The organism is Nonomuraea sp. bgisy101, assembly GCF_057708945.1.
In genome coordinates this window covers 172,247-227,817 of the sequence record NZ_JBYITD010000006.1, presented here as the reverse complement: position 1 = coordinate 227,817, position 55,571 = coordinate 172,247, and the positions used below count along the sequence as shown (strand labels likewise).

General features: G+C 70.6%; 55 protein-coding genes (2 of these 55 running past the window's edge). 22 read left to right on the top strand and 33 right to left on the bottom strand.

Annotated elements, in window-relative coordinates:
• The 12 genes from AC3EO4_RS13860 to AC3EO4_RS13805 all read right to left on the bottom strand — a co-directional run.
• On the bottom strand, positions 1-902 hold the 5' portion of the coding sequence (locus tag AC3EO4_RS13860; RefSeq protein WP_431895790.1) for a hypothetical protein. The gene continues 424 nt to the left of window position 1, outside the view; only the first 902 of its 1,326 coding nucleotides appear in the window; it begins with the start codon at positions 900-902; the stop codon falls past the left edge of the window.
• A 102-nt stretch (positions 903-1,004) separates the two neighbouring features.
• Positions 1,005-2,948 carry a hypothetical protein gene (locus AC3EO4_RS13855; RefSeq protein ID WP_431895788.1) on the bottom strand — a complete coding sequence of 648 codons (1,944 nt, stop codon included), beginning with the start codon at positions 2,946-2,948 and terminating at the stop codon, positions 1,005-1,007.
• 227 nt (positions 2,949-3,175) lie between these two features.
• Positions 3,176-3,565 carry a (deoxy)nucleoside triphosphate pyrophosphohydrolase gene (locus AC3EO4_RS13850; RefSeq protein ID WP_379583135.1) on the bottom strand — a complete coding sequence of 130 codons (390 nt, stop codon included), beginning with the start codon at positions 3,563-3,565 and terminating at the stop codon, positions 3,176-3,178.
• A gap of 129 nt (positions 3,566-3,694) precedes the next feature.
• Positions 3,695-4,786, bottom strand: coding sequence for a C40 family peptidase (locus AC3EO4_RS13845; protein WP_379583133.1), 1,092 nt, complete (start codon positions 4,784-4,786; stop codon positions 3,695-3,697).
• Positions 4,783-5,415, bottom strand: a complete 633-nt coding sequence (locus AC3EO4_RS13840; protein ID WP_431895786.1) for a hypothetical protein — start codon at positions 5,413-5,415, stop codon at positions 4,783-4,785. The genes AC3EO4_RS13845 and AC3EO4_RS13840 overlap by 4 nt, the downstream gene beginning before the upstream one ends.
• A gap of 2 nt (positions 5,416-5,417) precedes the next feature.
• Positions 5,418-7,676, bottom strand: coding sequence for a type IV secretion system protein (locus tag AC3EO4_RS13835; RefSeq protein ID WP_431895784.1), 2,259 nt, complete (start codon positions 7,674-7,676; stop codon positions 5,418-5,420).
• On the bottom strand, positions 7,673-10,147 hold the full coding sequence (locus tag AC3EO4_RS13830; protein WP_379583127.1) for an ATP-binding protein: 2,475 nt from the start codon (positions 10,145-10,147) through the stop codon (positions 7,673-7,675). Before AC3EO4_RS13830 ends, AC3EO4_RS13835 begins: the two co-directional genes overlap by 4 nt.
• 106 nt (positions 10,148-10,253) lie before the next feature.
• On the bottom strand, positions 10,254-13,148 hold the full coding sequence (locus AC3EO4_RS13825; RefSeq protein ID WP_431895782.1) for a TcpE family conjugal transfer membrane protein: 2,895 nt from the start codon (positions 13,146-13,148) through the stop codon (positions 10,254-10,256).
• A 101-nt stretch (positions 13,149-13,249) separates the two neighbouring features.
• Positions 13,250-13,528, bottom strand: a complete 279-nt coding sequence (locus tag AC3EO4_RS13820; protein ID WP_379583123.1) for a hypothetical protein — start codon at positions 13,526-13,528, stop codon at positions 13,250-13,252.
• A gap of 45 nt (positions 13,529-13,573) precedes the next feature.
• Complete coding sequence (locus tag AC3EO4_RS13815; RefSeq protein WP_379583121.1) at positions 13,574-14,578, bottom strand: conjugal transfer protein; 1,005 nt, start codon at positions 14,576-14,578, stop codon at positions 13,574-13,576.
• A 333-nt stretch (positions 14,579-14,911) separates the two neighbouring features.
• Positions 14,912-15,214, bottom strand: coding sequence for a hypothetical protein (locus AC3EO4_RS13810; protein WP_379583119.1), 303 nt, complete (start codon positions 15,212-15,214; stop codon positions 14,912-14,914).
• A gap of 257 nt (positions 15,215-15,471) precedes the next feature.
• Positions 15,472-18,177: an ATP-binding protein gene (locus AC3EO4_RS13805; RefSeq protein ID WP_431895777.1), complete on the bottom strand. Its 2,706-nt coding sequence runs from the start codon at positions 18,175-18,177 to the stop codon at positions 15,472-15,474.
• Between the two features lie 132 nt (positions 18,178-18,309).
• On the opposite strand from AC3EO4_RS13805, the gene AC3EO4_RS13800 reads away from it, so the two are divergent.
• From AC3EO4_RS13800 to AC3EO4_RS13790, 3 genes are read left to right on the top strand one after another with little or no spacing between them, the layout of a single operon-like run.
• Positions 18,310-19,398: an alkene reductase gene (locus AC3EO4_RS13800; RefSeq protein WP_431895775.1), complete on the top strand. Its 1,089-nt coding sequence runs from the start codon at positions 18,310-18,312 to the stop codon at positions 19,396-19,398.
• Complete coding sequence (locus tag AC3EO4_RS13795) at positions 19,391-20,674, top strand: MFS transporter (RefSeq protein WP_431895773.1); 1,284 nt, start codon at positions 19,391-19,393, stop codon at positions 20,672-20,674. The genes AC3EO4_RS13800 and AC3EO4_RS13795 overlap by 8 nt, the downstream gene beginning before the upstream one ends.
• A gap of 32 nt (positions 20,675-20,706) precedes the next feature.
• The gene (locus tag AC3EO4_RS13790) at positions 20,707-22,275 is read left to right on the top strand and encodes an MFS transporter (protein ID WP_431895771.1); all 1,569 of its coding nucleotides are present in this window, start codon (positions 20,707-20,709) and stop codon (positions 22,273-22,275) included.
• Positions 22,276-22,323: 48 nt separating this feature from the next.
• Here the strand turns inward: AC3EO4_RS13790 and AC3EO4_RS13785 are convergent, their stop codons facing one another.
• A complete protein-coding gene (locus tag AC3EO4_RS13785; protein ID WP_431895769.1) occupies positions 22,324-22,998 on the bottom strand; it encodes a TetR/AcrR family transcriptional regulator C-terminal domain-containing protein in 675 nt (224 codons plus the stop codon).
• 379 nt (positions 22,999-23,377) lie between these two features.
• Between AC3EO4_RS13785 and AC3EO4_RS13780 the strand changes: the two genes are divergently transcribed.
• On the top strand, positions 23,378-23,866 hold the full coding sequence (locus AC3EO4_RS13780) for a DUF6326 family protein (RefSeq protein WP_431895767.1): 489 nt from the start codon (positions 23,378-23,380) through the stop codon (positions 23,864-23,866).
• A gap of 193 nt (positions 23,867-24,059) precedes the next feature.
• Here AC3EO4_RS13780 and AC3EO4_RS13775 read toward each other — a convergent pair whose 3' ends face one another.
• Positions 24,060-24,356 carry a hypothetical protein gene (locus AC3EO4_RS13775; RefSeq protein WP_431895765.1) on the bottom strand — a complete coding sequence of 99 codons (297 nt, stop codon included), beginning with the start codon at positions 24,354-24,356 and terminating at the stop codon, positions 24,060-24,062.
• Between AC3EO4_RS13775 and AC3EO4_RS13770 the strand changes: the two genes are divergently transcribed.
• Positions 24,264-24,524, top strand: coding sequence for a transposase (locus AC3EO4_RS13770; RefSeq protein WP_431896025.1), 261 nt, complete (start codon positions 24,264-24,266; stop codon positions 24,522-24,524). The genes AC3EO4_RS13775 and AC3EO4_RS13770 overlap by 93 nt on opposite strands.
• 120 nt (positions 24,525-24,644) lie before the next feature.
• On the opposite strand, the gene ychF is transcribed toward AC3EO4_RS13770, so the two are convergent.
• Both ychF and AC3EO4_RS13760 read right to left on the bottom strand, forming a co-directional pair.
• Positions 24,645-25,739 (bottom strand): redox-regulated ATPase YchF, encoded by a 1,095-nt coding sequence (ychF, locus tag AC3EO4_RS13765; RefSeq protein WP_379583105.1) that lies wholly within the window; start codon positions 25,737-25,739, stop codon positions 24,645-24,647.
• 11 nt (positions 25,740-25,750) lie between these two features.
• A complete protein-coding gene (locus AC3EO4_RS13760; RefSeq protein WP_431895763.1) occupies positions 25,751-26,455 on the bottom strand; it encodes a hypothetical protein in 705 nt (234 codons plus the stop codon).
• Between the two features lie 113 nt (positions 26,456-26,568).
• Here AC3EO4_RS13760 and AC3EO4_RS13755 point away from each other — a divergent pair, with 113 nt between their 5' ends.
• Together AC3EO4_RS13755 and AC3EO4_RS13750 are read left to right on the top strand one after the other, a co-directional pair.
• Entirely contained in the window at positions 26,569-27,825 is a 1,257-nt protein-coding gene (locus tag AC3EO4_RS13755; RefSeq protein WP_379583101.1) for a DNA recombination protein RmuC, read from the top strand.
• A gap of 40 nt (positions 27,826-27,865) precedes the next feature.
• Positions 27,866-28,390: a DUF6542 domain-containing protein gene (locus AC3EO4_RS13750; RefSeq protein ID WP_379583099.1), complete on the top strand. Its 525-nt coding sequence runs from the start codon at positions 27,866-27,868 to the stop codon at positions 28,388-28,390.
• A gap of 204 nt (positions 28,391-28,594) precedes the next feature.
• On the opposite strand, the gene AC3EO4_RS13745 is transcribed toward AC3EO4_RS13750, so the two are convergent.
• Positions 28,595-29,554, bottom strand: coding sequence for a 4-hydroxy-3-methylbut-2-enyl diphosphate reductase (locus tag AC3EO4_RS13745; RefSeq protein WP_379583097.1), 960 nt, complete (start codon positions 29,552-29,554; stop codon positions 28,595-28,597).
• Between the two features lie 100 nt (positions 29,555-29,654).
• Here AC3EO4_RS13745 and AC3EO4_RS13740 point away from each other — a divergent pair, with 100 nt between their 5' ends.
• From AC3EO4_RS13740 to AC3EO4_RS13730, 3 genes are all read left to right on the top strand, one after another.
• Entirely contained in the window at positions 29,655-30,746 is a 1,092-nt protein-coding gene (locus AC3EO4_RS13740; protein WP_431895760.1) for a DUF8129 domain-containing protein, read from the top strand.
• A gap of 28 nt (positions 30,747-30,774) precedes the next feature.
• The gene (gene xseA, locus AC3EO4_RS13735) at positions 30,775-32,058 is read left to right on the top strand and encodes an exodeoxyribonuclease VII large subunit (protein WP_431895758.1); all 1,284 of its coding nucleotides are present in this window, start codon (positions 30,775-30,777) and stop codon (positions 32,056-32,058) included.
• Positions 32,059-32,388: 330 nt separating this feature from the next.
• Positions 32,389-32,622, top strand: coding sequence for an exodeoxyribonuclease VII small subunit (locus AC3EO4_RS13730; protein WP_379583091.1), 234 nt, complete (start codon positions 32,389-32,391; stop codon positions 32,620-32,622).
• An 8-nt stretch (positions 32,623-32,630) separates the two neighbouring features.
• On the opposite strand, the gene AC3EO4_RS13725 is transcribed toward AC3EO4_RS13730, so the two are convergent.
• Positions 32,631-33,041, bottom strand: a complete 411-nt coding sequence (locus tag AC3EO4_RS13725; RefSeq protein ID WP_431895755.1) for a nitroreductase family deazaflavin-dependent oxidoreductase — start codon at positions 33,039-33,041, stop codon at positions 32,631-32,633.
• An 84-nt stretch (positions 33,042-33,125) separates the two neighbouring features.
• On the opposite strand from AC3EO4_RS13725, the gene AC3EO4_RS13720 reads away from it, so the two are divergent.
• Entirely contained in the window at positions 33,126-33,713 is a 588-nt protein-coding gene (locus tag AC3EO4_RS13720) for a TetR/AcrR family transcriptional regulator (RefSeq protein WP_379583087.1), read from the top strand.
• Positions 33,714-33,760: 47 nt separating this feature from the next.
• Here AC3EO4_RS13720 and AC3EO4_RS13715 read toward each other — a convergent pair whose 3' ends face one another.
• From AC3EO4_RS13715 to AC3EO4_RS13705, 3 genes are read right to left on the bottom strand one after another with little or no spacing between them, the layout of a single operon-like run.
• A complete protein-coding gene (locus tag AC3EO4_RS13715; protein WP_431895753.1) occupies positions 33,761-34,348 on the bottom strand; it encodes an MBL fold metallo-hydrolase in 588 nt (195 codons plus the stop codon).
• Between the two features lie 42 nt (positions 34,349-34,390).
• Positions 34,391-34,945 (bottom strand): DUF4245 domain-containing protein, encoded by a 555-nt coding sequence (locus AC3EO4_RS13710; protein ID WP_431895751.1) that lies wholly within the window; start codon positions 34,943-34,945, stop codon positions 34,391-34,393.
• Between the two features lie 11 nt (positions 34,946-34,956).
• Positions 34,957-35,568 (bottom strand): TetR/AcrR family transcriptional regulator, encoded by a 612-nt coding sequence (locus AC3EO4_RS13705; RefSeq protein ID WP_379583081.1) that lies wholly within the window; start codon positions 35,566-35,568, stop codon positions 34,957-34,959.
• An 82-nt stretch (positions 35,569-35,650) separates the two neighbouring features.
• Here AC3EO4_RS13705 and glpX point away from each other — a divergent pair, with 82 nt between their 5' ends.
• A complete protein-coding gene (gene glpX, locus AC3EO4_RS13700; protein ID WP_379583079.1) occupies positions 35,651-36,682 on the top strand; it encodes a class II fructose-bisphosphatase in 1,032 nt (343 codons plus the stop codon).
• 53 nt (positions 36,683-36,735) lie between these two features.
• On the opposite strand, the gene AC3EO4_RS13695 is transcribed toward glpX, so the two are convergent.
• The gene (locus tag AC3EO4_RS13695; protein WP_379583077.1) at positions 36,736-37,374 is read right to left on the bottom strand and encodes a DUF1707 SHOCT-like domain-containing protein; all 639 of its coding nucleotides are present in this window, start codon (positions 37,372-37,374) and stop codon (positions 36,736-36,738) included.
• A 113-nt stretch (positions 37,375-37,487) separates the two neighbouring features.
• On the opposite strand from AC3EO4_RS13695, the gene AC3EO4_RS13690 reads away from it, so the two are divergent.
• The 3 genes from AC3EO4_RS13690 to AC3EO4_RS13680 all read left to right on the top strand — a co-directional run bounded on the left by AC3EO4_RS13690 (position 37,488) and on the right by AC3EO4_RS13680 (position 39,657).
• Complete coding sequence (locus AC3EO4_RS13690) at positions 37,488-38,393, top strand: ABC transporter ATP-binding protein (RefSeq protein ID WP_379583076.1); 906 nt, start codon at positions 37,488-37,490, stop codon at positions 38,391-38,393.
• Positions 38,390-39,151 (top strand): ABC transporter permease, encoded by a 762-nt coding sequence (locus AC3EO4_RS13685; RefSeq protein WP_379583074.1) that lies wholly within the window; start codon positions 38,390-38,392, stop codon positions 39,149-39,151. Before AC3EO4_RS13690 ends, AC3EO4_RS13685 begins: the two co-directional genes overlap by 4 nt.
• A 149-nt stretch (positions 39,152-39,300) precedes the next feature.
• Positions 39,301-39,657 (top strand): SDR family NAD(P)-dependent oxidoreductase, encoded by a 357-nt coding sequence (locus AC3EO4_RS13680; RefSeq protein WP_431895747.1) that lies wholly within the window; start codon positions 39,301-39,303, stop codon positions 39,655-39,657.
• Positions 39,658-39,714: 57 nt separating this feature from the next.
• Here AC3EO4_RS13680 and AC3EO4_RS13675 read toward each other — a convergent pair whose 3' ends face one another.
• Positions 39,715-40,542, bottom strand: a complete 828-nt coding sequence (locus AC3EO4_RS13675) for an aldo/keto reductase (protein WP_431895745.1) — start codon at positions 40,540-40,542, stop codon at positions 39,715-39,717.
• 123 nt (positions 40,543-40,665) lie between these two features.
• On the opposite strand from AC3EO4_RS13675, the gene AC3EO4_RS13670 reads away from it, so the two are divergent.
• Positions 40,666-41,343, top strand: coding sequence for a DUF998 domain-containing protein (locus AC3EO4_RS13670; RefSeq protein ID WP_379583069.1), 678 nt, complete (start codon positions 40,666-40,668; stop codon positions 41,341-41,343).
• A gap of 3 nt (positions 41,344-41,346) precedes the next feature.
• Here AC3EO4_RS13670 and AC3EO4_RS13665 read toward each other — a convergent pair whose 3' ends face one another.
• Positions 41,347-41,943 carry a TetR/AcrR family transcriptional regulator gene (locus AC3EO4_RS13665; RefSeq protein WP_431895742.1) on the bottom strand — a complete coding sequence of 199 codons (597 nt, stop codon included), beginning with the start codon at positions 41,941-41,943 and terminating at the stop codon, positions 41,347-41,349.
• A gap of 163 nt (positions 41,944-42,106) precedes the next feature.
• On the opposite strand from AC3EO4_RS13665, the gene AC3EO4_RS13660 reads away from it, so the two are divergent.
• The gene (locus AC3EO4_RS13660; protein WP_431895740.1) at positions 42,107-43,267 is read left to right on the top strand and encodes an MFS transporter; all 1,161 of its coding nucleotides are present in this window, start codon (positions 42,107-42,109) and stop codon (positions 43,265-43,267) included.
• A gap of 50 nt (positions 43,268-43,317) precedes the next feature.
• Here AC3EO4_RS13660 and iolD read toward each other — a convergent pair whose 3' ends face one another.
• Genes iolD through pdxR form a run of 7 tightly spaced genes read right to left on the bottom strand, consistent with a single transcriptional unit; the run spans position 43,318 to position 50,887 of the window.
• Positions 43,318-45,126, bottom strand: a complete 1,809-nt coding sequence (gene iolD / locus AC3EO4_RS13655) for a 3D-(3,5/4)-trihydroxycyclohexane-1,2-dione acylhydrolase (decyclizing) (protein WP_431895738.1) — start codon at positions 45,124-45,126, stop codon at positions 43,318-43,320.
• Positions 45,123-45,941: a 5-deoxy-glucuronate isomerase gene (gene iolB, locus AC3EO4_RS13650; protein ID WP_379583061.1), complete on the bottom strand. Its 819-nt coding sequence runs from the start codon at positions 45,939-45,941 to the stop codon at positions 45,123-45,125. The genes iolD and iolB overlap by 4 nt, the downstream gene beginning before the upstream one ends.
• Complete coding sequence (locus AC3EO4_RS13645) at positions 45,938-46,801, bottom strand: Cgl0159 family (beta/alpha)8-fold protein (protein ID WP_379583059.1); 864 nt, start codon at positions 46,799-46,801, stop codon at positions 45,938-45,940. Before AC3EO4_RS13645 ends, iolB begins: the two co-directional genes overlap by 4 nt.
• A complete protein-coding gene (iolC, locus tag AC3EO4_RS13640; protein WP_431895735.1) occupies positions 46,794-47,720 on the bottom strand; it encodes a 5-dehydro-2-deoxygluconokinase in 927 nt (308 codons plus the stop codon). The genes AC3EO4_RS13645 and iolC overlap by 8 nt, the downstream gene beginning before the upstream one ends.
• Complete coding sequence (locus AC3EO4_RS13635; protein ID WP_379583055.1) at positions 47,717-48,568, bottom strand: TIM barrel protein; 852 nt, start codon at positions 48,566-48,568, stop codon at positions 47,717-47,719. Before AC3EO4_RS13635 ends, iolC begins: the two co-directional genes overlap by 4 nt.
• Complete coding sequence (locus AC3EO4_RS13630) at positions 48,565-49,503, bottom strand: Gfo/Idh/MocA family protein (protein ID WP_379583053.1); 939 nt, start codon at positions 49,501-49,503, stop codon at positions 48,565-48,567. Before AC3EO4_RS13630 ends, AC3EO4_RS13635 begins: the two co-directional genes overlap by 4 nt.
• Before the next feature lie 37 nt (positions 49,504-49,540).
• A complete protein-coding gene (gene pdxR, locus AC3EO4_RS13625; protein ID WP_379583051.1) occupies positions 49,541-50,887 on the bottom strand; it encodes a MocR-like pyridoxine biosynthesis transcription factor PdxR in 1,347 nt (448 codons plus the stop codon).
• 67 nt (positions 50,888-50,954) lie between these two features.
• On the opposite strand from pdxR, the gene AC3EO4_RS13620 reads away from it, so the two are divergent.
• Positions 50,955-51,839, top strand: coding sequence for a DMT family transporter (locus AC3EO4_RS13620; RefSeq protein WP_431895733.1), 885 nt, complete (start codon positions 50,955-50,957; stop codon positions 51,837-51,839).
• Here AC3EO4_RS13620 and AC3EO4_RS13615 read toward each other — a convergent pair.
• Positions 51,778-51,930: a hypothetical protein gene (locus AC3EO4_RS13615; RefSeq protein WP_379583047.1), complete on the bottom strand. Its 153-nt coding sequence runs from the start codon at positions 51,928-51,930 to the stop codon at positions 51,778-51,780. The two genes, AC3EO4_RS13620 and AC3EO4_RS13615, sit on opposite strands and share 62 nt — an antisense overlap.
• Positions 51,931-52,080: 150 nt before the next feature.
• On the opposite strand from AC3EO4_RS13615, the gene AC3EO4_RS13610 reads away from it, so the two are divergent.
• Together AC3EO4_RS13610 and AC3EO4_RS13605 are read left to right on the top strand one after the other, a co-directional pair.
• On the top strand, positions 52,081-53,733 hold the full coding sequence (locus tag AC3EO4_RS13610; RefSeq protein ID WP_379583045.1) for a fumarate hydratase: 1,653 nt from the start codon (positions 52,081-52,083) through the stop codon (positions 53,731-53,733).
• Positions 53,734-53,763: 30 nt separating this feature from the next.
• Positions 53,764-54,156 (top strand): hypothetical protein, encoded by a 393-nt coding sequence (locus tag AC3EO4_RS13605; RefSeq protein ID WP_431895730.1) that lies wholly within the window; start codon positions 53,764-53,766, stop codon positions 54,154-54,156.
• Positions 54,157-54,216: 60 nt separating this feature from the next.
• On the opposite strand, the gene AC3EO4_RS13600 is transcribed toward AC3EO4_RS13605, so the two are convergent.
• Positions 54,217-54,405 (bottom strand): DUF5999 family protein, encoded by a 189-nt coding sequence (locus AC3EO4_RS13600; RefSeq protein WP_379583042.1) that lies wholly within the window; start codon positions 54,403-54,405, stop codon positions 54,217-54,219.
• A 451-nt stretch (positions 54,406-54,856) separates the two neighbouring features.
• On the opposite strand from AC3EO4_RS13600, the gene AC3EO4_RS13595 reads away from it, so the two are divergent.
• Both AC3EO4_RS13595 and AC3EO4_RS13590 read left to right on the top strand, forming a co-directional pair.
• Positions 54,857-55,465, top strand: a complete 609-nt coding sequence (locus AC3EO4_RS13595) for a superoxide dismutase (protein WP_379583041.1) — start codon at positions 54,857-54,859, stop codon at positions 55,463-55,465.
• Positions 55,466-55,535: 70 nt separating this feature from the next.
• On the top strand, positions 55,536-55,571 hold the beginning of the coding sequence (locus AC3EO4_RS13590) for a serine/threonine-protein kinase (protein ID WP_379583039.1). Its footprint extends 1,059 nt past the window's final position; 36 of the gene's 1,095 nt are visible here — the first part of the coding sequence; its start codon is at positions 55,536-55,538; its stop codon lies beyond the right edge, outside the window.

Here is a 55,571-nt window from a genome sequence, read left to right as displayed (position 1 = left end):
TGCTCAGGCTGCGGGTAGCCGGGCTGGGCGTAGGCGGGGTAGTCGGCCGGCGGGCCGTACATCGAGGGGTCCTGAGGGAAGGGCTGCTGGTAGACGGGCGCGTACTGCGCGGGCCCACCGGGGTAGGTCTGCACCGGCACGAAGCTGATGATCGGCGCGTAGGCGGGGACCGGGCCCGCGAAGCCGGGCCCTGCCGGGTACCCGTACGGCTCGGGAACGGGCTCGCCGCGGTGCCGTCCCACCGGCCCCTGCGGCCCCGCCCTGCGGACGGCGGCGGCGTGGGCCAGCCTGCGCAGTCGTCCCTCGAAGATGAGCACTGCGAACAGGGCGAGCAGCACCAGCACCAGCGCGGGGATGCCGAGCTTGCGGCTGAGCTGGGTCTGGTCGTACTCGGGCGCGGCGTTCCGCACCACCAGCTCCTCCGAGTCGGAGACGGCGGTGGACGGCTCCGCGGAGGGCCCGGTGGACGTCTGCGACGGCGTCTCCTGCACCGCGGGGAAGGAGAACGTGGGGGCGGGCTCGGAGACCTCGGCCGAGGTCTGCGGCACGCTGACGTCGGCCGACGGCACCACCGGCGGCGGCTGCACGGGCGGCGCCTGCGTCGTCGGCTTGTCCGTCGTCGGATCCGGCGCCTTCGTGGTCTTGGTGGCCTTCGGCGTCACCGTGGTCGTCACCGTCGTGACGGGGTCGGTGGGCGTCGGAGTCGGCGTCGGGAGCGTGCTCGTGATCGTGACCGTGGTGACGACCTCGGTCGGCTCGCAGCTCTCACCCGCGTCGCACGGCGGGATCACGTCGCCGGGATCCCTCGCCGCCACGGACGCGCTCGCGACCTGGCCGATGAACGGGACCGCCGTGAGCACCACGCCGCCGCTGATGCCTAGGGAGAGCAGAAGGGCGGACACGGCCGTCAGTCGCCTGGGTGCCAACGCTGCCCTCCGCGTATTCCCGAAACCTTGGTCAACAAGAATACTAGAGCGGTAAATGTAAGTGCAAAGTCCGATTTACTACATCAGTCGGGATTTCCGGCTGACGCGGATTCGTTGCGCTCTCGCCACGCCCCACAGTCCGCCGAGCAGTACGAGGAGCCCGCCGGCCAGGACCGGCAGGCCGTTCAGGCCCTCGGTGAGATCCGTCCTGCTCGCGGCCTGCGCTTTCTTGGGAGGGACCGCGAGCTCGCGCGGCAGCGGTACTCCGAGAACCGGCGGGTAGGTGCTCGAGGCGGGCTGTTCGGGGGCGACCTGCGGCAGCCGCACCTTCGCATCACCCGGCACCGCCTGGGACTGCCCCGCGCCCGTCAGCGTCGCATCCGTCATCGGCATCGCCTGCCCTCCCAAGGCAGGGGCCTGTACTCCGGTAGCGGGAGACTGAACCCCCGACACGGGACCCCGGGCCTGCGTCGAACCGGCCCGCCCCTTGGTCGAGCCTGCCTGCGTCTTGGTCGCACCCGCCTGGGCCTTGGCCGCACCCGCCTTGGCCGCACCCGCCTGGGCCTTGGCCGCGCCTGTCTGCGTCTTGGCCGCACCCGCCTTGGCCTTGGCCGCCGGAGTCCGGGCCTTGGCCGAGGAAGCCTGAGCCCCGGTCGGAGCCTGAGCGCCGGTCGCGGGAACCTGAATCCCTGACGCGGAAGCCTGCGCCCGAGTCGCGGGCATCTGGCCGCGGGTCGTGGGCAGCTGGCCACGGGTCATGGGAACCTGGCCGCCGGTCGCGGGAAGCTGCATGCCCGCCGCCGGAGGCCGCACGCCCGTCACCGGAATCTGTGCACCCCTCACCGGAGACTGCATGCCCGTCAGCGGAGACTGCGCACCCCTCGCCGAGGGCTGGGCGCCTCTCACCCGAGGCCGCGCACCCGGCCGGACGCGCGGCCGGGCACCTTGCTTGGCACCGGTGGCAGCGACCTGCCCTCCGGCGGCGGGAGGCCGTATGCCCGTCGCGGGCCGCTGCCCGGTGGTCGCGGGAGGCCGTATGCCCGTCGCGGGCTGCTGGACACCCTGCGCGGGCTGCTGGGTTCCCGCCAACGTCTGCTGCCCGGTCATCGTGGGCGCCTGCTGGGGCAGACCCTTGGCGTTGCTCTCCGCGAGCTGCCCGATCCCTGCGACGGCTCGGGGTTCGTCCGCGCGCGGCGCCGTCACCTGGGCGGGCGCGGCGGGCGGGCGCCCTGTGCCCGCACCGGACACTCCGGTCGAGGGCTGCAGCATCGGGCGCGGCTCGGCGGAGATGGGTGAGGGATACTTCGCCGGGCGCGGCTCGGCGAAGCCGCCCATGGGATGGTTCACCGGGCGGGGCTCAGCGAACCCTCCCGCGGGGAGGTTCACCGGGTGCGGCTCGGCGAACCAGGGAGAGGGGTGGGGGCCGACGGGAGCCCTTGCCGTGGTGCTGAGCAGTTCCGAGTCGCCGGCCTCGCCTCCTCCCGTGTGAGCCACCGCCGCCAGCACGACTTCCTGCGTCCCGTCAGGGACGGTGAGCTCGACGTCGAACGCCCGCTCCCCCTGGACGTCTCCCAGCGCGCACACCTTCGCGCCGGACACGCCCTCCACGGAATCCGCCGCCGATCCGTCGCCGGCCCCGGCGACCGCCGCCTGCGGGCCGTCGAACCCGTCGGCGCCCGCCGCCGGTGCACCGTGGCTCCGCCCTGCGTCCATCGCCCACGCGCCATCGCCTGCCATCGGCGCGTGGTGACTCTCCGTGACATCCGTCACCCGCGTGCGGTGGGTTCCGTTCATGTCCGGGGCCAGTGCGCGGACGGACGGGTCAGAACCCGCCGGCCATACGGCCTCGCCCTCGGCACGGGCCTGTGTCGTGGTGCATTCCACCCCGGACAGCGCATGCGGCGGATGGGCGGCGACCGCCACGCTGGCGTCGCGCGCGTCCCCCTTCAGGGCCACCCTGAAGCGGAGGACGTCGCCCGTCCTCAACCACTGGCCCCAGTCGGGATCACCGACACGGTCCACGCTGAGCGCGATCGTCCCCTCGTGAGATGCCCCATCAGGAACAACCTCGGATGCCGAGGCCTCAACCGCTGTCATCGTGGCCGTGGTAGCCAAGATCAGCGCCCCTGATCCGACAGCCGATGTGATCTGGGCGCGATGCCACCAACCCACTGCGCTTCTCCGCTTCCCCCGATACGGGATGCGCCAACAACACACTGCGTAGTGGTTATGTCACTCAGCGGAGAGGATTAATCCTCTCGCAGCAGATTCTCCACAGCCTTGACCACCGGAAGATCCGCCGTCAGCCACGGGACGTCGTAGAACTCCTCCAACGCCAGCCAGCGCAGCGCCAGGTGCTCCTTGGCCTCGGGCGTTCCCGAGGCCAGCGACGCCAGCCATACCCGCATCACGTAGTCGTCGCCGAGGGGCCAGTCGCCGCCCACGCGCTCCCCGATCTCGACGATCACGCCGAGCTCCTCGTGGCACTCCCTGACCAGCGCGTCGATGTCGCTCTCCCCTGCGTCGACCTTGCCTCCGGGGAACTCCCATCCGCCCGCCAGCTCGGGGGGTTCGGCCCGCTGCGCCGCCAGCAACCTGCCGTTGGCGATGATCGCCGCCCCCACCACCAGAACCGCCATCGCATCTCCTCGCCTTCGAGCCCCCCAACCTTACGCACCCATCCGCGCGGCGTCCCAGGAGACGGCGAACCAACGGTTCGTGAAGGATTCACGACGGCCCCGCGACAACCACCCCGCGTCCGGACCCGGCTACAGCGACGACCTGAGCTTGGCCAGTTGGTCCTTGACCGTGGTGTTCTCCAGCGGCCTGGTGAATCCGACGATGGTGTCCCTGCCCCGATAGCTGGTCACCTTGATCGGGCCGCACAGCCGGCAGCGTGCCTCGATCATCTTCCCCTTGGACACCACCATCCCGACATGTCCGGGATTGTCGGGCCCGGTGCCGGGCCCCGCGTTGAAGAAGACCAGGTCGCCCGGCTGCTCCTGCCCGTCGGGCACCTTAACCCCGAACGGCCACTGTCCGAACGTCGTCCGGGGAATCGTCAGCCCCACGCTCCGGTAGGCCATGTAGATGATGCCCGAGCAGTCGAACGCGTCAGGCCCGGTGCCGCCCCACAGGTACGGCTTGCCCCGCTGGTCGAGCGCGTAGGCGAGGATGCGCCCCACGACGTCGCTCGGCGCCGCCTGGATGACCGGGTCGTCGCACGAGGCGTCCGCCTGCGGAGGCACCCTGACCTGGCCGTCGGCCGCGTACTTGCGCGCGATCTCCTCGACCTGGTCGACGTACCACCACGCCCTGTTGTAGACGAACAGCGACCGCCGCACGTTCTCCGGCGCCCCGTTGCGCTTGAGCATCTTCGCCGCGCCCAGGATGGCGTCGGCGGGGTTGTAGATGTCGGCCCATCCGTCGTCGTCGCCGTCCGAGGCGTACCCGTTGAACTTCGACGGGATCGGGATGCGCTTGGCGCCGCCCCATGTGCTCACGAGGAACTGCATCGGCCCCGCGGCACCCGCGTAGTTGGTCCCGCTCTGCACGCCTGGCAGCGTCGAGCGTCCGTGGTCCGTCTCGCGCTTCCCCACGGCGGCCAGGATCGTCCACTGGACGCCGATCTTCTTGCCGAACTTCTGATAGAGCGCCAGATATTCGGCGGGGATGTCTGCGGTCGCCCCCTCCGAGGCCTGTTCGTCCTGCTGGGTGACCTCCTCGCAGTCGGGCAGGTCGCCGCCGCCGAGGAAGGAGGGGAAGCCGGTCATCAGCATCGGGGACATGATCAGCGTCACCAGTACGAGCCCGGCGAGGCCGAGCGCCCCGACGATCTTCGTGCGGGAGGAGAGCTTCACCCGGTGCTGTCTCCATCCTGCCCCTGGTCGGCGGGCTGCAGGTCGAAGACCCGCCAGTCGGAGCCCATCTGCTGCACGGTCACCGCGTAGTCCTCGTCGCGTCTGGTCGGCCCGCTCTTGGCGGACACCTCCCTGGTGCCGGTGACGACGAAGACGATCGAGGTCCTGTCGACCTGCCTGATCTCCTTGACCTTCGCGGTCGCCTGCGAGACCACCTCGTCCGTCCTGTTCGCCTCGACGGTGCCCGGCGAGGTGACGGTGCGCGTCAGCACCTCGGCCAGGTCGGCCGTGGTGAACACCTTCAGCCTGCCGGCGTAGGCGGCGGGCTCCTCGTCGTAGCGGAAGGTGCCGTAGGCGGCGGCGAAGCGCACCGCGAGGTCCGCCGCCGCGGCCAGCTCCTGCTTGGTCATCGGCAGGTAGGAGTAGATGTCGAAGGGCGCGTCGCTCGCCGTGGCCAGCGGGGTGGCGACGGCGGGCGACCCCGATCCCGTACGGCCCGCCGCCTCCTGACCGGCGGCGGGCACGGGAGCCTCCGAGTCCGGCCACATCGTCACGAAGAGCCCGACCGCCGCCAGCACGAGCACGATCGCGGCGAAGGCCAGTCCTCTCCTGTCACCCGGCTGTGCCATCGTCAGTCCTTGTCGGGGCTACTGGGCCGCAGCCAGAACGGCACCGGCGGCTCGTCACTCCTGCCCTCGCCCTTACGGCTGGGCAGCCACAGCGGCGGCGGCTCCGACGACCGGGCCTGCGGCACGTCGGCCGGGCGACCGCCACCGGACGAGCCGCCGGACCCACGCGAGCCCGACGAGCCCGACGAGCCGGAGGAACCGCGCGAGCCCGATGAGCCGCGAGAGGGGGACGAGCCCGATCCGCCGCCGAACAGGCCACCGGACGAGCGGGTGCCGCGGCCCGCGCGCGAGCCGCCCGCCGTACCGCTGGATCCGCCGCCGCCTCTGGAGGCCCAGCCGCCGCCCGACCTGCCGCCGAACCAGCCCGAGCCGCGGGACCCGCCGGAGCCCGAGCCACCCGAGCCGCCGGTCCTGGGCCCGGCGGAGGCGGACCCGCCCGAGGACGCGGCCGTGGGGGCGCCCGACGGGGTGGGGCCGCCCGTGCCGGTGCGCGCCGGCCGCGTGGGACGGCCGCCCGGGCTGAGGTTGAGCGGGGGCGCGGCACCTGTGCGCTGCGCGGGAGCAGGTCTGGCGCCCTGCTTCCCCTCGGCGTCGGTGGCGAGCGGCGCGGGCACCCTGGTGCCGGACGACGCGTTCGCCGCGGCCCCCTCCTCGCCCCTGACCCTGCCCTGCGCGACCGCGGCGCCCACGGCGGCCGTGGCCCCCGCGGTGCCGCCCGCGGCGGCCGCCTGGATCATGGGCTCGGCCTTGCGCAGGCCCCAGCGCCCCGCCTTGGTGACGGCGACAGGCGGCAGCGTGTTCGCCGCGCGTTCCAGGATCGGCGAGGACGCGGCCTCGCCGAGCATCCTGGTGGTGAGCGTGTGACCGTTCATCGAGGCGAACAGGTGCTGGAACGGCCGCCGGTAGAAGAACACGGCGATCGTCAGCAGCGCCATGAACAGGATCTGCATGCCCCACGGCAGCGCGGTGGAGATGATCAGCGCGTAGCCGTACACCAGCACGCCGAGCACCAGCGCGAGCACGGCCTGTCTGAGCAGCATGCCGACCAGCATCTCGACCCAGCGCATCGCGATGATCCGGCCGCTGCCCGGATGGACGCCGATGAGCAGGAAGACCGGCCCCATGATCAGCAACAGCAGGAAGCCGACCTTGAGCATCAGCAGCGAGACCGCCACCAGGAAGATCAGCAGCCCGGCGATGAGGGCGGCCAGCAGCGCGCCGATGGCGATGCCGAGCCTGCCGCTCCAGTCCTTGCCCTGGAACAGGAAGTAGATGGGTGTCGTGCGCAGCTTCTCGGCGATCTCGGCGTAGGCGGCCTGATGGGCGTTGCTGTTGGGCGTCTGGCCGCCCTGCTCGTCCTTGTCGATCGCCTGGATGTCGAGGAGCTTGGCGCCGAAGTCGCGGATGACGGGCGCGTTGGGGTCGGAGGTGCCGAACTGGCCGACCAGCCAGGGCTTGCAGACCAGCGTGGACCACAGCGCGTCGGCGTTCTGGTCGACGCCCGGCACGCCGGTCCTGGCGTAGCCGCCGTCGGCCGGCTTCTCGCCCGTGGAGCCCTTGGTGGGCAGGCAGGAGGTGCCGCCCGCGCCCGGCAGCCCGGAGAACGCCTGGTTGACGACCTCGGTGGTCTTGTCCGTGACGATCTTTCCGAGCCCGGTGAAGTCGCCGGGACGGCTGAAGAACCACACGGCGACGGTGACCGCGAGGACCATCCAGACGACGGCCTCCGTGGTGACCGACGCCCTGCGCCTGAACAGGCCGTACCAGGCCAGCCAGATGGCGGCCAGGATGATGATCGGCTGCAGGAACGGCCAGTACATGGCGGCCGCGAGGTTCTCGACGATGTCGTCGACGACGTCCTTGATGGACTGCAGCGGGCCCTCGGTGGCCGCGGCCTGGTAGGTGGTGATCGTCAACCGGTCGACGGCCTTGGCCCAGTCGAAGATCATGTTCGCCCACGAGTTGCCGAGCATGGCGGCCACGTCGCTGCACCCGAGGTCGTCGGTGTGCCAGAACTGGCCGGTCATGCCGTAGCGGGCGTAGTTGGTGGTCGCCTGCGGCGCCGCCGTCCCGTCGGGCGGCGGGGCTTGCAGCAGGCCGTCGACACCGCTGCCGACGAGCTGCGGGGCGAGGTCGGGTGAAAGGTCACAGAACGGAGCGGCGGCGGCCGCCGTGCCCGAGGGCAGGGCGAGCGGCAGCGCGAGGATGCCGAGCAGCAGCACCAGCGCCAACGTCAGCCGCCGACGTAGTCGGCCCTTCATGAACGTACCTCCTGCGCTCCTGTCACTCCCCCGCGATTATGATCATGCACGTTCTCCCCGGGTTTGTCGTGCGTCGGGTTCGTGTCGAGCCACCGCAGCAGTTCCTCGGAGATCAGGTCTACGCCGATGCGGCCCGCTCTGCCATCGAGATCACGGAAAATGCATTCGCCGTTGCCGAGAGATCGCAGAACGGCCTTGTGCTCCTCCGAGGCCTCCACGCCGAGCAAGGCCATGACGTGGTCGACCTCCACCCGTTCGGTGGAGCGGAAGGCGAAGACCGAGGAGAGACAGTTGGTGACCTGCTCGTTGAGGAGGTCTCCCGCGTTCTGCGAGACCAGGACGAGCGCGGTGTTGCGGGAGCGGCCCATCCGGCTGACCTCGGGCACCAGCTTGGCGCCCTCGGGCGTGGAGGTGATCGCCCACGCCTCGTCGAGGAAGATGGCCTTGGGGGCGCGCCTGTCGAGGCCGTTCATCAGCCTGCGGGCGAACTGCGAGACGAGGTAGAGCAGCGCGACCGACAGCCGCTGCTCGTAGGAGTAGTCGTCCCGCGTCGTCGTGGCGTCGGGCAGGGTGAGTCCGCCGAGCGTGAAGACGGTCGTCCAACCCTCGGAGTCGATCTGGTCGCCGCCCGACGCGTCGAAGCACAACCTGGCCAGGTGCATCTCCGACATCGAGCGCAGCACCGCGCCGAGGTTCTTCGACGCGGCGTCGTCGGCCTGCTCCAGGAAGTCGACGACCTTCCCGAGCGAGGGGTCGGGCGCGTTGGAGACGGCCGCCACCGCCTGGATCATCGCCGACTCGCGCTCCTCCGACATGCGCGGCAGCAGCAGCCTCAGCGTCTCGGTGGCCATGGTCTTCTTCGCCGCGATGTCGTCGCCGAAGGAGAACGGGTCGAGCAGCCCCGGCGCCGCCGACCCCAGCGGGATGATCCGCGCCTTGCGCTCGCGCTTCTGCAGCAGCCGTACCAGCGACTCGGCGTCGCCCTTGGGGTCGATCACCGCGACCGTGACCCCGCGCAGCGCCATCTGGTAGATCATCAGCAGCGCCAGCGTCGTCTTGCCGCCGCCCGGCTCGCCCGTGACCGCGATGGCGGTCGGCCTGTTGCGCGAGGCCGCCACCAGCGGGTCGAAGTGCACGATGCTGCGGGCGCGGCCCACGGTCTCCCCGATGTAGGGACCGTGCCAGCCCGCGTCCGTCTCGATCCTGTCGCCCAGGTCCACCGTCGCCGTCGCCATGCCGCCGGCGATCGTGCGCAGCGGCTGGCGCTGGGCGTAGGCGTTGACGGTCACCTTCTCACCCGGCAGCGCCTCGCAGAACAACGAGAACTGGTCGCCGGTCGAATTGACGATGTCGATGCCCATGTCGCGGTAGTGCTCGATGACCGCCTCGACCCGCTGCAGGCAGATCTCCTCGGTCGGGGCGCTCACGATCAGCCGGTGCCAGCCGTACACGAAGGGAAGCCGTTCCTTCGTGATGCCGTGCTCCAGCATGCGCGCCGCGTCGATCTGCTCGGCGAGCGCGATCGGCGCCTCCGCGCCGGCCTCCCGGATGTGGATGTCCATGTCGCGGGCGTGGGCGAGCTTGCGGGCGACGTCCTTGGACGCCTTGACCGGCGGGATCAGCCGCATCCTGCTGGAGACCTCCACGGGGAAGGGCAGCTGGTCGGCGAAGTGCATCCACGGCTCGCCGTCAGGGAAGGGCATCAGGTCGGGGAACCGGGCGAAGGACAGGTGCGCCACATAGGAGTCACCCTGCGGCTGCACGATGCGCAGGAACGACCTGCCGTTGTGGATCTGCCCTTCGACGAGCGACTCGATCTCTCCCCTGCCCCAGCGCCGCTTCGGGCTGGCACTGGCCGGCGGGTCGCCGAGCGAGGCCGTCGCCGCGTGCCTGAACAGCCACGCCACCTCACTCGACGTGGCGTGGCGGGCGTAGAGGGCGCTGGAGGCCAGCGCCCTGCCGAGCCGTTCGGCGTGCTCGGTCCACCTGGTGATCTCGCCGTCGGGCACGTGATCGTCATCGAGCCCGAGCGCCTTCTCGCTGCGCTGGTAGAACCCGAACAGCTGTGACAGCACGCCGGTGCCGAGCTGGCGGCCGCGCGGGCCGAGCCGTACGCCGAGGTAGACCTCCTTGGACCAGAAGTCCTTCGCCCAGACGTGCCGGTACATCTCCTCCAGGTAGTCGCGCCAGCCCGGCCCCTCGTCGGAGGTGGCGTTCAGCGCCATCGCCCATTCGGCCGCGGGGTAGGTGCGGTGCGCGACCCTGAGGTGCACCTCGGCGTCCGGCATGCGGATGGCCGCCAGCGCGATCGTGATGTTGGTGGCGAGCGCCTCACGCTCCTCCGGCGTGACGAACTCGTAGCTGACGGTCGGCAACCTGAAGTAGGCCCACGCGGAGCCCTCGGTGAGCAGGATGCGGTCGTCGAAGTATCGGACCGCCAGGCGCTGATGCGCCCGCGTCGCCCTGCTCATGCCGCCCCCTCAGCGCATGAGCCTCGCCGGTCGGCGAGAAGACTGCTCTCCAGACCGCCATACCTCCGTCGTGCCGGTCGCCCGATGCGACTGGGTGCCCGGGGGGTCACTGCGCCACTTCCTCCTCGCTGGGACGTGTGCTCTGTGCTGATGCGAAACCCGCGATCACGACCCCGGCCAGGGCGAGGTAGGCCCGCCGTCCCGCCGGTCGCAGCTGTCCTGGCTCCACGGGCTCGGTGCCGCCCTGCGCCAGCTCGTCCTCCCACGGCACCCTGACGATCGCCCTGCACCTTCCGCGGGCCACCGCCTCGGCCTGCTCCACGTCGGTCATGCTCCGGCGGCTCACGCCGTTGACCACCATGACCGCGCGCCTGCGCAGGTCGGCGCAGCCGTGGCCGTCGAGCCACTCGTACGTCATCGCCACCGCCTCCGCCGCGTCCTCGCTGGCGGGGACGACGAGCACCAGCTGGTCCGCGTACGGCAGGACCCGCGCGGCCAGCGCGGGCGCGGGGTCGACGACGGCCAGCTTGTAGTGATGGTCGAGCAGGCGCATCGCCTGGCCGAGCCGCTGGTCGGAGTAGAGCGTGCGGTCGGCCAGCCGCTGCTCGGCGCCGATGTCGGTGTCGGCCGCCACGACCTCCAGACCGCTGCCCGTGCGGGTGGTGAACGCCCGCATGCCGAGGTAGCCGCTGATCTGGCCGAGCCCCGACAGCAGGCTGGTCAGCGTCTCGGGCGACTCGGCCTTGATGCGGCTGGTCAGCGTGCTGCCGCCGGTGCTTGCGTCGACGGCGAGGACCCGGTCGTCGCGGTAGTGGGCGAGGGTGTGGCCGAGCATCAGCGCGGTCGTGCTCTGGCCCGCGCCGCCGGTGCAGCCGAGCACGACGACCCGCCTGCTGCCGCCGAACACCGCTCGCGTCCGCGCCTCGTCGATCTCCGACCCGTCCGTACGGCTGCCGCCACCGCCCACGACCACCTGGGCGAGCCTGCGCCAGCCGCCGGAGGAGTCGCGCCCGACGACGGACTCGACCCTGCGCACGCGGGGCTCGTTGCGCGCCCCTGGAACGGCGGTGCCGGGCGTGGCGGGGGCCTGGACGGCCCTGATGTTGAGCGGCGGGGCGCCCTGCGCGGGCGGGGACGCCGGTCGAGGAACAGGGCGGCGTTCGGCGGGCGCCGTGGGGAGCGGCGGCTGCGCGGATCGCTCGGCCGGGGACCGGGATGGCCGCTTGCCCTGACCGATCGACGGGATGGTGGGCTTGACCTGCCCCTGGAACACGACGGCGGTCGTCAGCGGCGGCTGACCCTTGCGGTGCTGGTCCCTCGCCTGGTCCTCGGCCTGCCGGGCATCGTCGGCGCGCCTCGGGCCGCGCTGCGGCACGCCGGTCGCCGCGGGGGGCTCGAAGGTAGGAGGCAGCTCGGGCAGCGAGGCCGGCGAGTGGCTCTCCACCTCCTCGGGGCCCTGGTGGACGGTCGGTAGCTCGACCTGCCCGTCTCCGGCCTGCCGATCCGCGGCCTGCTCTCCGGCCTGCCGGTCCGCGATCTGCTGGTCCGCGATCTGCTGGTCCGCGATCTGCCGGTCCGCGGCCTGGCGGTCCGTGGTCAAAGCGGCCGTGAGGGGCGCGGCGGGTGCTTCGAGCGCCGGCGCTTCGGGGACCGCAGACACGTCGGCGGCGGGCTCGGCGGACGCGTCGGCCGTAGCGGCCAGCCTGCGCAGCCTGCGGAGGGCCTCGGTGCCGATGGGCTTGGGGGGCATGGACGCCGACGCACCCGCCGTGGACCCCGGGTCAGCGGCGACGGACGCCGACGCCGGAGAAACGGCGGCGGACGTGGACGCCGGAGAAACGGCGGCGGACGTCGACGCGGCGGACGGCGCCTCCGGAGAAGCGGCGGTGGACGCCGACGCGGCGGACGGCGCCTCCGGAGAAGCGGCGGTGGACGCCGACGCGGCGGACGTCGACGCCGGGGCGTCGGGGGCCGGTGTCCTGGCGGCCCCGGGCTCGATCCTGGAGCCCCAGCGAGTGGACCCTCTCTCGGCCTTCTTCGCATGCCCGCGAGCAGCCGCGGTTCCGGCCTCCCTGGCGCCTCCACGGGCGAGCCCGGACCCGGACCCGGCCTCCTCCGCGTCCTCGCGGGCGAGCCCGGCTCCGGCTTCTCCCACGTCCTCGCGGGCGGGCCAGGCCCCGGCTTCTCCCGCGTCCTCGCGGGCGAGCCTGGACCCGGCTTCTCCCGCGTCCTCGTGGTCGGCCTCGTCGCTCATCGGAGGAGCCGGGGCATCGGGCAGGCCCGTATCTCCGACCACGTGCTCGGCGGTGCGCGCGACCTCCACGACCAGTCCGTCGCCAGGCGCGGGATCGGGGGTGACCTCCACCCGCAGGGGGACGGAAGCCAGGTCCGCGTGCCGTACAGGCGAGAGCGACGCGTCGAGCTCGGTCTGGAGCAGGGCGGGGGCGACGCCGTGGCGGCGGCCGGTGGAGCCGCCCCAGGCGGGCCGCGCGGGAGCGGTCTCGGCGACGGGCGCGCGTGTGGCCGCCGCGGCGGCGGCGGCTACGGCGGGACGCACCTGGCGGGACCTGGCGACGGCGGGGGCGGCATGGCGCTTGCGAGCGGCCGCGCGTGCCTTCGCCCTGGCGGGAGCGGGGGCCGCGCGCCAGACCCGGCCGGAGAAGGTCACGGTCTCGGGCTCGCCCGCGGGCGCCATGCGGCACCATGAGCGGGGCTCGCCCATGTACCGCAGCTGCGACTGCATGAGCTCGGTCAGCCGCTTGTTCTCGATGACGGGGCGGGTGGACAGCCACGTCACGATGCCGGGCGGTACGAGATAGAGCACGTGCCACGGCGCCTCGAAGCCGATGCCGACGAGCCAGAGCAGCACGGACCATGGAGCGAGCACGCCGACGAACACGCCGATCCAGACGATGGGGAGCGGCATGGGCAGCCGTAGGTCGTACAGCTTGTAGAGCCGCTTCTCGATGCGCCAGATGTTCGTATAGGTAGGCAGGTCCATGCGGTCCTCCTCTCCGCCCTCGCTCGCAGCCGCCGCTGCCTTTCGTTCAATGACCGCACCAAGGCGGTCTCAACCCTCCCGATACCGACAGGGAGCGGTGCTCACTTGATGCCGAGAGCCCCCGCGATCGCCCTAGCTGTGACTTCGATGATGTTGGGAACGTAGAAGATCACGCCGATCGCCACAGCGAGAATCAGGAACTGTACGAATCTCGTGATCTCGCGTGTGAAGAGGAAGAACAGCGCGACGACCGAGACGACGACGAGGAAGAGCGGGGCGAAGAACCCGCGTAGGAAGTTGGCGAGCCCACCGGTGTCGAGACCGGTGGGGGCGGGCGACGGCGTCGCCAGTTCTATCAAGCTGAGGATGAGGGTCTTCATCTAGGGTCCTCCCGGGGGGTATCGATCAGCAGCGTGGTCGTGCGTCTATCCAACGGCCCGACCGGCACCGCGGATGTCTTCGACGTACCATTTGTCGCCCTGCTTCTCGACAGTGAGGCGGTAGGCCTGCTCGAGGCGTCCGCCGACCGCGCCCGGCTCGGTGGCGCCGGGCGTGGCTGAGGGAGTCGCGCCGGTCGGCACGCCCCACACCACGACTGCCTGGATCTCTCTGGTGGCACCCCCCACAGGCACCACGACGCTCTTGAGCTCGATGAAGGTGAAGGCCCCTCCGAAGCTCGGCAGGCTCTTGCCGGCGACCAGGTAGCGGGACAGGTCGGAGCTGCCGTCGGCGTAGGCCTTGAAGAAGCCCTGCAGCTGCGGTCGCAGCTCGGCCTCCGCCGCCTCGTCGCCCTCGGGCTGGGCCACCTGGGGCAGCTCGGCGGCTCCGGGAGCGGGCAGCAGCGCGGGATGGCCGGAGACCACGAACCGACCGCCCGAGTAGAAGACGGGCACCGACAGCAGGAACCTGCGGGCGCCCGACTGGAAGGCCAGCGTGACGATCGCGTTGCTGGCGTCGACGGTCTCCACCCCGAAGGGCTGCAGGTTGGCGGCGAACATGCGGCCGTAGCCGTCCCAGCCCCACTGCGGGTCCTCGGTGCTCGGCAGGTACGGCGCGAGCTGCCTGCTGCGCTGGTCGAGCTCCTCCGACTTCATGTTCAGGTAGATGCTGGCGAACTGGGTCGCGAACGCGGAGGCGCGCTCGGCGGGAAACGCCTGACTCGTCGGAGAGGGAACGTTCGCCGTGGGAGTACCTGACTGAGTGAATCGCTCAAATGGTGCACGAACCCCATTGACCACGATAACTACGATAAGCGCCCAGAGAATGGCGCGGCCGGTCCAGACGAGCCAACGTCCGCCGCCTCCCGTCCAACCGCCGCGCTTGGCCGTGCGCCGGTCGCCGGGAGGAGCCTGGTCGAACTCTGGGTATGCCGAAAGCTCGGGGTCGCCAGCGATCCGAGGACCGTGCTGGACGGTTGACCTACGAGCCATCACGCCTCCGCTCGCGCCGATCCCCCCGGCTGGCGCGATGTCGCATCATCCGTGGCGAAGCAGTCACCCTATCGAGTCCCGCCAATTGTTCCAGGAAAGCCACGCCCATGCTGCAGGCATCGCCGCGTGTGGGCAAACCGAGTGCGCATGACTGGCCGGAGTGCCAGTTCCTGTCCCTTTCGTGTGGAATTGGCATTTGACCTGGCCAGACATGGGGAAGGCATTACCCGATGGCCAGAGATTGCTGTCCAAAGGGCATAGGCACTGTCTCGAACCACACATTTGGTATAGGCGGCGGCTCGCGCTTGCGTGCGGCCTGGTCAGAGGGGGTGCTCAGGCGGTCTCGGGGCCGTCCACGGGATGCAGCCGGCGGCGAGTTCGCAGATCGATCACCCTCGGCGCGTCGTTCTGCGGCTTGACCCGGTCGAGACGACCCCGCAGATCGGCGAGCATGGCCTGCGCGTCACGGTGGCGCATCCGGCGCATGACCTCTTCCCGCTCCTCCATCTTCCTGCGGAGGTAGGCCTCCCTGTTGACGCGCAGGCCGTACATGAGCTCGACCCTGAGCAGGGCGAGCTCCTCCTCCAGGCTGATGCTCGCCAGCGCGGGGGTGGTGGGGCGTCGGTTCCGCAGCATGCGACGAATCATGATCTGTCCTCCCGAGTCAGCGTCATCGCCGTGACGATTCGACGCGCCAGGGTTGGAAGGGGTTGACGCCCCATGCTGTCCCGGTTTCACCGGACTCGTGGATAGTCGTCGCCCTTGGGGCTTCCGGGAGCCCCGGGACCTCGCGGCCTTCCCTTCTGAGTGAGGGGTCCCTGAGCGAGACGACAAGGCCCTTGAGCTTCGAGAACGGGAGGAAGATCGCGCTGGTCCGCGTCGAGCGGCGCCTGTCAGTCGATGTCGAGGCGGGCGAGCTCGCGGCGCGAGCGAATGCCGAGCTTGCGGAAGGCCCGGTAGAGGTGGTGCTCGACCGTCCGAGGGCTGAGGAAGAGCTGCGCGGCGATCTCCCGGCTGGAACCTCCTTCCACCGCCAGGCGAACCACCTGCACTTCCTGTGAGGTGAGCCGATCCAGCAGGTTCGCGGCGGTGGGCTCGGCCTGCGACAGGGTTTCGCCCGTGGCGTGCAGTTCGGCCCGCGCCCGCTCCAGCCAGGGCACCGCGCTCAGCCGCTCGAAGACGGCGAGCGCGGAGCGGAGCTGTGCCCGCGCGTCGCTGCGCCGCTTCGCCCGCCGCAGCCACTCTCCGTACAGCAACTCGGTACGCGCCTGCTCGAACGGCCTGTCAACGTGCCTGTGCGCCTCCAGCGCGCGCACGTAATCCGCCTCGCTCCCGCTCACCAGGGCACGGCAGCGGCTGCTCACGGCCTCTGCCCACGGCTGGCCTCCGGCCCGCGCCCACGCCTCCAACCGGCGCAGCGGCTCGGCGGCCCGCGTCGGTTCGCCCAGCCGGACGGCGGCCTCCACCTGATCAGCGGCCGCGACGAGCAGCCCCGAGGCGTGCCTCAGCGGCCCGCGCATGGCGGCCTCCAGCCGGTCGAGCGCGGCGGCGTAGCGACCCAGCCCCAGGTCCAGCAGGCTCAGCGCGGTCGTGCCTGCCATGCCGCCGGTGTCAGGCGCGCTGCTCGCCAGCCGCACGCAGCGAGCCTCATCGCCCTCGATGGCAGCGATCTTCGCCAGCACCGAGTAGAGCTGCGGAACCCGCTGTTCAAGCCCGGTGTCGCGGGCCAGCCGTACCGCCTCCTCGATGGACGCCTCGGCGTCGCGATGCCGCCCGGCCGCCACCTGTACGCCCGCCAGGTCCTGCAGCCTCTGCGGCAGCGCGCCGACGAGGCCATGGCGACGGCAGTGCGCCACATCCGCCTCGGCCAGCTCGGCGGCGGCCTCGTCAGCGCCGAGGATCATCGCGCAGAGCGTGGCCCATGAGATCGTCAAACCTCCGGCCAGGCGGATCGCTCCCTCCTCGAACGTCTCCGGCCTTGCCGCCCCTGGCGGGAAATCCGCCTCCGGCCGGGAGGCACGCGCGACGAACTCCGTCAGCAACGGCAGGCCACGCGTATAGTCCTCCTGCACCAGAGCCGCCATCCCGAGCACCATGGGGTCGGGCCATCCCATCTCCGACAGCCGCTGAGCCGCGCCCAGGATCGCCTCACGGTCGCCGTGGAACCAGCCGTAGCCCGCGCCGGCGCGCAGCATCGACACGGCCTGCTCCTGCGCCGCGTGCGCCGCCCCCTCGGCCAGCACACGAGCGGCCAGCCGCCGCTCGCCCACCTCGAACTCCACCACCGCACGCACGGGCGCCAACGTGGCCAGCCGCTCCGGGTCGTGCACCAGCCGCTCGGCCTGCTCGACAAGGCTCACCGCGCGGGTCGCGTGGCCGACGGACAGCGCCAGCCACGCCGCCTCCCCCAGCCGCACCGCCTGTGTCGGCGGCTCCGGGCTGAGCCACGCGGCCTGCTCGTACAGCCCTGACGCGGCGGCGTACGCGGTGCGGCCGCGCGCGCGCTCGGCCGCGCGGGCGATCTCATCGGAAACCTGCTCGTCCGCCGACGTCGTCGCCGCGGCTAGATGCCGGGCCCTGCAGTCCTCGTCGCTCGCCACCGCCGCCAGCGCCCGGTGCACAGCGACACGGCGCGCCAGCGGAGCGCCTTGGTAGGTGGCGGTAGCGATCAGGGGATGACGGAACGTCACGACGTTCGCGGTGACGTCGACCAGTCCTGCCTGCTCCGCCTCCGCCAGGTCCTCCAGCCCGACCCCCAGCGCCGCGGCCCCGCCGAGCAGCGTGGGCAGATGCCCGCGCCCCTCGGCGGCGACCGTCAGCATCATCTGGCGCGTCTTCTCGGGCAGCACGCCGATCCGCGACCGGAAGGAGGCGAGTACCCGGTCAGGGACCGGCATCGGCCCGGCCACGGAGTGGTAGGGGCGCTGCATGGCGGCGAACTCGATGAGCGCCAGCGGGTTACCCGCCGCCTCGTCGACCACCTGCTCGCGCGAGGCGGGCGCGAGCCCGCGGTCTGTCAGCAGCGAGGCCGCGTCCTCGGCGGACAGGCGCGACGGCCTCAGCTCGGGAATTCCGGCCGCGACGAAACCCTCCTCGCGCGCGGCGAACAGCAGCGCGACCCCTTCCGCCGACATCCTGCGCGCGGCGAAGAGCAACGCGTCGGCGGCGGCCTCGTCCAGCCAGTGCGCGTCGTCCACCAGGCACAGGAGCGGGCCTTCCTCGGCGACGTCCGCCAGAAGGGTCAGGACGGCCAGCCCCGACAGGAACCTGTCCTGCGGACCCGGCCACCGTGCCTCACCTGGCACGAGCACGGCCCGCAGCATGTCGGCCTGAGGCCCAGGCAGGGCGCCGAGCCTGTCCCGCACCGGCCAGAGAAGCTGCACGAGCCCGGCGAAGGCGAGATCGGCCTCGGCTTCGATCCCGGTGACCGACAGCGTGCGCAACCCCTCACCGGTCGCGTACTCGGCGGCCCAGGCCAGCAGCGCCGACTTGCCGATCCCTGGCTCCCCCCGGACGACCAGGCCGCCGCTCCGGCCGTCTCGTGCCGCATCGATGAGGGTCCGGAGCTCGGCTCGTTCACGTTCCCTGCCGTACAGCAACCCAGCACCCCGCCCCGTCGATACGCACACCGACCACCGTACGTAGATACCGAAACATTACCGATTCGCCGCGTATTCACCGCTTCATAGCGTCGGACCAGCGGAAATGCCGACACGAAATGTGAGGAAGACGTGAGCGAGCTTCTCAAGCCGGTGACCCTGGGCCACCTGGATCTGCCCAACCGCCTCGTCATGGCACCGATGACCCGCAGCCGCGCTCGCGGCGGCCTGGTGGACGAGCTGACGGCGGAGTACTACGGCCAGCGCGCCGGCGCGGGACTGATCATCACAGAGGGAACCCAGCCCTGCGTCTTGGGCCAGGGCTACATCGACACTCCCGGGCTGCACTCGCCGGAGCAGGCGGCGGCCTGGCGGACGGTCACCGACGAGGTACACCGTGGTGGTGGCCGTGTCTTCGTCCAGCTCATGCACGCGGGCCGGATCGGCCACCCCTGCCTCTATCCCGGTGACGCACTGCCCATGGGGCCCTCAGCCGTCCCCTCCGGGGAATGCCTCTACACGCCGCAGGGTCCGCTGGACCACCCCACTCCGCGCCCCATGACCATGGACGACATCGCCTGCGCCATCGAGGAATTCGTGACCGCGGCCCGATACGCGATGGACGCGGGATTCGACGGGGTGGAGCTGCACGGCGCCAGCGGCCACCTCATTCACCAGTTCCTGTCGGACAACACCAACCGGCGCACCGACGCCTACGGCGGATCCGTGGAGCGGCGCATCCGGTTCGCCATGGAGGTGGTACAGGCCGTCGCCGACGCCATCGGCCCGGCACGCACCGGGATCCGCCTCTCGCCGGGCATCACCTACAACGGCATGGACGAGAGCGACTCCGAGATCCTCTATCGCGAGCTGGCGCGCGCGCTGGCGCCGTACGAGCTGGCGTATCTGCACGTCTCGGAGAACGACACGCGCGGCATCACACAGCTGCTGCGCGCCGAATGGCCTGGCACGCTCGTGCTCAATCCGCACCCGAGGGGTGGGGGCGAGCCCGCGACCGTGCGGGAGGGGGCGGAGGCGCTCCGGTCAGGGCTCGCCGACGCGATCTCTTTCGGGCGGCTCTGGCTGGCCAATCCCGATCTGCCCGCCCGCGTCGAGGCAGGGGGGCCGTACGCCGAGGCCGACACCACCACCTTCTACGGCGGCGACCATCGCGGCTACACCGACTATCCGACGCTGACGATGGCGGATTCCGATGAGTGATGGCTCCCTCACCGGCCGCCCGGGTGCGCCGGACAGCGGACCGCGCACCGCACGGGCCGGCGGATCCCGTGACGTGCCGGTGAGCGCGCCCCCGCACGAGCGCGACGTCACGCGCGGCGGCGTCCCGGCGGTGTTGCTGGCGCTGATGGCGGGTCCGATGTCGTTCGGAATCGCAGGGCCGACGTTGGTCCTGCCCCACGCGGCTCGCGAGCTCACCCTCAGCGTCGGGGCGTTGACCTGGCTGGTCACCGCGTTCGGGTGGGCCATCGCGGTCGGCACCCCGCTGCTGGCGGGCCTGCAGAACCGTCGCGGCGCACGCATGGCGCTGCTGACCGCCACGGCGCTGGTGCTCCTGGGCGCGGTCCTGGTGATGACCGCCTCCGCCCTGCCGTTCCTCATGGCCGGCAGCGCGCTCCAGGGTCTCGGGACCGCCGGGCTCACCACCATCGCCATGAGCCTCACCGGCTCGCCTCGCGCGATGGGCCTGGTCACGGCCTCACTGGCGACGATCGGCGCGGCCGCCCCGTTGATCGGCGACGTCGTGTCCGATCAGCTGGGCTGGCGGGCCGCGCTGGCCCTGCCCGTGCTCAGCGTGGCCTGTGTGCCGTTCGTGCTGCGCAGGCGACCGGTCACGCCGGTGTCCGGCAGGCGGTTCGATCTGGCCGGCATGGTGCTGCTGACGGCCATGGTCACGGCGCTGGTGTTCGTCCCGCACTCCTGGCAGGCGGCCGTGGGCGCGGCGGCGGTCATCGGGCTGCTGCTGGCGCTGCGCCTGCGCGCCAGGCCCGACGGTTTCGTCCCCCTGGCGGTCGTCCGCGCTCCGGCCTTCCTGATCGCGGCCGGGTTGGCGTTCCTGCTGGCGGTGGTCAACTTCGGGTTGATCTACGCGCTGCCGCCGTTGCTGACCGCGAACGCGGGCTGGAGCAGCGGACAGGTCGGGCTGGCCATCACCTGGCCGTTGCTGTTCGGCGGGCTCGTCTCGTACGCGGTGATCGCGATGACCGAGCGGAGTCCCTTCCTCGTCCCGGCCGTGCTCTTCGTGGTGCTGGCGGGGATCGCGACGGTGACCGCCGCCCTCAGCGTCGCCCCGCTGGCGCTTCTGTCCGCCCAGGCGCTCGCCTCGCTGGCCGCCGCCTCAGGGCAGGGAGTGTTCGCGAACCGCGCTCGCGCGGCCGTTCCCGGAGGGCAGGAGCCGGCGGCCATAGGCCTGTACAACCTGGCCTACCTGCTCGGCGCCGCCTTCGGCCCGGCCATGACCACCCTGATGGCGGGTTGAGCCCCACCCCCTGAACCCAGGAAGGGAAACACATGTCTGCCCACGCTTCGCAGGCGGGAGCGAGGAAGTGGATGGGGCTCGCCGTGCTGGCTCTGCCCACCCTGCTGATCTCTCTCGACCAGAGTGTGCTGTTCCTCGCCCTCCCGCACCTCGTGGAGGCGCTGAGCCCCACCGGGACACAGACGCTGTGGATCATGGACGTCTACGGCTTCCTCATAGCGGGCTTCCTCGTCACCATGGGCACGCTGGGCGACCGGATCGGCCGCCGCAAGCTCCTGATGATCGGCGCCACCGCCGTCGGCCTCACCTCGCTGCTGGCCGCCTACGCGTCCAGTGCGGAGATGCTCATCGCCACCCGGGCCCTGCTCGGCATTTCGGCGGCCACGCTGATGCCGTCCACGCTCGCCCTGATCAGCAACATGTTCCACGACCCGCAGCAGCGCGGCCGAGCCATCGCGGTGTGGGCCAGCTGCTTCATGGCGGGCACCGCGCTCGGCCCGGTCGTCGGCGGCGTCCTGCTCGAGTTCTTCTGGTGGGGCTCGGTGTTCCTGCTGGGCGTGCCGGTCATGCTGATCCTGCTGATCGCCGCGCCGATCCTGCTGCCCGAGTACAAGGACCCCGACGGCGGCAAGCTCGACCTGTTGAGCGTCGTCCTGTCGCTGGCCGCCATCCTGCCGATCGTCTACGGACTCAAGGAGCTCACCCGCCACGGCTGGGAGCCGCTGCCGCTCGTCGCCGTCGTCGTGGGCGCGGCGGTCGGCGCCCTGTTCGTCAGGCGGCAGCGCAACCTCACCCACCCTCTGCTCGACCTCGGACTCTTCCGCAGCGGCGCCTTCACGGCGGCGCTGGTGATCCTGTTGGTCTCGATGGTCGCCACAGGGGGCGGCTACCTGTTCATCACCGGGTTCCTCCAGATGGTGGAGGGACTCCCGCCGATGGCGGCGGGCCTGTGGATGGTGCCGTCGGCGATCGCGTCGATCGTCGCCGCCCAGCTCGCCCCTGCCCTGGCCAAGCGCTTCCCGCTCTCCCTCGTCATCGGAGTGGGCCTGCTCGTCAGCATGGTCGGCTATCTGCTGATCGTCTTCGTCGAGCCGGTGGGCGGCATGCCACTGATCGTCGCCGGATTCGTGACCGTCTTCTTCGGGGGCGGCCCCATCGGCGCGCTGGGCACCAACCTGGTCGTCGGCTCCGCCCCGCCGGAGAAGGGCGGCTCCGCGGCCGCGCTCTCCTCCATCAGCGGCGACCTCGGCGCTTCGCTTGGCATCGCCGCCCTCGGCAGCCTGGGCACCGCCGTCTACCGTGGCGTGGTCACCGTCCCTGACGGCCTGCCCGCCGGCGTCTCGCAGGCCGTCAGCGGCGGTCTCGAGCACGCGATCGTGGCGGCTCGCCAGCTGCCCGCCGAGACCGCAGCCAAGGCGCTGACCGCCGCGCGGGACGCCTACACCAGTGGGCTGAACACCATCGGCATCGTCTGCGCCGTGATCGCCGCCATCACCGCGGCGATCGCGCTGACCGCACTCCGCAAGGCCGGCGCGAGCTCACCGGCCGGCCCGCGACCGGGTCACACGTTGAAGCGGAACTCCACCACGTCTCGTGCTTAACTGCGGAGCCTGCGGTGCAGAGGGCCGCGCGACGGTCCGTGAGCGTCGCTATGCGGAGGCTCTCAGGGGCTCGAGGGCGGCTAGGACGAGGTCGAGGCCGAAGATGAACTCCTTCGCCGGGTCGTAGCCGGCAGCGACGAGCGCCGCGGCGGACTCGTTGAGGTAGGGGAACTCGTCAGGAGGAAGCTGGGGCAGGAAGACGTCCTCGGTCATGTCCGCGAGCTCATCGGCGGTGTCGAACGGCAGGCTGGCTTCCTGCAGGGCGAAACCGTAGACGTAGCTGTCGAGCAACCAGTTGGCGTGCGTCGCCATCAAGACCGAGAAGCCAGCCCTCCGCAGGCAGGCGGTGACCGCTTCGCGGTGGCGGAGGTTCGCGGGCCCCGGCGATGTCCGCGACTCCATCAGGCCGATCGCCCACGGGTGGCGTGCGAGAACCCGTCGGGCGGATACCGCCCGACGTCGCATCGCTGACTGCCAGTCGGTCTCTTCGGGCGGGAGCTCGATCTCCTCGAACACGACGTCGATCATGGCGTCCAGCAACTCCTCCTTGCTCGCCACGTAGTAGTAGAGCGACATCGCGCCCGCGCCGAGAGCGCCAGCCAGCCGGCGCATGCTCAGCCCGTCGACCCCCTCGCGGTCGGCGAGCCGGACCGCCTCGACCACCACCCGTTGCTTGCTCAGCCCCGCGTCTGACGCGACCTGGCGTCGTTCCCTCGCAGACACGGGTCTCCTCTCGCTCGCTCGAATGGCTTGACAATCGTCCAGCGTACGGTCATGGTACAGCGTACGATCGTAGTACAGCGTACGACGTACTATGTACGAACCAGCGAGAGTCGTAGCTCGGACGTGAGGAGGCTTCTGTGGGAATCGAACAGCGATCGAATGCCGGAGCACGCCTGGTGCCGGGGGGCGAGTCCGGCCGGGGCGACGACGATGCGGGCCGCCGGGCGGCACCGCTACGGCCCACCCTCAGTGCTCGAGTCGTCCGAGGTCGGGCTACCGCTGCCCGGTCGAGGCGATGTGCTCGTCCAGGTGGGCGCGGCCTCGGTACATCCCTGCCGCCACTCCGGCGGAGGGACCGCTCCTCTCGAAAGAAGAACCGATGACCATCCGAACGAAAACCCCGAACCTGCTCGACAACCCGCCGGTCCCCGTGCAGGCCAAGCTCGCCGCCGCGTGGACCAGCTTCATGTTCCTCTACATCTACGTCGACTACTTCCACCTCCACAAGCCCGGCGTCATCGACAAGCTCCGCGCCGGCGTCGTCTTTGAGTTCGACATCAGCCCGACGTTGTTGACCATGATGCTCGCGTCCGTGGCGATCCCGGCCCTGATGGTGATGCTCTCCATGACGCTGCCCGCCCGGGTGAACCGCGCCACGAACCTCGTCGTTGCATTGCTCTACATCCCCTACTCGGCGGTCAACGCGGCAGGGGAGTCCTGGGACTGGGCCTCCTTCTACGGCCTCTCCATCGGAGTCGAGGTGCTGCTCCTGGCCTTCATCCTGCGCTCCGCCTGGACCTGGCCTCGAACCCCCGCCGTCCCAGCCGGTCCCGCGACGACCGACCTTCGACAGGACATTCGACAGTAGGTATCCGTGTAAAGCCCTACGGCGTGAAGCCCGTGACCAGCTCAGTCGCGGTATACGCAGAGAACCTGCTCACGAACGGTCCGGTATCCGCGCGGGGGCTCACTGGCCGGTGGCCAACGCCCGTGATGGGGACCCTGCTGCCGGCAACCATCCTGGGGTCGTCGCGGCCCCGGACCCAGCCGCGGCGGGGAGGTCAAATGGCCGCTTGTTCGGCGTTCGGACCGGCAGTGGTGCCGGCATCGACGAACCGGCGAATCTTCAGCGACATAGAGCGACCTTCCGGTAGCAACGGTGGTGATCGAAGCCCCATCGCCAACCGGAAGGCACCCTGGGCCTGCTGCCGGTCGTCATCGTCACCGCCGCCAGCGTCCAGGACCGCGACGGCGCCAAACCCGCGCTGGAACGCCTGCGCGACTGGTACGAGCGGATCGCGCTGATCTGGGCCGACAGCGCCTACGCGGGCAAGCTTGTCACCTGGGCCAGGAAGCACGTCCGGCTCACCCTGGAGATCGTCGAACGCAGCGACGACGTCAGCGGCTTCGTGGTCCTGCCCCGCAGGTGGGTGGTGGAGAGGACGCTGTCGTGGATCTCCCAGCGCAGGCGGTGTGTACGTGACTATGAACGGTTATCCGAGCACCACGAGGCCATGGTCCTGTGAGCGATGATCATCCTCATGGGACGACGGCTCGCGCGATCCGCCTCTCCCAAGTCGCCCTGACGATCAGTTTGTACACGGGCACTCAGGAGCCTATGGGCGCGTACGAGCCCTGTCACAAGATTACTTTTTGGAACCAGAGGTTAGTCCGCTGCGGAACTCCACGACGTCGCCGTCACGCATCACGTAGTCCTTGCCCTCGATGCGGGCCTTGCCCGCCGACCGGGCGTTGGCGATGGACCCCGCGCCGACCAGGTCGTCGAAGGACACGACCTCCGCCTTGATGAACCCGCGCTGGAAGTCCGTGTGGATGACGCCGGCGGCCTCGGGGGCCGTGGCTCCCCTGCGGATCGTCCACGCCCGCGTCTCCTTGGGCCCCGCCGTGAGGTAGGTCTGCAGCCCCAGCGTCTCGAACCCGACCCGGGCAAGCTGCGACAGCCCCGACTCCTCCTGCCCCACCGACTGCAGCAGCTCCAGCGCCTCCTCGTCGGAGAGCTCCACCAGCTCCGACTCGATCTTGGCGTCGAGGAACACCGCCTCGGCGGGCGCCACCAGCTCCGAAAGCTGATCCCTGAGCGCGGTGTCGACGAGCTCGTCCGCGTCGAGGTTGAAGACGTAGAGGAACGGCTTGGCCGTCAGCAGGTGGAGGTCGCGAAGCTCGTCGCGGTCGAGCCCGCTCTCGAAGATCGTCTTGCCGGTCTCCAGCACCTTGAGCGCCGTCTCGGCGGCGTCGAGCGCCGCCTTCTTGTCCTTGTTGACCCGCGCCTCCTTCTGCAGGCGCGGGATGGCCTTCTCGACCGTCTGGAGATCGGCCATGATCAGCTCGGTGTTGATCGTCTCGATGTCGCGCCTGGGCGAGATCTCGCCGTCGACGTGCGTGACGTCGGGGTCACTGAAGACGCGGATGACCTGGCAGATCGCGTCGGTGTCACGAATGTTGGCCAGGAACTGGTTGCCCCTGCCCTGCCCCTCGGACGCGCCGCGCACGAGGCCCGCGATGTCGACGAACTCGACCTTCGCGGGCAGGATCTTGGCGGAACCGAAGATCTCAGCCAGCTTGGCCAGGCGGTCGTCAGGCACGCCCACGATGCCCACATTCGGCTCGATCGTGGCGAACGGATAGTTGGCCGCGAGAGCGTTGGCGCTCTTGGTCAGCGCGTTGAAGAGGGTGGACTTGCCGACGTTTGGCAGGCCGACGATGCCGATACTGAGGCTCACGTGGCCCGAGTTTACCTGGCCACGAGATGCAAGCAGGTCACCGGCCGATACGCCCCCCTGGCCGTGACATAGCGATCGGAACCCGAAGGACAGTCACCACCCGACCTGCCGAAAGCGGTCACGCGGGCCCACGACGCGCGCGACCCGCAGGCGACCCTGCGCACCTTCTCATCGACGCACGCGCCCTCGGCCAGCACGCCGCCGCCGGAGCCCAGGCACGCCACCTGACCCTCCATCGCGAGCGCGTCGACCGTTCCGCGCGGGCAGTCGCCCATGCGCGAGACCACGGCCAGGGCCTTGCCGTACCAGCCGGAGGTGGAGCACGGCAGCTCGCGGCCGGCACGGTCGAGGCAGTCGCCGGCGCGGAGCAGCCCCCCGCCCGCGCCGCGCGCGCCCGGGTGGGGTTCGACGAAGTACTGCAGGCAGGCGATCCTGCCCCTGCCGACACGGGCGATCTCGTCGGTGTCGGCGGGGCAGTCCCGCGGCCCGCGTTCCATGGCGAGCACCTCGGCATGGCCGCCGTTGCACGCCGTGAGGTCGAACCTCGCTCCGGCCTTGCTCACGCACGCGCCGGGCCTCCAAACCAGCGCGTGCGGCACGGACGAGTTCGACGCCACGGTGCGCGCCCCGTCACGGCCGCGGGCGGCGATGACCGCCCCTGCCGCCGCGACCACGAGCGCCGCGACGACGGCCGTGGCGGCGAGTGCGACCATCATCCTCGAACCCGTAACCATATGGGTACTGTGAGTGACGCGGACCGTCGGCACAAGCGGAATGCGGCAGGCGTGTCGGCAGGACCCGTGCGGCCGCCCCTGGAAAGATGCGAACAATGGATGTCGTCTCGCTGCTCATCGGCCTCGCACTCGGACTGGCGATCGGCTTCTTGCTGGCAAGGACCCGCGCGGCCGTACGCGTGGCGGAGGCCGACGCCCGCGCCAAGGCCGCCGCCGACAAGCTCGTCTACGTCGAGGAACAGCTGGCCGAGCGCTTCCAGGCGCTGTCGACGCGGGCGCTCGACGTCAACAACATCCGCTTCCTGGAGCTGGCCGAGACCCGCATGGCCGCCAGCCGCGCCGAGGCGACCGGCGACCTCGACCAGCGGAGGCAGGCGGTCGAGCACCTGGTCGACCCGCTGAAGGACCTGCTGGCGCGGGTGGAGGCCCAGCTGCGCGACACCGAGTCGGGCCAGCGCGCCGCCAGGGCAGAGCTGGCGCAGCAGATGGAGTTCGTGCGCCAGAGCAACGAGCAGCTCCGCTCCCAGACGACCGCCCTGGTCAGGGCTTTGCAGCGGCCCGAGGCCAGAGGCAGGTGGGGCGAGCTCCAGTTGCGCAGGGTCGCCGAGATCGCGGGGATGCAGCGCTTCTGCGACTTCGACGAGCAGGTCGTCGAAGGGCCCCACCGGCCCGACATGGTCGTACGGCTGGCGGGCGGCAAGAACATCATCGTCGACTCCAAGGTCTCCCTGGCCGCCTACCTGGAGGCGGCCGAGGCCGGCGACGAGAGCCTCGCCACCGTCCGCCTCGACGCCCACGCCAGGCACGTCCGTGAGCACATCGACCGCCTCGCCGCCAAGGCCTACTGGCAGTCGTTCAACCCCTCACCCGAGTTCGTGGTGCTGTTCATCCCCGGCGAGGCGTTCCTCGCACCTGCTCTGGAACGCGACCCTGGGCTGCTGGAGTACGCGATGAGCAAGCGCGTCCACATCGCCACCCCCACCACGCTGATCACGATGCTCCGCACCGCCCACTACGCGTGGCAGCAGGCCGCGCTCAGCGAGAACGCCCGCGCGGTCTTCGAGCTCGGCAAGGAGCTGTACGAGCGGCTGTCCTCCCTCGGCCGCAACGTCGAGTCGCTCGGCAAGGCGCTCAGCAGGGCCGTGGAGGGCTACAACAAGACGGTCGGCTCGCTGGAGAGCAGAGTGCTGGTCACGGCCCGCAAACTGCACGATCTGGGCGTCGTGGACGGAGATCTCGACTCCCCCGAGATGCTGGAAGGCCTCCCGAGGCCGCTCGCCTCACCCGAACTGCTCGAAACCTCATCTCTGATAACTCACGCGAACGGTAAGTTGGCTGGCGACCTGTCCTGACGCACGATGAAGGTAGGTCGCCGGTAAAGGGGGCGGGCTCATGGGTGACAAAGGCAGGCGTCCGGCTGTCAGGCTGACCGCCCGCGGCGCCATCGCGTTCGTCCTCATCGGCACGTTGGCCGGGTACATCCTCGCCGCACTGCTCATCATGCCGATCCTGGTCGGCCTCGCGTTCATCGGCTCGTGCCTGGTCGCCGTCCTCCTCGTCAACCCGCGCGAGCTGCTGTCGCTGGTGGTCACGCCGCCGCTGGTGTTCTTCGGCGCCACGCTCATCGTCGAGCTGGGGCGGGCGCTCGGCAAGGGCTCACTGGCGCAGGCGCTCGCACTCGGGCTGTTCACGTCCCTGTCCGCCGGGGCGCCGTGGCTGTTCGCGGGGTCGGCGCTGGTGCTCGCCATCGCGTGGAAGCGCGGGCTGACGGGCAACGTCAGGGAACTGCGCGACGAACTGCGGACCGGCGTGGACATCCCCCGCCCCCGCGCGCCCAAGGACCAGAGCTTCGCGCCGGAGCCCGAGGGCTACTTCGAACCCAAGGTGTACGGCACGCCCCGCTCCCTCGACGAGTGACCGCCCCTCCGACACGGCCCGCCGTACGCACGTGGTTGTGGACGGCCGACGTCTGCCTCGTGGAGGGACGGTCGCACGCGGAGATCTCGCGTCCCGCTCCTGCCGGCGGCCTGCGCCGAGGGCCGAACGAACCCGGGACACGAGTCTTCTGAAGCTCACCGGTCGGGGTGACGCCCTCGAAGGGGTCACCCCGCCCCGGGAACGTCAGCCGACGCGCAGGTCCTTGCGGAGCTCGTGCGGCAGGGCGAAGCGCATGCTCTCCTTCACCGACTCGACCTCCTCGACGTCGTCGAAACCGTGCCCGGCCAGGTACGCCAGCACCCCTTCGACCAGGTCCTCGGGCACCGAGGCGCCGCTGGTCACGCCGACGGTTGTGACCCCGTCGAGCCACTCGTCCTGGATGAAGGAGGCGTTGTCCACCAGGTAGGACGCCGCGCCGAACCCCTTCGCCACCTCGACCAGGCGCTTGGAGTTGGAGGAGTTGTCCGAGCCCACCACGATGACGAGCTGGGCCTGGTCCGCGATCTCCTTCACCGCGACCTGGCGGTTCTGCGTGGCGTAGCAGATGTCGTCGCTCGGCGGGTCGATGAGCGTGGGGAAGCGCTCCTTGAGCTTGGTGACCGTCTCGATGGTCTCGTCGACGGAGAGCGTCGTCTGGGAGAGCCACACCAGCTTGCTCGGGTCCTTCACCTCGATACGGTCGACGGAGTCGAGGCCGTCGACGAGCTGGATGTGGTCGGGCGCCTCACCCGCGGTGCCCTCGACCTCTTCGTGGCCCTCGTGCCCGATGAGCAGGATGTCGTAGTCCTGGCTCGCGAACCGCTTGGCCTCGTTGTGGACCTTGGTGACGAGCGGGCAGGTGGCGTCGATGGTGCGTAGTTGCCGCTGCTCTGCCTCGGCGTGGACCATCGGGGAGACCCCGTGCGCGGAGAAGACCACGATCTCGCCCTCGGGAACCTCGGCGGTCTCCTCGACGAAGATCGCGCCGCGTTCCTCGAGCGTTTTGACGACGTGGGTGTTGTGCACGATCTGCTTGCGCACGTAAATGGGCGCGCCGTACTGTTCGAGGGCCTTTTCGACCGCCTCGACGGCACGGTCCACTCCAGCACAGTAACCGCGCGGTTTGGCTACGAGTACACGTCGGGCGGGGGTCTTTGGCTCCATGTTCCTATGCTACGTGGAAGAGGCCACCCAGCCCGCCCGTGCACGCGTGCGCGGAAGTTTGCCAGACTGGCCGCCCACAACAGACCTCCCAGGAGCCGGCATGTCTCTCAGTGACGTTGTCCGCAACATCGCTAAAACTGTCACCAATCGTGAAGAGCTCAAGGAGAAGGCCAAGGACATCCCGCTCTTCTTCATCCAGACCACGCTGAGCGCCGCGGGCCAGGCGCTGCTTCTCGCCGACCGTGTGAAGAACGCCGTCAAGGGGCTGGGAAGCAAGGAGGAGGACGAGAGCGAGCGTCCCACGGCGGCGGCGCAGCAGGTGTCCGCGACGGACACGGTCGAGGAGGACAAGCCCGCGCGCAGGGAGCCTGTCATCTTCGCGCCGCGCAAGGACAAGACCGAGGCGGAGCGCCCCGAGCCGGTCATCTTCACGCCGTCGCAGGAGACGTCCGCGAACGGCTCCGCCACCAGGACCGCCACGCCCGCCGCGCAGCCCGCCCCCGAGGCCTCGCCGATCTCCGAGCCCGCGGCCGAGGCCGCCGTCGCGACCGAGGCTGCGACCGAGGCCGCCGTCGCGACCGAGGCTGCGACCGAGCCCGCGAGCGCGGCCGCCGTCGCGCCCGAGAGCGCCGCCGCGTCCACCGTGAAGGCCGCCGAGCCGGTGGCCGAACCCGAGCCCGCCGAGCCCGCGGCCAAGGTCGCAGAGCCCGTGAAGACGGAGCCCGAGCCCGCGAAGGCGGAGTCCGAGCCGGCGAAGGCGAAGTCCGCCGCGAAGGCCGAACCCGCCGCCGAGGCCGAGCCCGCCGCGGAGCCCGCCGCGAAGCCCGCCAAGCCGAGGGCCAGGTCCGCGAAGGCGCCGAAGGCCGCCGCGCCCGAGACCGTCGCCGAGCCGGCGGCCGAGTCCTCGGTGGAAGCCGCGGTGGAGCCCGCCAAGGCGGAGGCCGAGGACGGCGAGCTGGCGAAGGCGGCCAAGGCCACCACCTCCGCCGCCGAGGCTGTCGAGACGGGCGAGCTCGCCGAGCCGCTGGCCGGGTACGCCGACCTCAGCGTCGCCTCGCTGCGCGCCAGGATGCGCGGCAAGTCCGTCGCCCAGATCGGGGAGCTGCTCGCCTACGAGAAGGCCACCACGGCCCGCGCGGACGTCATCCGCATGTTCGAGAACCGCCTCGCCAAGCTGGAAGCCGCCGAATAGTCGGTAGCGACCCATAGCCTTCGTTGTCATGAGCGCGAAAACCACGCCGGAGCAACCCCTGCCGGTCCGCACGGTCCTGCAGATGGTCGCGGGATGGATCGGCAAGCTCGGCACGGTGTGGGTGGAGGGCCAGATCACCGAGCTGACCGCGAGGGGCGGCACGGTGTTCATGACGCTGCGCGACCCCGTCGCCAACGTCTCCGCCAGGGTGACCTGCCCGCGCGGGGTCTACGAGGCCGCGATGCCCCGTCCGGCCGACGGGGCTCGGGTCGTGGTCAACGTCAAACCCGACTTCTGGGTCAACCGCGGCTCCTTCGCCTTCACGGCGCTGGAGATCCGCCCGGTCGGCGTGGGCGAGCTGCTGGCCAGGCTCGAACGGCTGCGCCAGGTGCTGGCCGCCGAGGGGCTGTTCAGCGCCGACCGCAAGCGACGTCTGCCGTTCCTGCCCGGCACGATCGGCCTGATCTGCGGGCGCGACTCGGCGGCCGAGCGCGACGTGCTGGAGAATTCCCGCCGCCGATGGCCCGCCGTGCGGTTCAAGGTGGAGCAGGTGGCCGTGCAGGGGCCGTACGCGGTCGGCGAGGTCACCGAGTCGTTGCGCAAGCTCGACGCCGACTCCGAGGTCGACGTCATCGTCATCGCGCGTGGCGGCGGCTCGCTCGAGGACCTGCTGCCGTTCTCCGACGAGTCGCTGGTGCGCGAGGTGTCGGCGTGCCGTACCCCCGTGGTCAGCGCCATCGGTCACGAGCAGGACAGCCCGCTGCTGGACCTGGTCGCCGACGTTCGCGCGTCCACACCCACCGACGCGGCCAAGAAGGTCGTGCCCGACGTCGGCGAGCAGCTCACGCTCATCCGGCAGTTGCGCGACCGCGGGCGGCGGGTGATGGGCGGGTGGCTCGACAGGGAGATGGCGTGGCTCACCTCGGTGCGGTCCCGTCCGTCGCTCGCCGACCCCGTGCGCGAGCTCGAACGGCGCGCCGAGCAGGTCGACGCGTTGCGCGAGCGCGCCAGGAGGGTGATGGGCGGCTCCCTCGACCGTGCCGCCGACGACCTCACCCACCTGCGCGCCAGGCTGGTCGCGCTGTCCCCCGCCGCGACGTTGGAGCGCGGCTACGCGATCGTGCAGCATCCGTCGGGAGACGTCGTACGGCTGGCGCGCGACGTTTCGCCGGGCGACCGGCTGACGATCCGCCTCACGGACGGCCGGGTCCCGGTCACCGCCGACCCCTCCGACGGGAGCTCCCCCACCCCGGCCTCCCCCGCGGATCCCGCACCCCCTACCGAGCCCGCGGATCCCGCCGGCGAAACCTGACGGACATCCCAGGCGGGATCGGCCCACCCCGGCGTGCCCGCGGACAGGGCCGATCCCCCGACCAGGCCGGCCTGCACGCGCACAGCCGGGGTCAGCCGACCCGGCCTGCCGATCACGCGCCCTTCCCGAAGCGCCAGGGGGACCCGCCGGACCGCCGAAGGGACGTCGGTGGAAGTTCCATATGCCCGTCCCTGAAGCGCCCAGGGTCGAGCTGAGGGGAGATCGGCGGGCCCTTCCACGCGGCGGCGGTAGCAAGCCGACCTCGCCGTTCTTCGTCCCGGCGTGGGGTCGTGGGGCGATTCTGTCGGGTGCGCGCCCTAGGGTGGTGCGGTGGCTAAGAACGAGACGCCGTCGTACGAGCAGGCCCGCGAGGAGCTGACCGAGGTGGTGCGCCGCCTCGAGACCGGCGGCCTCACCCTGGAGCAGTCGATCGAGTTGTGGGAGCGCGGCGAGAAGCTGGCCGCGATCTGCGAGGAGTGGCTGCAGGGTGCCAGGGTGAAGCTGGCCGCCGCCATGGCGCGCAGGGCCGAGCCCACGCCGCAGGACGACGACCGCCCCTTCTAGCGGGGATCTCAGGTGGCGCGGTTGAGTGCCACCACGGGGATGCGGCGCGCGGTCTTGGCCTCGTAGTCGGCGAAGGTGGGCGCGATGGCGACCATCTCCGCGTAGAGGCGGTCCCGCTCGTCGCCCTCGATCAGCTCGGACGTGGCCGCGAAGGTCTCGGTGCCGAGTTCCACGGTGACGTCCGGGTTGGCGAGCAGGTTGTGATACCAGGCGGGGTGGCTGTCCGCGCCCGCGTTGGACGCGATGATGACGACCCTGTCGCCGTCGCGCACGTACATCACCGGCGTCGTGACGCGCCTGCCGCTCTTGGCGCCCGTTGTGGACAGCAGAACCAGGGATGAGCCCTGGAAGTGGCCGCCGACCAGGCCTCCGTTCGCGCGGAACTCCTCAATGATCTTCTCGTTGAACTCAGACGGCATGCGCAGCCTCCCCATAAGCGGAAATCTCTCCGGTTCCGTAGAATAACCGGAGAGATCTCCACTTACAAGGACTAGGATGCAGCGATGACCCGTGAACTGCCGATCGCAGGGCAGCCCCCCGCCGAACGGGCGGACGCCGCGCGCAACAGGCAGAAGATCATCGAGGTGGCGGCGCGAATGATCGCGACGCACGGCGCGGAGAACCTCTCCCTCGACGAGGTGGCGCGCGAGGCGAATGTCGGGGTCGGCACCGTCTACCGCCGCTTCGGCGACCGCTCGGGGCTGATCTACGCGCTCATCGACGCGGGAGAACGGGAGTTCCAGGCCGCTTTCCTGACGGGCCCGCCGCCTGCCGGCCCCGGCGCGCCGCCCGCCGAGCGGATCCGCGCCTTCCTGCACACGTTGATCGACAGGAAGGTGTCGCAGCGTGAGCTGTTCCTGCAGTTGGAGGCGGGCCCGCCCAAGGCGCGGTTCGGCGGGCCGTACAGGCTCCACCACACGCACCTGGCCACGCTGCTCGCCCAGGTCCGGCCCGAAGCGGACGCGCGCTTCCTCGCCGACGCGCTGCTCGCGCCGATCAACGCGTGCCTGATCAGCCACCAGCAGTCCGAGCGCGGGATGACCGCCGACGCGATCAAGGCGGGCATGGACGACCTGCTGCGCCTGCTGTGAACGTCCCGCGCCTTCGCCGAACAGGCCTGGCGGCGGCGTGAACAGGGTCAGGCGCTCTCGCCGGGGGCGAGCCGGCGGTAGCAGCCGGTCTCCGCTTGCAGCCACGCGTTCAGGCTGCTGAGCCCTCGTTCGTTGACCTGCCCGTCGTGGATGCCGAACGCCCGCTCGGGCCGTACCGCCTTGACGAAGTCGATCGCCTCCGCCGTCTTGAGCCACGAGCCCTGCAACGGCACCAGCAGCGTCTCCACCGGCCCCTCGGGAACGTGCACGGAGTCGCCAGGGTGGTAGACGGCCTCCTCGACGACGTACCCGAGGTTGGGGCAGTCCGGTTCGCCGCCGTAGATGAGCGCGTGCCGCCCGCCGACCGCCCGCACCCTGAATCCCGCCGCGGTGAACTCCTCGTCCACCCCCACCGGCGTGTACGGCAGGCCACGCAACGACCGCGGCCCGAACACCGGCACGCCCGCCCCGAGCAGGCGTAACACGTCGATGTGGTCGCCGTGCTCGTGCGTCACGAGGACCGCGTCGGCCCCGTCGAGCGCTAAGGGTTCGCTCCACACGCCGGGGTCGATGACCAGCACCCGGCCGTCCTGTTCGAGCCGGACACACGCATGCGTGTATTTGGTGATCTTCATGTGCTCAGCAGAGCACATTCCCTGGCACGCCGAACAGGCGTGTCAGTTGGCGGGTTTGGGCTGCTGCTTCAGGGTGGACGCGAGCGTGGTGAGCTCGGGCCAGTCGGCGGTGCCTGTGACCATCAGCGTGGTGTCGGGCAGGAAGCGGACCAGCGTGCGCTGGTTCTTGTCCTCGCGGAACCGCTTCTCCCAGTTGGCTCCGGCGATCTGCACGGTTCCGATGGACTTGTCGGAGTTGGCGATCCGGCTGGCGAACGCGGCAGGAGGCTTCTCCGCGCCCTGGACGATCATCGCGTGGTGGCGTTCGTCCTCGGCGTCGGGCGCGGTGGCGTAGCCGATCGACAGCACGGACGAGTTGTCGGCTCCCTTGGCGATCCTGTTGCTGTTGGGGATCCAGTCGGCGGGGTCCTTGGCGGGCGCCCACACCTCGTACGGCACCGACCTGTTGTAGTTGGCCACCGTGATCGTGTAGTCGAGGCGGGGGACGTGCTGGCCCTCCCTGCCCGTGGGCGCGGTCACCACGATGATCACGGCGAGCGCCAGGCAGACGAAGAGGGCGAACGCGTAGCCGTAGAAACCTTGAGTGAACCGTCGCACGAATGGCGAGGTTACCCGGTGGAGGTGCCGCCCGCCGAAGTGACCGGCCTGATCCGCCCGATGATGGCCAGCACGTCGTCAGCGAGGCGGCGCGCGGCGGTCTCGTCCTCCGACAGCACGACCTCGGACACGGCGGCGGCGAGCGCGCCCGTCACGACCACGACCAGGGCGCCCTCGTCGTCGTCGAACAGCGCCGCGTTGCGCTTGGCCCAGGTGCGCAGCCTTTCACGCATGATGACCTCGAAGCCGGGGGGCCCGTCGCCGCGCAGGAACAGCGCCGCCAGCTCGCGCTCCTCCAGCGAGCCCGCGAGGTAGGCGTGGGCGGCGGCCAGGAACACCCGCATCGGGTCGGACTCGCCCTCCGCGCGCACCTCGCGCGCCGCCTGCTTGGTGCGCTGGGCCTGACGGGCCTGGAACTCCTCGAACAGCGTCAGGTAGAGGTCGGCCTTGCCGGAGAAGTGGTGGTAGAGACTGCCGACGCTGGCCTTCGCCTTGGCGACCACGTCGGTGACGCCCGCCTCGGCGAACCCCTTCTCGACGAACACCTCGCGAGCCGCGTCGAGTAGGGCCGCGCGGGTGGCGGCACCGCGTCCTGTCGCCAGGCGTTCCACATCGCTGCTCATGGCAGGCACATTATCCTCCGCTGACCGGGCATGGAGGGGCAACTACGATCGAGTCAGTTGTCCCACGAGGAGGCTCATCACCATGTCCGAGACGTCCGTTCCTCCTGCCCTTGCCACGGGCGAGCACGCACCCGACCGCAACTTGGCGCTGGAACTGGTCAGGGTCACCGAGGCGGCCGCGATGGCCGCGGCCCGGTGGGTCGGCCGTGGCGACAAGAACGGCGCCGACGGAGCCGCGGTCAACGCGATGCGCCAGCTCATCAGCACGGTGTCGATGAACGGCGTGGTCGTGATCGGCGAGGGCGAGAAGGACCACGCGCCCATGCTGTTCAACGGCGAGCACGTCGGTGACGGCAGCGGCCCCGAGTGCGACGTGGCCGTCGACCCGATCGACGGGACCAGGCTGACGGCGCTCGGCATGCCCGACGCGATCTCGGTGATCGCGGTGAGCTCGCGCGGCTCGATGTACGACCCGTCCGCCGTTTTCTACATGGAGAAGCTGGTCACCGGGCCTGAGGCGGCCGACGTGGTGGACATCAACGCGCCCGTCGCCGACAACGTCAGAGCCGTGGCCAGGGCGAAGGGCTGCTCCTCCGCCGACGTCACAGTCGTCATCCTCGACCGGCCCCGTCACGAGCAGATCGTCAAGGAGATCAGGGAGACCGGGGCGCGGATCAAGTTCATCACCGACGGCGACGTGGCCGGTGCGATCATGGCCGCCCGCGCGGGCACGGGCGTCGACCTGATGCTCGGCATCGGCGGCACGCCGGAGGGCGTCATCGCCGCGTGCGCGATCAAGTGCCTGGGCGGGGTCATCCAGGGCAAGCTCTGGCCGCAGGACGAGGCCGAGCGGCAGCGGGCCCTCGACGCCGGGCATGACCTGAACAGGGTGCTGACCACGAACGACCTGGTCACCTCGGACGACGTGTTCTTCGCCGCGTCCGGGATCACGCAGGGCGAGCTGATGAGCGGTGTCCGCTTCCGCGGCGGGGTCGCGGTGACGAGCTCGCTGGTCATGCGGGGGCGGTCCGGCACGATCCGCAAGGTGGAGAGCGAGCACCAGCTGTGGAAGCTGCGCGCGTACAGCGCGATCAACTTCGACACGGCGGGCTGAACCATACGTCCGCGCGCCGTCGGCCTCGAACCAGGGGCCGGCGGCGCAGCACGTCAGCGGCGGCGCTTCCGCTTGGGAGGCTCCTTGACCTTGACCTCTCCCAGGAAGTTCGACGTCCGCACCTCGATCACCGGGCAGTCGGGGTCGGCCTGCTCCCGCGTCAGCCGTACCGTCTTGTCCTTCGACACCCGGATGACCTCGACCCCCTCCGGCACGTGGATCTCCAGCCCGCCGAACATCAGCGTCGCGTTGATCACCACCCGCCGGTTCTGCATGATCGCGTCCCGCAGGTCGAGCTTGGTCGTCCCGAACATGGCCGTGACGGGCAGCTCGGCGGGCACCACCCATCGCCCCTCGCGCTGCTCCTGCTTGAAGATCGCGGACACGGGCCGCCCGTCCAGCCTGAACGGTTGCTCGTCGGCGGGCAGCAGGTCGGCGGTCAACCGTGCCAGCTCCCCCAGCGTGCGCGCGTTGTAGAGGGCGGTCAGACGGTCCTCGAACTCGTCCATGCCGAGCCGCCCGTCGGCGACCGCCTCGTTCAGCACCTGCGCCACCCTGTCGCGGTCGGCGTCGGACGCGCGGAGCTCGTGTGGTTGCGGTCCTTCGGCCGGTTTCGGCCGCCGCGCCGAGACGATCTCCTCGGCCAGCCGCTCACCGACCTCCTGCAGGCGGGGAAGCCAACGCTCGTTCACACCATCGACCATAACCGCGCCCGGCCGCCGACGCCGCCCCAAGGTGTTCCCGACGCCCTGTCCATGCCGTCGGTCCCGGGATTCTGTCGGTGGCGTTGCCTATCGTGGCGTCTATGCACGCGATCGTGTTGCACGGTGTGACCAAACGCTACCCCGACGTGACCGCCGTGGACGGTCTCGACCTGGAGGTCCCCGAGGGCATCTGCCTCGGTCTCCTGGGCCCCAACGGCGCAGGCAAGTCCACCACGATGCGCCTGCTCACCGCCCAGTCCCTGGCCGACGAGGGCGAGATCCAGGTGCTCGGCCTGCGCCTGCCAGAGGAGTCGAAACGAGCGAGGGCGCTCATGGGCGTGGTCCCGCAGCTCGACAACCTCGACGAGGAGCTCACCGCCAGGGAGAACCTGGAGGTGTTCGCCCACCTCTACCGCGTCCCCCGCCAGGAGCGGCGTGCCGCCGTCGACAGGGCTCTGAAGATCGCCCAGCTCACCGACAGGGCCGCCACCCGCACCGTCAACCTGTCCGGCGGCATGCGCAGGCGGCTGCTGATCGCCCGCGGCCTGGTCCACCAGCCCAGGCTGGTGCTGCTCGACGAGCCGACCGTGGGCCTGGATCCGCAGGTCCGCCAGGAGCTGTGGTCACTGGTCGTACGGCTGCGCGAGGAGGGCGTCACGACGCTGATGTCCACCCACTACATCGAGGAGGCCGAACGGCTGGCAGACGACTGCGCGCTGATGTCCCACGGCCGCATCGTGGCCAGGGGGTCACCCGAGGAGCTGATCAAGGAGCACGCCGGCGCCGAGGTCGCCGAGCACTACGCATCGCAGCAGCGCCAGGCCGAGATCGCCGCGCTGGCCGCCGCCGCCGGCGTCCCGACCCGCAGGACGGGCCCTTCCATCTCCCTGCTGAAGGCCGACCAGCTGCCCCGATCGCTGGAGGACGCGCTGGGCGTCCCCAACGTCAGGCGCCCCGCGAACCTGGAGGACGTCTTCGTCGTACTGACGGGAGAGGCGGTCGAATGATGGAGTTCGCGCCCGTGCGGGCCGTCTGGCGGCGCGAGCTGGCCCTCTACCGCCGCTACTGGGCCTCGACCTCGTTCGCCGCCATGACCGAGCCGACCATCTACCTGCTGGCGTTCGGCTACGGCTTCGGGTCCGTGGTCGGCGCGCTCTACGGCTACGACTACAGGGACTTCGTCGCGACCGGCGTCGTGGCGACGGCGGTGCTGTTCATCGGGGCCTTCGGCGGCATGTTCAACACCTTCATCCGCCGCACGTTCCAGCACACCTACGACGCGATGCTGGCCGCGCCCGTCGATGTCAGGGAGCTGGTGACGGCCGAGGCGTCGTGGCTGGCCGTCAAGGCCGGCGTGTACGGCTGCGCGCCCATGCTGGTCGGCATCGCCTTCGGCCTCGACCCGAGCTGGGGCATGCTGCTCGTGCCGTTCATCGGGTTCCTGACCGGGCTGGTGTTCGCGCTGTTCGGGGTGTGGGTGTCGGCGATCGTGCCGTCGATCAACACCTTCGACTACGTCATCACCGGCGCTCTCACCCCGATGTTCATGGTGGCGGGCACGTTCTTCCCCGTGACGCAGCTGCCCTCATGGGTGGCGACGGTGGCCCAGCTCAACCCGCTCTACCACTGCGTCGAGTTGGTGCGCGGAGCGGTGTTCGGCCGGCTGGGCTTCGACGATCTCGGGCATACGGCGGTGCTCGTGGCCTATGCCGTACTCGTGTGGGCGCTGGCGGTCTGGAAGATGCGTGCCCGCCTGATCGACTGACGCCTCGGGGATCGCCTACGTGGTGGGCAACTCCTTCGTGACGGGTAGCGTTCTCATCGTCGACGGCGGAAGGGGGCTGAAGGCCTGATGCGCACCATCCTCATCACGGGGGCGACCTCGGCAAGGAGCCCATCGACTTCGACGACCCCATGATCACCAGCGGGTACGGCAGGCAGCGCGCCTACAGCCAGAGCAAGCTGGCGCAGATCGCGTTCACGTTCGACCTGGCCGAGCGGCTGGCGGCCGACCGGGTGACGGTCAACGCCCTCCACCCCGCGACGTACATGGACACCGCGATGGTGCGCGAGGCGGGGGCGCCCGTGCTGAGCGACGTCGCGGAGGGCGCCGACGCGACCATGCGGCTGATCGACGAGTCGGCCGGGGAGACGGGGCGTTACTTCGACGGGGTCAGGGAGAGCAGGGCGCACGCGCAGGCGTACGACCGCGAAGCCAGGCGCCGCCTGCGCGAGCTGAGTGACACCCTCGTCAACCGCGCCCTGTCCTGAAGACCCGCCCGCCCGAAGCCCCCGCCCCCGGAGTGGGACCGCATTCGAGGGTGGGGGTCAGGTGAGGGTGGAGAGCTCGTCGTACTGGGCGTCGGTCAGGGTCACCCGCAGGGCCCCGACGTTCTCCTCCATGTGCGCGACCGACGACGTCCCGGGGATCGGGACCATCGTGGAGGACCGGCGCAGCAGCCAGGCCAGCGCCACCTGCGCCGGAGTGGCGCCCGCCGCGGAGGCGATCGCGGCCAGCGGGCTGTCGGGGCGGGCGTGGTCGCCGGTGGCGATCGGGAAGAACGGCACGAACGCGATGCCCTCCTTCTCCGCGTAGTCGACCACGTCCTCGTGCTCGCGGGTGGCCAGGTTGTACATGTTCTGCACGGCCGCGATGGGCGCGATCGCGGTGGCCTCGGCGAGCTGGCCGACGCTCACCTCCGACAGGCCGATGTGCCGGATCTTGCCCTCCTGCCGGAGCTCGGCCAGCGCCCCGATCTGGTCGGCGAGCGGCACCTGGGGGTCGACACGGTGGAGGTAGAACAGGTCGATCCGGTCGAGGCGCAGGCGGCGCAGGCTCAGCTCGGCCTGCTGCTTCAGGTACTCGGGCCTGCCGAGCGGTACCCACGCCTCGGGGGTCGGCCTGGTCACACCGGCCTTCGTGGCGATCACGAGGTCGTCGGCATAGGGGTGCAGGGCCTCGGCGATCAGCTCCTCGTTGGCGCCCAGAGAGTAGGCGTCGGAGGTGTCGACGAAGTTCACGCCCAGCTCGACCGCGCGCCTGAGCACCGACAAGGCGCTCCGGCGGTCAGCCGGTCCTTGCCAGATGGCCGGGTCCGCCAGGCGCATCGCGCCGTACCCGATGCGGGTCACGTCAAGGTCGCCACCGATGTTCATGATCTCTCCTCAATTACTTGAACTCTCATGGAACTTAGCGAGACTTTCTTGAGAGTTCAAGTAGAGGGAATCGATCACGATCCCCGTCCGTTGGAACCGGCACAACCCCCGAAAGGAGCGGACGTGCACGGACCCGCACGAGCAGGACTGGCCGCCGTGGCGGCGGGCGCCGTCGTCATCGTCGGGCTGGACGTCGCCTACCTCGGGGAGATCAACCCGCTCCGCCGGACGATCAGCGAGCACGGACTCGGCGACCAGGGCTGGATCTTCGGCCTCGGGGTGGCGCTGCTGGCCGTGGGGTCCCTGGCGATCGGGGTGTCGCTGCTGCGCAGACGACTGGCGGGCGCGCTCGGCCTGGTCGCGCTCGCGGGCTGGAGCCTGGGCCTGCTGGTGGTGGCATGGTTCCCGAAGCACGACTGGTCGGTGGGCCCCAGCGTGAGCGGCAGCATCCATCGCGTGGGCAGTTTCGTCGCGTTCCTGTGCCTGCCCGTGGCGGCAATGCTGATCGCGCGGACCTGGCGCAGGCGCCCTCGGGCCGCGCTGGCCGCGTTCCTCCTGGGCGGCGCGTCGCTGCTGTGGGTGGCGGGCATCGCGACGATGATCGCGATCGGCAACAGCAACGGCATGGCATGGTGGCGGGTGATGCCGCTCGGCCTCGTCGAGCGGGGACTGGCGGTCACCGAGGTGGGCGCGCTGATCGCACTGGGAGTGTGGGCGGCCTCAAGGGCGGTGTCGAACGGCCCGGCGCCCCTCAGGACCGCCGATGTCACGGCGGGGCGCGCCACCGAGGCCCGCGGGTAGGGGTCAGGCGGGTTTCAGGCTCTCGATCAGGTCGTCGACGTAACCTCTGAAGAGCGTCGCCATGTCCACCTGTTCGGGGTCGATCAACCACTGCGTCTGCAGGCCGTCCATCATGGCGATCACCCGGTCCGCGTGCGCCTCCGCGTCGAGGTCGGCGCGGAACTCGCCGTTGCCGGCCGCTCGCCGCAACGCGTCGGCCAGGGCCTGCCGTAGCCGCCGATAGCGGGCCCGCGCCCACGCGTGACCCGGATGGTCGGCCGTGACAGCCTCCCCGCTGATCACCGAGAAGAGCTGGACCAGCCCGGGAACCCTGGAGTTGTAGTCGACCACGTCGGCCAGCGCCCGCAGCGCCGCCACCCCGCCCGCCTTCTCCAGGTCGAACCGGCGCGCGTCGACCTCGTCGCGGTACTCCAGGACCGCGACGAGCAGCAGTTCCTTGCTCTTGAAGTGGTGGAGCAGCCCCGCCTGCGTGAGCTCGGCGCGCTCGGCGATCCTGGCGAGCGAGGCGCCGCGATAGCCGTGCTCCGCGAACTCCTGGAGAGCGAGGGCGAGGATCCGCTCGCGCCTCGCCTCGCCTGACGCATATCCCCGTCGCCGCACCCGCACACCCTAACAGGATCACGAAATGGCCAAAAACCTACCGACCGATTGGCTTTCGAGCGTATGGAGAACGCGCCACCGATCGACGGGGATCTAGCGAAGAGGACGAGCCTGGGACTAACCTGACGCAGCCTCATGTTTCCCCCCGAGCAGGGAGGTATCCGTGCGTCACCGCTCGGCCAGAATGGCCACGTTCGCGGTCTTCGCCGTGCAGGGTCTCAGCTTCGCGACGCTCCTGACCCAGGTCGCAGCCCTGCAGAACAAGCACGGTCTCAGCGAAGGCGACCTCACCCTACTCCTGCTCGTGGTCCCCGTGCTGGCAGGGGCGGGCAGCGTCATGGCCGGCACCCTCGCCGCGCGCAAGGGCAGCAAATGGCTGCTGCGGCTGGCACAGCCCGCGGTGGCCGTGTCCGTGGTCGCCGCCGGGCTCGCCGCCGACGTCCCGCAGCTGGTGGCCGCACTGGTCCTGTTCGGGCTGGCGGTCGGCGCCGTCGACGCGGGCATGAACATGCAGGGCGTGGCCGTCGAGCGGCTCTACGGCAGGGCGGTGCTCAACGGCTTCCACGCGGCCTGGAGCGCGACCAGCCTGGCAGGGGCGCTGTGGGTGTCGCTGGCCAACGGGCTCGGCCTCACGCTTCCCGTGATGATGGCCATCCCGATGGCCCTCGCCGTCGCGGGCTCGCTCCTGGCCGCGCCGCACCTGTGCACGATCGTCGAGGAGAAGGTCCCGGCGGAGGCCAAGGCCGTGTCGGGCCGCGTCCGGTGGGGGCCGATCATCCCTCTCTGCCTCGCGATGGGCTTCCTGTACGTCGGGGACGCCGCCGTCTCCAACTTCCACGGCGTCTTCATGGAGAACATCCTGTCGGCGAGCGCCAGCGTCGCGCCGCTGGCGTACGGGGCCTACCAGGCGGCCACCCTCCTCGTACGGCTCGGCGGCGACCTCACGGTGCGGCGGTACGGCCCGGCGGCGATCGTGCGCGTCGGCGGCGTGATCGCGACGCTCGGGTTCGCCGGAGTGGTGTTCGCGCCCTCCCAGCCCTTGGCGATCGTGGCGTTCGGGCTCACGGGGATGGGACTCGCCGTGGTGGCGCCGCAGTCGTTCTCCGCGGCGGGACGGTTGGATCCGGCCGGGACCGGGGTGGCGATCGCCCGGGTCAACCTGTTCAACTACGTCGGCTTCATCGTGGGGGCGGCGCTGGTGGGCGGCATCGCCGACTCCACGGACATGCGGGTGGCGTTCGGGGCGCCGCTGCTGCTGGCGGGGGTGATCGTGGTGCTGGCTCGGGGCTTCGAACCGCGCCCCCAACCGCAGCCCACGGCCTGACGGTGACGAGGACCGGAAGGGACCGGCGCGGGTCCCTTCCGGTGGCCGGGTCACAGGTAGGGGCGCTGGTGGCGTTTGGCCTCCATGTAGCGGTCACGGATCTCGCCGGGCTCGTCGGCGACCGGCACGTCCCACCACGCCCCCGACGGAGGCGCCGACCCCCCGGGGAGGGTCTCCACGTACACCACCGTCGTCCTGGCCGCCTCCCGCGCCTTCACCAGCGCCGCCCGCAGCGACTCCCGGTCGTCGGCCCTGAGCACGTCGGCGCCCAGGCTGGCCGCGTTGGCCGCCAGGTCGACCGGCAGGTAGGCCCCGTCGAGCCGCCCCGAAGGCCCCCGCATGCGATAGGCGGTGCCGAGCCGCCTCGCCCCGACGGACTCCGACAGGTTGCCGATGGAGGCGAAGCCGTGGTTGTCCACCAGGACGATGACGAGCTTCACCTCCTCCTGGACAGCCGTGGCGATCTCCTGCGCCATCATCAGGTACGACCCGTCGCCGACCAGGACGAAGACCTCACGCGATGGCGCCGCGAGCTTGACGCCGAGCCCGCCCGCGATCTCGTAGCCCATGCAGGAGTAGCCGTACTCGACGTGGTAGCCCTTCACGTCGCGCGGCCTCCACAACTTGTGGAGGTCGCCGGGCATCGAGCCCGCCGCGTTCACCACGACGTCGGTCGGGTGCATGGCCTCCCACAGCTCCTCCAGCACCGCCTCCTGGGTGAGCGAGGCGTCCGCGCTGATCGAGGACCACCAGGCGGAGGCCAGCGAGCCCGCCCGGCTGGTCCACTCGGGGTCGGCCCGCCAGCCGGGCACGGTCAGCGACTCGAGGGCGGAGCGGGCGTCGGCGACGAGCATGACCGCGCCGTTCTTGGCCGCGTCGAACGAGGTCACGTTGACGTTGAGGAAGCGGGCTTCGCCGAACAGCGTCCGTGAGGCCGTGGTGAAGTCGGTGTACCGGGTTCCGACGCCGATGACGAGGTCGGCCGTGCGGGCCAGTTCGTTGGCGGCCGCCGTACCGGTGTGCCCGACGGCGCCGACGGCCAGCGGCGAGTCCCACGGCATCGCGCCCTTGCCCGCCTGCGTCTCGGCCACGGGCACGCCGTAACCGGCGGCGAAGGCGCGCAGCGCGTCGGTCGCGCCGCTGTAGATCACGCCGCCGCCGGCGACGATGAGCGGGCGCGAGGAGGAGCGCAGCACCTCGGCCGCACGGGACAGCGCGGCAGGCTCAGGCGCGGGGCGCGCCACGTGCCAGACCCGCCGCTCGAAGAGCTCGTCGGGCCAGTCGTAGGCCTCGGCCTGCACGTCCTGGGGCAGTGCGAGGGTGACCGCGCCGGTCTCGGCGGGGTCGGTGAGCACCCGCATGGCCTGCATGAGCGCGGAGGGAAGCTGCTCGGGCCTGTTGATCCGGTCGAAGTAGCGCGAGACCGGCCTGAACGCGTCGTTCACGCTGACGTCGAGGGAGCGCGGATCTTCGAGCTCCTGGAGTACCGGGTTGGCGGCCCTGGTGGCGAAGATGTCGCCGGGCAGCAGCAGCACGGGGATGCGGTTGATGGTGGCCAGGGCCGCGCCCGTGACCATGTTCGTCGCGCCGGGGCCGATGGAGGACGTGCAGGCGAAGGTCGACATCCTGTCGCGCATCCTGGCGAACCCGACGGCCGTGTGGACCATCGCCTGCTCGTTGCGGGCCAGATAGTACGGCAGCGCGACGTCCTGCGTGGCCAGGGCCTGGCCGATCCCCGCCACGTTGCCATGGCCGAAGATCCCGAAACAGCCCTCGATCAGCCGGTGCTCGACGCCGTCACGCTCGGAGTACTGCTGGGCCAGGAAGCGCACCAGCGCCTGGGCCACCGTGAGTCTCATCTGTTCCTCCCGAACGGCAGCCTGGGATCGACCTGCTGCTGCTCCCACGTGCCGCGGATCCAGGCATGACGGGGGTCGTCGCAGAAGGCCATCGAGCGCTCCTGCGCGGGGCCCGCCAGCACGTTGAGGTAGTAGAGGTCGTAACCGGGCGGCGCCATCGACGGGCCGTGGTAGCCGCGCGGCACCAGCACCACGTCGCCCGACGACACCTCGGCCATCACCTCGTGCCCGCCGTAGACGCGCTGGTAGCCGGGGCCGCCCTCGAAGTAGTAGATCTCTTCCAGCACCGCCTCGTGCTCGGAGGCGGTGTCGTGCTTGTGCGGAGGGTAGGACGACCAGTTGCCCTCGGGCGTGAGCACCTCGACGGAGACGAGCTTGTCGCACTCGAAGGCGTCGGGGGCGCAGAAGTTGTTGACCTGGCGGGAGGCCTGTCCCGCGCCCCGGATCTCGACAGGGACCTTCTCGGCGGGGCCGTACCGGACGGGGAAACGCCGGGTGGCGACCGCGGACGGCAGCGCGAACCTGCCCTCGCCGCCGATCCTGACCTCGGCGTTGATGGGCAGGTAGGCGAAGTCGGTGACGGAGGCGAAGACGGAGCGCCGTCCTTCGAGGGCCAGCCGGACGCCGTCGGCCTCCACCATGCACGAACCGGACAGCGGCAGCACCAGCATCTCCTCCGAACCCGTCGTGAAGGAGACGGTCTCCCCCGACAGGTTCAGCGTGCGCAGCCCCGAGTAGGTCCATCCGGCCGACTCCGGGGTGATCTCCAGTGCCCACGGCGAGCGAGCGGTGCTGCCTGCCGGGATGAACGTCATGAGACCTCCAGCATCGCGACTGCGGTGTCGACGGCGGCGGCGACGTCGTCGTCGGGCGGGTAGAGCAGGGCGCGGCCGACCACGAGCCCGCGCACGCCGGGCAGCCGCAGAGCCTTGCGCCACGCCGCGTACGCCAGGTCGGGGGTGTCGCCCGGGTCGCCGCCGAGCAGCAGCGTCGGCAGCGTGGTCGCCCGCATGACGCGCTCCATGTCCTCGACGACGGGGATCTTCAGCCAGGTGCGGGCCGAGGTGGTGCCGAGCGCCTGGCCGACGTTGATCGCCCTGATGACGCCCTCGGGGGTCAGGTCGTGACCCGAGCGCCGCGACCAGAACGGCTCGACCATGGCCACGAGTCCCTCCCCTGCCAGCTCGCTGACCGCCTGGGAGCAGGCGGACAGCGTGGCCGCGGTGCCTGGCTCGTCGATGGCGATCCTGCACAGCATCTTGCCGCCGTCGAGCCGCATGCGCACGATCGAGGCCGTGTCGTAGGCGGTGAATCTGTCGTCGAACTCGAACACCGCGCCCTGGATGCCGCCGCGGTTCATCGAACCGATGACCACCTTGTCGTCGAGCTCGCCGAGCAGCAGCAGGTCCTCGACGATGTCGGGGGTGGCCAGCAGGCCGTCCACGCCCGGTCTTGCGAGCGCGGTGCGCAGGCGGTCGAGCAGCTCGACGCGGCTGCCCATGGCCAGCGGCCTGCCGCCGACGCCGAGCGCGCCGCGCGCGGGATGGTCGGCGGCGATGATCATGAGCTGGTCACGCTCGCCGAGCAGCGGCCTGCGCCTGCGGACCGCGGCCGCCTGCGCGACCTGCTCGGGATGGCGGGCCCTGATCTCCTGGATCTGCCGGTAGTCACCCATGCGCGAGCACCTCCTCGACGGTGGGCATCGCGGGGGCGCAGGCCAGCCGCCCCGCCACGATCGCGCCCGCCGTGTTGGCGAAGCGCAGCGTCCGCTCCAGCGGCCAGCCCGCGAGCAGCCCGTGGCAGAGGGCGCCGCCGAAGGCGTCGCCCGCGCCGAGCCCGTTGACGACCTCGACCTCGACGGGCGGGACCTCGATGCTCTCGGTGGCGGTCATGCCGACCACGCCCGCGCTCCCACGCTTGATCACCGCGAGCTCGACGCCCGCCTCGAGCAGGATCCGGCCCGCCTTGTACGGCTCCCGCGCCCCGGTCGCCACCTCGACCTCGTCCACGTTGCCCACGGCCACGGTGACGTGCCCGAGCGCCCTGCGCACCTGGTGCGTGGCGTCCTGGGCCGAGCTCCAGAACATCGGCCGGTAGTCCAGGTCGAGCACCGTGTGGCTCTTGCGCCCTCGCGCCTCCCACGCGGCGAAGTGAGCGGACCGCGAGGGCTCCTCCGACAACCCTGTGACCGTCGCCCAGAACAGCCTGGCGTCGGCGAGCGCGTCGAACGGCAGCTCCTCAGGATGGATCACCAGGTCGGGAGCCTTGGGAAACCGGTAGAAGTACAGCGGGAAATCCTCGGGAGGCCGGATCTCGCAGAACGTCACGGGCGTCGGCAGGCCGTCCACCTCCGTCACGAACGAGTCGTCCACGCCGTAGGAGCGCAGCGCGTCGTGGACGAAGGCGCCGAACGGATCGGCGCCCGTCCTGGTGATCACCGCGGCGCGTTCGCCGAGCCTCGAGGCGGCGACCGCGACGTTCGTCGGCGAGCCGCCCAGGTACTTGCCGAAGGTCTCGACCTCCCGCAGCGAAACGCCGATCTGAAGGGGATACACATCCACCCCGACCCGTCCCATCGTCAGGACGTCGATCATGCGAGGCCTTCCAGGTAGGCGATGCTCTGCCGGACCCCGTCCAGCGGGTCGTCGCCGTCGTCCGAGAGCACCACGTCCTGTTCCATGACGTACCAGCCTTCGTAGCCGCTCTTGTCCAGCGCCGCCACGATGCCGGCGATGTCGACGTCCCCCTGCCCGAGCGGACGGTAGATCCCGAGCGTCACCGCCTCCGTGTAGGTGAGCCCGCCGTCGGCGACCCGCGCCGCCAGCGTGGTGTCGACGTCCTTGAGGTGGACGTGCGCGATCCGGCCCGGATCCCTTCTGGTCAGCTCCAGGGGGTCGGTGCCGCCGATCAGCAGGTGCCCGGTGTCCAGGCACAGCGGCACGGCCGAGCCGTCCACGACTCTCTCGACGTCCTCCCGCGTCTCGACCATGGTCCCGACGTGCGGATGGAGGGTCACCTTACGGCCGAAGTCGCGTCCTTCGGCGGTGATCCTGTCCAGGTTCTCCAGCAGCGTCTTCCACCCCGTGGCGTCGAGTTCGGGCCGCTGGTCGTAGCCGTCGGCACCGCTGTCGGCGGCCAGCACCATGACCTCGACGTCGCCCTCGGCGAAGTCGCGCATGCGGGCGCGCATCCCCGGCAGCGGGTCGTGGCCCGGCTCGTGCAGCACGCAGGGCAGGAACCCGCCGACGGCCCGCAGGCCGTACTCCTCCAGCAAGGCCCTCCTGTGCGTGGGCGAGGGCGGCAGGAAGCCCTCGGGGCCGAGCTCGGTGGCGGTGAGCCCGAGCGAGCGCATCTCGGCGAGCACCCGCTCACGGTCCAGCTGGTGACCCCAGCCGGGCACCTCGCACACGCCCCACGAGATCGGTGCTCCGGCGATCTTCATCGGCTGACCTCCTTGACGGCGACGACACGGCCTTCCCTGCGTGACCTCTCCGCGGCTTCCGCGATGTAGAGAGCGGCGAGCGCGTCCTCGATGGTGCAGGGGCTCGTGTCACCGGTGAGGAAGCCGTCGATCTCCGCCACGTAGGCGGCCCTGAACCGGGTGACGAAGTCGGGCCACGGCTCCCCGGGCGGCTGCAGACCCTCCGCGCTGGTCAGCGGGGCCCGCGGGTCGAGGCCGACGACCTGGGTGCGGCGGGTGCCCGCCAGCTCCATCCGGACGTCGTAGCCCGCGCCGTTGTACCTGGAGCCCTGGAGGGTGACCAGGGTGCCGTCGTCGAGCGTGAGCAGGGCCGCGCTGGTGTCCACGTCTCCTGCCTCCTTGAAGAAGTCCGCGCCTCTGTTGGCGCCCGTGGCGTAGACGGTCGCCACCTCCCGGCCCGTCACCCAGCGCAGGATGTCGAAGTCGTGGATGTGGCAGTCCCTGTAGATGCCCCCTGACATCGGGATGTACTCGGCGGGCGGGGGCGCGGGGTCGGCGGTCAGCAGGTGGACCCTGTGCAGGTCGCCGAGCTCGCCCGCGCGCAGCGCTTCGGCCGCGGCGACGTAGCCGGGGTCGAAGCGGCGTTGGAAGCCGATCTGCACCCTGTTGCCGGCGCTCGCCTTGAGCACCTTCAGCGTCTCCTCCACCGTGGGAGCGACCGGTTTCTCGCAGAACACCGGAATCCCGAGCCGGCATGCCTTGATCAACAGGTCGGCGTGGGTGCTCGTGGGCGTGGCGATGACCAGCGCGTCGGCCTCGAACGGGTCGCCCTCCCTCCCGTAGGGGGAGCTGCGCACCGGATCCCACACGATCAGGTCGTCCACCAGCGGGTGCGCGGTCAGGGTTTCGGCATGAAAAGCTCCGATCCTGCCTAAACCAAGCAGACCGACACGCATGACGCCTCCAAGGAGTCGGGGATCCCTTTCTAACCTTCTATCCCTTTCTTTGTCCAGACATTCTTACCTTTAGCCGTCTGACCACGTCGGGGGCGTGGTGGGCGGGCAGGCGGGCGAACCCGACGACGATCGCGGGCGGCCCCTCGGCGAAGCGCATCGGCCCGACGGGTTCCGCGGACAGCCCCTCGGCCTCGGCCGCTGCCGCCGCCTCCCGCTCGTCCCACGACTCGGGCAGATCGATGTAGGCGTGCAGGCCGGCCTCGATGCCGCGGACGCTCACCTCGGGCAGGTGCTCGGCCAGTGCTCTGACCAGGGCGTCGCGGCGCCTCCTGTACTCCCTGCGCATCCTGCGCAGGTTGCGGTCGTAGCCGCCCGAGCGCAGGAAGTGGGCCAGGGCGTACTGCTCGATGACGGGAGAGCCCAGGTCGAACTCGCCCCTGGCCCGCCGTACGGCATCGGCCAGGTCGGGCGGGGCCGCGAGCCAGCCCAGCCTGAGCCCCGGAGCCAGGGACTTGCTGACGCTTCCCGACAGGATCACCCGGTCGGGCGCGAGACCCTGCAGGCAGCCCACGGGGTCGCGGTCGAACCTGAACTCGGCGTCGTAGTCGTCCTCCAGCACCAGGCCGCCCCACTCCATCAGCGCGGCTCTGCGCGCGGGCGACAGCACGACGCCCGTCGGATACTGGTGTGCGGGCGTGACGAGCACGGTGTCGACCCCGTCCAGGGCGCCGACGTCGAGCCCCTCCTCGTCGACGGGGATCGGCACCAGCTCCGCGCCCGTCCTCCTCAGCAGCGGGACCTGGCGGTGGCTCGTCGGATCCTCGACGCCGAGCCTGGGACTCCGCAGCACGTGCAGGATCAGGCTCAGCCCCTGGGCGACCCCGCCGACGATCACCAGGTTGTCGGGGCTGACGTCGGCGGCGCGGACCCGCTTGAGATAGCTCGCCAGTTCCTCGCGCAGCTCGATGACCCCGCCGGGGTCGCAGTAGTCGAAGGCGTCGCTCGGCACGGTGGTCAGCACGTGCTTGAGCGCCGCCAGCCAGCGTTCGCGGGGGAAGCCGCTCAGGTCGGGCGAGGTGGGCCGGTGCCCGTAGTAGGGCGCGCACTCGCGCGCTGGGACCGGCTCGGGCTCCCTGCGCGCCATCGGCGCGACCACGGTGCCGGCGCCGACCTTGGCCAGCAGGAAGCCCTCGGCGACCAGTTGCTCGTAGGCCTCGACGACCACGCCCCTGGAGACGCTGAGATCGCCCGCCAGGTCCCTGCTGGCCGGCAGCCTGGTGCCCGGCTCGAGCCTGCCCTGCCTGATCGACTCGCGCAGGTGACCCGCGATCTGCCCGGCGATCGCCCCTCGATCACGATTTATCGGGATATGGAGGTCGGCCAATTGGTCCCCTCTTTCGCCACATCATTGGACTGTCTGGGCGAACCATTCGATTCCTAGCATGCCGTACATGAGAAACGGCGTCATCGGGGCGGCCTCCGCCATGTTCCTTGTCGGCACCCTCGCGGGGGTGTCGGGGGTGATCCAGGACTATCCCGTGTACGGCGGGCAGGCCGTCCGGTACCTGGCCGCGGCGGTCATCCTGCTCCTCGTCACGCGCATGGCGGGGCTCCGCTTCGTCCGGCTCACCGCCAGGGAGACGCTGCTGCTCGCCGGGCTCTCGGTGCTCGGCCTGGTCATCTTCAACGTGTGCGTCATCGAGGCCACCAGGCACGCGGGCCCCGCCCTTCCCGGCACGGTGCTGGGCACCGTACCCCTCGTTCTGGCCCTGATGAGCGGGCGGCCCGCCCCGAGACTGCTGGTGGGGGCGGGAGTCGTCGTCGCGGGCGCCATCCTCGCCGCGGGCCTCGGCAGCGGCGACCTGCCGGGGCTGCTGTGGTCCCTGGGCGCGCTCGTGGGGGAGGTCAGCTTCTCCATGCTGGCCATCCCCCTCCTGCCCAAGCTCGGCGCGATGCGCGTCTCCGCCTACTCGACGGCGATGGCGGTGCCCCTGCTGGCCGTGATCGGGCTGTCGGTGGAGGGCTCGGCCATGCTGCGCGTCCCCACCCTGGCCGAGGGGCTCGGCTTCGCCTACCTCGCGGTGGTCGTGACGACGATCGCCTTCTTCCTGTGGTACTCCTCGTTGCCCAAGCTCGGCCCCGGCACGGCGGGCCTGTTCGCGGGGCTGATCCCGGTCGGTGCCATCGTCACGGGGCTCGCGCTCGGCATCGCGGTGCCGAGCGCGGCCGACCTTACGGGGGCGGCGCTGGTCATCGCGGGTATCGTCGTCGGGCTCAGCGGTGCCAGATCCGGCGATGCGGCTGGTGTTCCTGCACCGGCCACTGGCCGCTCTTGATGCCCGTCAGCACGATGGCGACGACCGCGAGGCCGAGCAACCCCACGACGAGGAGCGCGAATCCGAGCACGAAAAAGATGGGCAGTTCCATGACGTCCTCCTCTCTAAGGGTTCGTCCGAACGACCCCACAGGGACACCTCCATAACCCCATGAATCGGAAAAATCGCTCGGTTCGACCTGCGGTTCTGCCTGGCGTTCGTCAAGCCGTACCCTCTAGGAGGACCGAAAGGATCGAGGGACATGCCCGAGTTCGACTACACCGACCTGCTTCCGCTTGGCGACGACGACACCGAGTATCGGCTGATCACCAGCGAGGGGGTGCGGAAGGTCGAGGCTGCGGGACGCAACTTCCTGGAGGTCGACCCGGAGGCGTTGCGGCTGCTCACCGAGACCGCCGTCCACGACATCTCCCACTTCCTGCGCGCGAGCCACCTGGCCCAGCTGCGGAAGATCGTCGACGACCCCGAGTCGAGCGGCAACGACAGGTTCGTCGCGCTCGACCTGCTCAAGAACGCCTCCATCTCCGCCGGCGGCGTGCTGCCCATGTGCCAGGACACCGGCACCGCGATCGTCATGGGCAAGCGCGGCCGTCACGTGCTGACCGACGGCGCCGACGCCGAGGCGATCTCGCGCGGCGTCTACGACGCCTACACCAAGCTCAACCTGCGCTACTCGCAGATGGCTCCGCTCACCATGTGGGAGGAGAAGAACACGGGCAACAACCTGCCCGCCCAGATCGAGCTGTACGCCGAGGACCCCCACGGGCACCCCGACGAGTACAAGCTGCTGTTCATGGCCAAGGGCGGCGGCTCGGCCAACAAGTCGTTCCTCTACCAGGAGACCAAGGCGGTCCTGAACGAGAAGCGCATGCTGGCCTTCCTCGAGGAGAAGATCCGCTCGCTCGGCACCGCGGCGTGCCCGCCGTACCACCTGGCGGTGGTCATCGGCGGCACCAGCGCCGAGTACGCGCTAAAGACCGCCAAGTACGCCAGCGCCCGCTACCTCGACTCCATCCCGACCGAGGGCTCGGCCTCCGGCCACGGATTCCGTGACGTGGAGATGGAGCAGAAGGTGTTCGAGCTGACGCAGAAACTGGGCATCGGCGCCCAGTTCGGCGGCAAGTACTTCTGCCACGACGTCCGCGTGATCCGCCTGCCGAGGCACGGCGCCTCGTGTCCTGTGGCCATCGCCGTCTCGTGCTCGGCCGACAGGCAGGCGCTCGCCAAGATCACGCCCGAGGGCGTCTTCCTGGAGAAGCTGGAGACCGATCCCGCCCGTTTCCTGCCCGAGACGACCGACGAGCACCTGTCCGACGACGTCGTGAAGATCGACCTCAACCGTCCGATGCGCGACATCCTCGCCGAGTTGACCAGGTTCCCGGTCAAGACGCGCCTGTCGCTCACCGGTCCGCTGGTGGTGGCCCGCGACATCGCGCACGCCAAGATCGCCGAGCTGCTCGACGCCGGCGGGGAGATGCCCGCCTACCTGAAGGACCACGCCGTCTACTACGCGGGCCCCGCGAAGACCCCCACAGGCTACGCGTCCGGCTCCTTCGGACCCACGACCGCCGGCCGCATGGACTCCTACGTCGAGCGCTTCCAGGCCGAGGGCGGATCCATGGTCATGCTGGCCAAGGGCAACCGGTCCAAGCAGGTCACCGAGGCCTGCCAGAAGTACGGCGGCTTCTATCTCGGCTCCATCGGCGGACCCGCCGCGCGCCTGGCCCAGGACTGCATCAAGAAGGTCGAGGTCCTGGAGTACCCGGAGCTGGGCATGGAGGCGGTGTGGAAGATCGAGGTGGAGGACTTCCCCGCCTTCATCGTCGTCGACGACAAGGGCGACGACTTCTTCACCGACAGGACGGGGCCTGTGCTGTCCATCGGCCGCCGCTGAATTGTCGGTGCGGCTCCCTAGGGTGTTCGCATGAACGTCCGAGAGGCCGGCGTCCACCTTTTCGACAGGTGGACGGCGATGTGGAACCGGGAGCTGCACCCCAAGGAGATCATGGCGCCGGAGTTCGTGCTGCGCTACGCGCAGGCGGGCACGGACGCCTTCGACGACGTACGGCATGCCGACGACCTGGCCGTGATCGTGGCCGGGTGGCATGAGTCCCATCCGGGTCTGCGCTTCTTCGCCGAAGGTGAAGCGGTCGTGGACCTCAGGATGGTCGAGGGGGCGGCGACCGGGCTGGTCGCCCGTCCCTACAAGGCGACGTTCGGCGAGGTGTCCAAGAGCGGGGTCGACGTCCTGGCCGTGTCGGAGGGACTGATCACCGAGGTGTGGTCGGTCTCCGGGGCGCGCGCCTTCTACGGGTGACGCGCGGCCGGCTCACCGAGGTGTGGTCGGTCTCGGACGACCGCACCCTGGGTCGGTGAGTCAGGCGGCGACCAGGCCGCGGTGGGGGGCGACGACAGAGCCGTCGGGCAGCAGCAGACCGGTGTCCTCGAACAGGACCACCCCGTTGCACAGCAGGCTCCAGCCCTGGTCGGGGTGGGCCGCGATCACGTGCGAGGCCTCACGGTCGGCCGCGTCGGCGGCGGGGCAAGCGGGTCGGTGACTGCACATCATGCACCTCTCAGATGACTCTCCTGGGTTCTTCACTTGGTGGGCATCGTCGCCCTGTCGGGCCCCCTGCGCGCTGGAGATGATCCCTTTCCCATCCCAACGCCGTCGGGTGCCTTCCTGGTTCCGCTGAACCTCTCTACCTTCATGATGACGATCGGCACCGACAGATTCGATGCATTTTGTGGCAGATAGGTTCATGGATTCAGAGTGCGTCGAGCCGCTGACAGCCAGCTTGCAATCCGCTGACGCGATGAAGGGCCGGAAGAGTCAAGCCCGTGTGCGTCGGCGGGCGGGATGCCTCCGCCCGCCGCACACAGGATCAATCTGACACTGCCATCATGAGGTAGTTGCGAGGAATTCGCAACAAGGTGAAGTCCTAAGTCCATGGTCTGATGCAGCTGCGAACTCCTTGCAATAGTGTCGGAGGGCATTGATCACTTGGAGGTGGACCATGGGTGGCTACACCCTGCCCGACATGCCCTATGACTACGCGGCGCTCGAGCCGGCGATCACCGGCGAGATCCTCGAACTGCACCACGCCAAGCACCACGCCGCCTACGTCAAGGGCGCGAACGACACCCTCGAGCAGCTGGCCGAGGCCCGCGACAAGGGCCAGTTCGGCGGCCTCGTCGGCCTGGAGAAGACCTTCGCCTTCCACCTGTCCGGCCACGTGCTCCACTCGATCTTCTGGGAGAACCTGTCCCCGGACGGCGGCGACCGCCCCGACGGCGCGCTCCGCGACGCGATCGACGAGCACTTCGGCACCTTCGAGGCCTTCCAGAAGCAGCTGAGCGCCGCCACCAGCGGCGTGCAGGGCTCAGGGTGGGGCGTGCTGGCCTACGAGCCGCTCGGCGGGCGCCTGGTGGTGGAGCAGGTCTACGACCACCACGGCAACGTCGGCATGAACACCACGCCGCTGCTGGTCTTCGACGCCTGGGAGCACGCCTACTACCTTCAGTACCGCAACGTGCGCCCCGACTACGTGGAGAAGCTCTGGGGCCTGGTGAACTGGGACGACGTCGCGAAGCGCTTCGCTGACGTCACGAGTCAGACGGGTTGACAGAAGTTCGCAACTTTTTATCGGCCCGGCCTCTACTGGTCGGTTTCCGCAAATAGGTAAGCTGCCTGCCATGCGTGCGCCGTCCGGTTACCTCCTTGCCGCGCGC

Coding starts and splice junctions, on each gene's coding strand:
- xseA (WP_431895758.1), top strand. CDS start 30,775: ATGAGCGCGAAAACCACGCCGGAGCAACCCCTGCCGGTCCGCACGGTC.
- AC3EO4_RS13705 (WP_379583081.1), bottom strand. CDS start 35,568: ATGAGCAGCGATGTGGAACGCCTGGCGACAGGACGCGGTGCCGCCACC.
- AC3EO4_RS13690 (WP_379583076.1), top strand. CDS start 37,488: ATGCACGCGATCGTGTTGCACGGTGTGACCAAACGCTACCCCGACGTG.
- glpX (WP_379583079.1), top strand. CDS start 35,651: ATGTCCGAGACGTCCGTTCCTCCTGCCCTTGCCACGGGCGAGCACGCA.
- AC3EO4_RS13630 (WP_379583053.1), bottom strand. CDS start 49,503: ATGCGTGTCGGTCTGCTTGGTTTAGGCAGGATCGGAGCTTTTCATGCC.
- AC3EO4_RS13600 (WP_379583042.1), bottom strand. CDS start 54,405: ATGTGCAGTCACCGACCCGCTTGCCCCGCCGCCGACGCGGCCGACCGT.
- AC3EO4_RS13840 (WP_431895786.1), bottom strand. CDS start 5,415: ATGGCACAGCCGGGTGACAGGAGAGGACTGGCCTTCGCCGCGATCGTG.
- AC3EO4_RS13675 (WP_431895745.1), bottom strand. CDS start 40,542: ATGAACATCGGTGGCGACCTTGACGTGACCCGCATCGGGTACGGCGCG.
- AC3EO4_RS13830 (WP_379583127.1), bottom strand. CDS start 10,147: ATGAGCAGGGCGACGCGGGCGCATCAGCGCCTGGCGGTCCGATACTTC.
- AC3EO4_RS13825 (WP_431895782.1), bottom strand. CDS start 13,148: ATGGACCTGCCTACCTATACGAACATCTGGCGCATCGAGAAGCGGCTC.
- AC3EO4_RS13610 (WP_379583045.1), top strand. CDS start 52,081: ATGCCCGAGTTCGACTACACCGACCTGCTTCCGCTTGGCGACGACGAC.
- AC3EO4_RS13815 (WP_379583121.1), bottom strand. CDS start 14,578: ATGGCTCGTAGGTCAACCGTCCAGCACGGTCCTCGGATCGCTGGCGAC.
- AC3EO4_RS13750 (WP_379583099.1), top strand. CDS start 27,866: ATGGGTGACAAAGGCAGGCGTCCGGCTGTCAGGCTGACCGCCCGCGGC.
- AC3EO4_RS13645 (WP_379583059.1), bottom strand. CDS start 46,801: ATGGGTGACTACCGGCAGATCCAGGAGATCAGGGCCCGCCATCCCGAG.
- AC3EO4_RS13745 (WP_379583097.1), bottom strand. CDS start 29,554: ATGGAGCCAAAGACCCCCGCCCGACGTGTACTCGTAGCCAAACCGCGC.
- AC3EO4_RS13760 (WP_431895763.1), bottom strand. CDS start 26,455: ATGATGGTCGCACTCGCCGCCACGGCCGTCGTCGCGGCGCTCGTGGTC.
- AC3EO4_RS13720 (WP_379583087.1), top strand. CDS start 33,126: ATGACCCGTGAACTGCCGATCGCAGGGCAGCCCCCCGCCGAACGGGCG.
- AC3EO4_RS13850 (WP_379583135.1), bottom strand. CDS start 3,565: ATGGCGGTTCTGGTGGTGGGGGCGGCGATCATCGCCAACGGCAGGTTG.
- AC3EO4_RS13780 (WP_431895767.1), top strand. CDS start 23,378: ATGACCATCCGAACGAAAACCCCGAACCTGCTCGACAACCCGCCGGTC.
- AC3EO4_RS13615 (WP_379583047.1), bottom strand. CDS start 51,930: ATGGAACTGCCCATCTTTTTCGTGCTCGGATTCGCGCTCCTCGTCGTG.
- AC3EO4_RS13795 (WP_431895773.1), top strand. CDS start 19,391: ATGAGTGATGGCTCCCTCACCGGCCGCCCGGGTGCGCCGGACAGCGGA.
- AC3EO4_RS13820 (WP_379583123.1), bottom strand. CDS start 13,528: ATGAAGACCCTCATCCTCAGCTTGATAGAACTGGCGACGCCGTCGCCC.
- AC3EO4_RS13755 (WP_379583101.1), top strand. CDS start 26,569: ATGGATGTCGTCTCGCTGCTCATCGGCCTCGCACTCGGACTGGCGATC.
- AC3EO4_RS13740 (WP_431895760.1), top strand. CDS start 29,655: ATGTCTCTCAGTGACGTTGTCCGCAACATCGCTAAAACTGTCACCAAT.
- AC3EO4_RS13790 (WP_431895771.1), top strand. CDS start 20,707: ATGTCTGCCCACGCTTCGCAGGCGGGAGCGAGGAAGTGGATGGGGCTC.
- iolD (WP_431895738.1), bottom strand. CDS start 45,126: ATGAGACTCACGGTGGCCCAGGCGCTGGTGCGCTTCCTGGCCCAGCAG.
- AC3EO4_RS13715 (WP_431895753.1), bottom strand. CDS start 34,348: ATGAAGATCACCAAATACACGCATGCGTGTGTCCGGCTCGAACAGGAC.
- AC3EO4_RS13680 (WP_431895747.1), top strand. CDS start 39,301: ATGATCACCAGCGGGTACGGCAGGCAGCGCGCCTACAGCCAGAGCAAG.
- AC3EO4_RS13685 (WP_379583074.1), top strand. CDS start 38,390: ATGATGGAGTTCGCGCCCGTGCGGGCCGTCTGGCGGCGCGAGCTGGCC.
- AC3EO4_RS13620 (WP_431895733.1), top strand. CDS start 50,955: ATGAGAAACGGCGTCATCGGGGCGGCCTCCGCCATGTTCCTTGTCGGC.
- AC3EO4_RS13835 (WP_431895784.1), bottom strand. CDS start 7,676: ATGAAGGGCCGACTACGTCGGCGGCTGACGTTGGCGCTGGTGCTGCTG.
- AC3EO4_RS13605 (WP_431895730.1), top strand. CDS start 53,764: ATGAACGTCCGAGAGGCCGGCGTCCACCTTTTCGACAGGTGGACGGCG.
- AC3EO4_RS13725 (WP_431895755.1), bottom strand. CDS start 33,041: ATGCCGTCTGAGTTCAACGAGAAGATCATTGAGGAGTTCCGCGCGAAC.
- AC3EO4_RS13595 (WP_379583041.1), top strand. CDS start 54,857: ATGGGTGGCTACACCCTGCCCGACATGCCCTATGACTACGCGGCGCTC.
- AC3EO4_RS13635 (WP_379583055.1), bottom strand. CDS start 48,568: ATGAAGATCGCCGGAGCACCGATCTCGTGGGGCGTGTGCGAGGTGCCC.
- iolC (WP_431895735.1), bottom strand. CDS start 47,720: ATGATCGACGTCCTGACGATGGGACGGGTCGGGGTGGATGTGTATCCC.
- AC3EO4_RS13810 (WP_379583119.1), bottom strand. CDS start 15,214: ATGCTGCGGAACCGACGCCCCACCACCCCCGCGCTGGCGAGCATCAGC.
- iolB (WP_379583061.1), bottom strand. CDS start 45,941: ATGACGTTCATCCCGGCAGGCAGCACCGCTCGCTCGCCGTGGGCACTG.